Annotated in this window: 25 protein-coding genes and 1 tRNA gene (1 of these 26 running past the window's edge); 7 read left to right on the top strand and 19 right to left on the bottom strand. The window is 69.5% G+C overall.

Features of this window, described 5'->3' with window-relative positions:
* The 4 genes from IG65_RS0117160 to IG65_RS0117180 all read right to left on the bottom strand — a co-directional run.
* The coding region (locus tag IG65_RS0117160; RefSeq protein WP_030515930.1) for a type I polyketide synthase at positions 1-7,080 on the bottom strand (7,080 nt) is incomplete at its 3' end.
* Complete coding sequence (locus IG65_RS0117165) at positions 7,077-17,882, bottom strand: type I polyketide synthase (RefSeq protein ID WP_051756324.1); 10,806 nt, start codon at positions 17,880-17,882, stop codon at positions 7,077-7,079. The genes IG65_RS0117160 and IG65_RS0117165, both read right to left, overlap by 4 nt.
* Positions 17,883-17,909: 27 nt before the next feature.
* Positions 17,910-32,135, bottom strand: coding sequence for a type I polyketide synthase (locus IG65_RS38535; RefSeq protein WP_051756326.1), 14,226 nt, complete (start codon positions 32,133-32,135; stop codon positions 17,910-17,912).
* 683 nt (positions 32,136-32,818) lie between these two features.
* Positions 32,819-32,892, bottom strand: a tRNA-Met gene (locus IG65_RS0117180).
* Positions 32,893-33,527: 635 nt separating this feature from the next.
* On the opposite strand from IG65_RS0117180, the gene IG65_RS0117185 reads away from it, so the two are divergent.
* Positions 33,528-34,067, top strand: a complete 540-nt coding sequence (locus IG65_RS0117185) for a transglycosylase family protein (protein WP_030515933.1) — start codon at positions 33,528-33,530, stop codon at positions 34,065-34,067.
* 184 nt (positions 34,068-34,251) lie between these two features.
* Here the strand turns inward: IG65_RS0117185 and IG65_RS0117190 are convergent, their stop codons facing one another.
* Complete coding sequence (locus IG65_RS0117190) at positions 34,252-37,266, bottom strand: UPF0182 family protein (RefSeq protein WP_030515934.1); 3,015 nt, start codon at positions 37,264-37,266, stop codon at positions 34,252-34,254.
* 133 nt (positions 37,267-37,399) lie between these two features.
* Here IG65_RS0117190 and IG65_RS0117195 point away from each other — a divergent pair, with 133 nt between their 5' ends.
* Positions 37,400-38,047 carry a PPA1309 family protein gene (locus IG65_RS0117195; protein WP_228795381.1) on the top strand — a complete coding sequence of 216 codons (648 nt, stop codon included), beginning with the start codon at positions 37,400-37,402 and terminating at the stop codon, positions 38,045-38,047.
* Here IG65_RS0117195 and IG65_RS0117200 read toward each other — a convergent pair.
* Positions 38,044-39,069, bottom strand: a complete 1,026-nt coding sequence (locus IG65_RS0117200; protein WP_197039863.1) for a PDZ domain-containing protein — start codon at positions 39,067-39,069, stop codon at positions 38,044-38,046. The genes IG65_RS0117195 and IG65_RS0117200 overlap by 4 nt on opposite strands.
* A 50-nt stretch (positions 39,070-39,119) precedes the next feature.
* On the opposite strand from IG65_RS0117200, the gene IG65_RS0117205 reads away from it, so the two are divergent.
* Positions 39,120-40,631, top strand: coding sequence for a zinc-dependent metalloprotease (locus IG65_RS0117205; RefSeq protein WP_081879544.1), 1,512 nt, complete (start codon positions 39,120-39,122; stop codon positions 40,629-40,631).
* Positions 40,632-40,664: 33 nt separating this feature from the next.
* Here the strand turns inward: IG65_RS0117205 and IG65_RS0117210 are convergent, their stop codons facing one another.
* Positions 40,665-41,645 carry a MaoC family dehydratase N-terminal domain-containing protein gene (locus IG65_RS0117210; RefSeq protein ID WP_030515938.1) on the bottom strand — a complete coding sequence of 327 codons (981 nt, stop codon included), beginning with the start codon at positions 41,643-41,645 and terminating at the stop codon, positions 40,665-40,667.
* 236 nt (positions 41,646-41,881) lie between these two features.
* On the opposite strand from IG65_RS0117210, the gene IG65_RS0117215 reads away from it, so the two are divergent.
* Positions 41,882-42,787 (top strand): TOMM precursor leader peptide-binding protein, encoded by a 906-nt coding sequence (locus IG65_RS0117215; protein ID WP_063833645.1) that lies wholly within the window; start codon positions 41,882-41,884, stop codon positions 42,785-42,787.
* Between the two features lie 98 nt (positions 42,788-42,885).
* Here IG65_RS0117215 and IG65_RS0117220 read toward each other — a convergent pair whose 3' ends face one another.
* The 4 genes from IG65_RS0117220 to IG65_RS0117235 are packed head-to-tail and all read right to left on the bottom strand — an operon-like array spanning position 42,886 to position 46,847.
* Positions 42,886-43,533, bottom strand: a complete 648-nt coding sequence (locus IG65_RS0117220) for an NUDIX hydrolase (protein ID WP_030515940.1) — start codon at positions 43,531-43,533, stop codon at positions 42,886-42,888.
* 9 nt (positions 43,534-43,542) lie between these two features.
* Positions 43,543-44,805 (bottom strand): adenylosuccinate synthetase, encoded by a 1,263-nt coding sequence (locus tag IG65_RS0117225; RefSeq protein WP_030515941.1) that lies wholly within the window; start codon positions 44,803-44,805, stop codon positions 43,543-43,545.
* A 36-nt stretch (positions 44,806-44,841) separates the two neighbouring features.
* A complete protein-coding gene (locus IG65_RS0117230) occupies positions 44,842-45,822 on the bottom strand; it encodes a hypothetical protein (protein WP_030515942.1) in 981 nt (326 codons plus the stop codon).
* Positions 45,823-45,827: 5 nt separating this feature from the next.
* Entirely contained in the window at positions 45,828-46,847 is a 1,020-nt protein-coding gene (locus IG65_RS0117235) for a hypothetical protein (RefSeq protein ID WP_030515943.1), read from the bottom strand.
* A 242-nt stretch (positions 46,848-47,089) separates the two neighbouring features.
* Here IG65_RS0117235 and IG65_RS0117240 point away from each other — a divergent pair, with 242 nt between their 5' ends.
* Positions 47,090-48,433: an AarF/ABC1/UbiB kinase family protein gene (locus IG65_RS0117240; RefSeq protein WP_030515944.1), complete on the top strand. Its 1,344-nt coding sequence runs from the start codon at positions 47,090-47,092 to the stop codon at positions 48,431-48,433.
* 114 nt (positions 48,434-48,547) lie between these two features.
* On the opposite strand, the gene IG65_RS0117245 is transcribed toward IG65_RS0117240, so the two are convergent.
* From IG65_RS0117245 to IG65_RS34810, 5 genes are all read right to left on the bottom strand, one after another.
* Positions 48,548-48,859 carry a WhiB family transcriptional regulator gene (locus IG65_RS0117245; protein ID WP_081879546.1) on the bottom strand — a complete coding sequence of 104 codons (312 nt, stop codon included), beginning with the start codon at positions 48,857-48,859 and terminating at the stop codon, positions 48,548-48,550.
* Positions 48,860-49,477: 618 nt separating this feature from the next.
* Positions 49,478-51,628 carry an ATP-dependent DNA helicase UvrD2 gene (locus IG65_RS0117250; RefSeq protein WP_231509272.1) on the bottom strand — a complete coding sequence of 717 codons (2,151 nt, stop codon included), beginning with the start codon at positions 51,626-51,628 and terminating at the stop codon, positions 49,478-49,480.
* A 102-nt stretch (positions 51,629-51,730) separates the two neighbouring features.
* Positions 51,731-52,201 (bottom strand): MarR family winged helix-turn-helix transcriptional regulator, encoded by a 471-nt coding sequence (locus IG65_RS0117255; RefSeq protein WP_030515947.1) that lies wholly within the window; start codon positions 52,199-52,201, stop codon positions 51,731-51,733.
* Positions 52,198-52,650 carry an EVE domain-containing protein gene (locus IG65_RS0117260; protein WP_030515948.1) on the bottom strand — a complete coding sequence of 151 codons (453 nt, stop codon included), beginning with the start codon at positions 52,648-52,650 and terminating at the stop codon, positions 52,198-52,200. The genes IG65_RS0117255 and IG65_RS0117260 overlap by 4 nt, the downstream gene beginning before the upstream one ends.
* Positions 52,651-52,669: 19 nt before the next feature.
* Complete coding sequence (locus IG65_RS34810) at positions 52,670-53,014, bottom strand: hypothetical protein (RefSeq protein WP_231509259.1); 345 nt, start codon at positions 53,012-53,014, stop codon at positions 52,670-52,672.
* Between the two features lie 197 nt (positions 53,015-53,211).
* Between IG65_RS34810 and IG65_RS0117270 the strand changes: the two genes are divergently transcribed.
* Positions 53,212-53,463: a mycoredoxin gene (locus tag IG65_RS0117270; RefSeq protein ID WP_281207748.1), complete on the top strand. Its 252-nt coding sequence runs from the start codon at positions 53,212-53,214 to the stop codon at positions 53,461-53,463.
* Positions 53,464-53,484: 21 nt separating this feature from the next.
* Here IG65_RS0117270 and nudC read toward each other — a convergent pair whose 3' ends face one another.
* Together nudC and IG65_RS0117280 are read right to left on the bottom strand one after the other, a co-directional pair.
* The gene (gene nudC, locus IG65_RS0117275) at positions 53,485-54,411 is read right to left on the bottom strand and encodes an NAD(+) diphosphatase (RefSeq protein WP_030515950.1); all 927 of its coding nucleotides are present in this window, start codon (positions 54,409-54,411) and stop codon (positions 53,485-53,487) included.
* Positions 54,412-54,468: 57 nt separating this feature from the next.
* Positions 54,469-55,527 carry a TrkA family potassium uptake protein gene (locus IG65_RS0117280; protein ID WP_030515951.1) on the bottom strand — a complete coding sequence of 353 codons (1,059 nt, stop codon included), beginning with the start codon at positions 55,525-55,527 and terminating at the stop codon, positions 54,469-54,471.
* A gap of 171 nt (positions 55,528-55,698) precedes the next feature.
* On the opposite strand from IG65_RS0117280, the gene IG65_RS0117285 reads away from it, so the two are divergent.
* Positions 55,699-56,091 (top strand): membrane protein, encoded by a 393-nt coding sequence (locus IG65_RS0117285; protein ID WP_030515952.1) that lies wholly within the window; start codon positions 55,699-55,701, stop codon positions 56,089-56,091.
* Positions 56,092-56,104: 13 nt separating this feature from the next.
* Here IG65_RS0117285 and IG65_RS0117290 read toward each other — a convergent pair whose 3' ends face one another.
* Positions 56,105-57,671: the 3' end of an ATP-dependent helicase gene (locus IG65_RS0117290; protein WP_081879548.1), read on the bottom strand. 2,189 nt of this gene lie beyond the right edge of the window; the window shows 1,567 of its 3,756 coding nt (coding positions 2,190-3,756); its start codon lies off the right edge, out of view — the gene reads right to left on this strand; the stop codon is at positions 56,105-56,107.

Genomic DNA, 57,671 nt, shown 5'->3' on the forward strand with positions numbered 1-57,671 from the left:
CGCATCCGACAGCGAAACAGACTTTCCCAGAGCAGATTCCAGCACATTCACGATCGCGTCGAAATGCTCGGCGAACACCGGGTAGACACCGTGCAACTCAGCAGCCATACCGGCCCACTGCGCACCCTGCCCCGAGAACACCACACCCGTCGAACCCGGCACCACCCGACCGGACACCACACCGGGCGCCGGCTCGCCGCGGCCCAGCGCTCGGATTCCGGCCCGCAGGCCCTCACGCTCGGACGACAACACCACCGCACGGTGGTCGAACGCCATCCTCGTCGCGAGGGAGAAGCCGATATCGGCCGACTCGTATTCACGGTCGGCGAGATGGGATGCCAGCCGCCGGGCCTGGTCGGCGAGCGCCGCACCCGTGCGCGCCGATACCACCCACGGCAGCACGCCACCGGCCGGCGCCGTCGTGGTTGCCGGTCGCGAGTCGGTCTCCGGGGCCTGCTCGACGATGACGTGCGCATTGGTGCCACTGATACCGAACGAGGACACACCCGCACGACGCGGCCGACCCACCTCCGGCCACGCCACCGACTCGGTCAACAACCGGATATTGCCCTCGGACCAATCGACCTTCGTACTCGGCCGATCGACATGCAGTGTCCGCGGCAGTTCCCCATGGCGCATCGCCATGACCATCTTGATCACACCACCCACACCCGCCGCGGCCTGAGCGTGACCGATATTCGACTTCAACGACCCCAACCACAACGGACGATCCGCAGCACGATCCGGCCCATAGGTGGCGAGCAACGCTTGGGCCTCGATCGGATCGCCCAACGTCGTACCAGTGCCGTGCGCCTCGACCGCATCCACATCCGCGGGCGAGAGACCAGCATTTACCAAGGCCTGCCGGATCACCCGCCGCTGCGACGGACCGTTCGGCGCCGTCAGACCATTCGACGCACCATCCTGATTCACCGCCGAACCGGCCAGCACCGCAAGGACTTCGTGACCGTTGCGACGGGCATCCGACAGCCGCTCCAGCACCAGCACACCCACACCCTCGGACCAGCCCACTCCGTCCGCCCCCTCGGCGAACGACTTGCACCGGCCGTCGGGAGACAGGCCACGCTGACGGCTGAATTCCACGAAGACATCCGGTGTCGCCATCACCGTCACGCCACCGGCCAGCGCCAGATCGCATTCACCCGACCGCAGCGACTGCGCGGCCAGATGCATCGCCACCAGCGACGACGAACACGCGGTATCCACGGTGACCGACGGACCCTCGAAGCCGAACGCATACGAAACCCGGCCGGAGACAATGGATCCCGTATTCGCGCTGGCGGGATAGTCGTGGAACGACACCCCGGTGAAGACCCCGGTCGCACTGCCGCGCAACGCGTTCGCGTCGACGCCGGAGCGTTCCAAGGCCTCCCACGACGTCTCCAGCAGCAGCCGCTGCTGCGGATCCATCGTGATGGCCTCGTTGGGGCTGATGCCGAAGAAGTCGGCATCGAAATCAGCTGCGGTATAGAGGAATCCGCCATGCCGGGTGTAGGTACGACCCGCCTTTCCCGGTTCCGGATCGTAGAGGGCGTCGATATCCCAGCCTCGATCCGCCGGCAGCACCCCGGTGGTATCGGTGCCCGCCGCGACCACGCGCCACAGGTCTTCCGGTGAGGCAACCCCGCCGGGATATCGGCAACTCATCGCGACGATCGCGATCGGGTCGCCGTCGTTCCGAACGCGTTCGAACACAACGGTATCGGCGGCGTCCACGCCCTCCAGTTCCGAACGGACGAACTGCGCGACGGCTTCGGGAGTCGGATAGTCGTAGATGAGCGTCGCCGGTAGTTTCAGACCGCTCGCGGCGTCGAGCCGGTTCCGGAACTCGACCGCACCGAGGGAATCGAAACCCAGCTCCCGAAACGCTCGCCGCGGTTCGACCGCATCCGCGGACGGATGCCCGAGAACACCGGCAGCCACCGATCGAACCAGGTCGAGCACCGCTGCCGCACGATCGGAGTCCGACGAACCAGCCGGCAGCCGCAGGAATGCCGGTCCCGCCGCGGGTGTCGACTGCCGGCGTGGGGTGACCGCAACGATCGAGCGGACCAGCGCCGGAATCCCCGCACCGCGGGTGCGCAGCATCGCCGGATCGATCCGCAGCGCCACCAGTTGAGCCGTATCGGCGGCCAACGCCGAATCGAACAGCGCCACACCCTGCGATTCGGTCAGAGGCGGGAACCCCTGCCGGCGCATCCGTTCGAAATCGGCCTCCGACAAGTCGACGCCGAGCCCGCTCGACCGCGCCCACAGCCCGAAATCCACCGATGTCGCGGGCAATCCCGCCCGGCGGCGATGCGCCGCCAGCGCATCCAGGAACACGTTCGCCGCGGCGTAATTCGCTTGCCCGGCCGCCAGGACGAGCCCGCCCGCCGAGGAGAACAACACGAACAGCGACAGCGACCGATCGCGCGTGAGCTCGTGGAGGTGCCACGCCGCATCGACCTTCGGAGCGAAAACCGAGTCGATTCGTTCCCCGGTCATCGATTCGATCACACCGTTGTCGACCGTTCCGGCCGCGTGCACCACTCCCGTGAGGGGATGTTCGCCGGGAATGCCGTCGATCACCGCGGCCAGGGCAGCCCGATCGGATACGTCACACGCGGCGATAGTCACCTGGGCGCCGAGTTCGACCAGTTCGTCGCGCAACCGCATCGCGCCGGGGGCCGCCGTCCCGCGACGTGAGATCAGAAGCAGTTGCCGCACACCGTGATTCGCGACGAGGTGCCGGGCGATCAACGCACCGAGTCCTCCCGTCCCACCGGTGACCAGCACCGTGCCCCGCTCCACGGACCGAACGAGTGCGCCGGACTCGCGGCGACGCAACCGCGGAACCAGCACCTCCGCGCCGCGCACCGCGACTTCGGGCTCGTCCGCAACCGCGGCGGACAACGCCGCCACAGTGCTCGTGTCCCGCTCCGAATCCGCCTGGTCCAGGTCGAGCACCTGGAATCGGTCCGGGTGTTCCGCCTGTGCGGCGCGCAACAAACCCCACACCGGGGCGTGGCTCAGGCTCACCGGGTCGGACATATCGACGGCCACGGCGAATCGGGTCACCACAACCAGACGCGACCGTTCGAAGCGAGAATCGCTCAACCAGCGCTGGAGCGTGTCGAGAACACCGGTGACGACGCGCCGGGCCGCCTCCGGCGGCGCGCCCTCGAACTCGGGGCACTCCCACAGAACGATCTCCGGAACAACCGAATCCTCGGACGCGGCCAGAGTGTCGATCAGAGTCTCGAGGTCGGGATGGCCGGCGGGCGAACCTATTACCGCCACACGTTCGGGCACAACGGTCGCCACCGAGGACCGCGCGGCGGCGACCCACTCCACATCGAACAGATTCCGATCAGCCAGGCGCGCACCCAGCTCCTCGGCCGAAATCGGCCGGGGAGCCACGGCAGCCGCCGACAACACCGGCCGCCCGCGATCGTCGGCGATCCGCACTCCGAACTCGTCACCGTCGACGACGATCCGCACCCGCACCACCGCGGCCCCCACCGAATATCGGGTCACCCCGGTCCATGTGGACGGCAACGCCGGGGACGCTGCGTCCGCGCCGCGGACCATCCCGGGCTGCAGCGCCGCGTCGAACAGCGCCGGATGAATGCCGAAACCCTCGGCTGCGACCGAGTCGGGTAACGCGACCTCGGCGAACAACTCGTCTCCACGCCGCCAGGCCGCACGCACCCCCTGGAACGCCGGGCCGTATCCGTAACCGGCATCGAGCAATCCGTCGTACATACTGTCGACGTCGACAGCGGCGGCGCCCACCGGCGGCCACGACATCAGGTCGAAGCCGGCGTCCCGGCCCTCGGCGAGAACACCCTCGGCATGCAATGTCCAGGACGGATTCGCCTCGAAATCACCGTCGGGGCAGGAGAACACCCGCACCGTCCGGCCGGCCTCCCCGTCCCGGCCGCCGACCACGACCCGGAGGGCGACGCCGCCGGACTCCGGCAACACCAGCGGCGCCCGCAACCCCAGTTCGGTCAGCGTCGAACAGCCGATCCGCATCCCGGAATGCAGCGCGAGCTCGACGAAGCCGGTGGCGGGGAACACCACCAGCCCCGCGATCGTGTGGTCGGCCAGCCACGGCTGGGTTGCCACCGACAGCCGGCCCGTCAACAGCAGGCCATCGGATTCGGGGATCGAGATCACCGCGCCCAGTAGCGCATGGTCGACCGCACCGAGACCGGCCGCCTCGACGTCGGCGATGCGGGAGCCGGACGCGAGCCAGTAGCGGTGACGCTGAAAAGCATAGGTGGGCAACGGCACTCGCGATACCGATCGTCCGGCGAAGAACGCCGGCCAATCGACATCGAAGCCCACCACGTGCGCGTGGGCCAGGCAGTTCACGAGCTGCTCGACCTCCGGCCGCCCCCGACGTGCGCCCGCGACGACCGACGATTGCGATTCGATATTCTCCGGCAGGCATTCGCGGACCATCGCCGTCAGGACGGCATCCGGGCCGACTTCCAGGAACCGGCGGACACCCGCTGCCACGAGGGCGTCCACGCCCGGAGCGAACCGCACGGCCGCCCGTACCTGTTCGACCCAGTACCGGGGCTCCAGTATTTCGTCGCCGACGATCCGGCCCGACACGGTGGACACCAGTGGAATCTGTGGACGGTGATAGGTCAGATCCCTTGCAACGGCCTCGAATTCGGCCAGCATGGGTTCCATGCGGTGCGAATGGAACGCGTGCGATACCGCCAGCCGCGATGTCTTGCGCCCATGGTCGGCGAACCACCGGCCGACTGCCGAGACGGCATCATCGTCGCCCGAAACCACGACGGAGACAGGGGAATTCACCGCCGCGATGGACACCCGGCGCCTATCGCCGGCCACCGCCGCCAGCACCTCCGACACCTCGGCTTCGCTCGCCGCGACAGCGAGCATGGCGCCGCCCTGTGGCAACCGCCCCATCAGCCGCCCGCGGGCCGCCACCAATCGGCAGGCGTCGGGCAGCGACCACACGCCGGCGAGACAGGCGGCCGCCACCTCGCCGATCGAATGTCCGATCAGCACATCGGGTGTCATGCCGTAGGAGATCAGGAGCCGGCCCAGCGCGACCTCGTACGCGAACAGTGCGGGCTGGGTGAATTCGGTCCGATCGAGCACATGGCCGTCGGTCTCGTCGAGACCGCCGCCCGACCACCGTCCGGTGAACATCAGCTCGGCGAGCGAGCCGCCCAGCAGCGGATCCAACTGGGCGCAGATCTCGTCCACCGCGGCAGCGAACACCGGGAACGCCGCGTACAGTTCCCGCCCCATCCCGACCCGCTGCGCGCCCTGACCGGTGCACAGGAAGGCCGCCTTCCGGGTGACCGCCTGCCCCGTCAGCACGCCGCCCGCTGTGGTCGCCGAACCGTGTTCGGCGAGTGCTGCCAGTCCGGCGAGCATCGTCTCCCGGTCGGCGGCCACGACCGAACCCCGGTACTCCAGCTGGGCACGGGTCGTCACCAGCGACCAGCCGATGTCGTCGACTTCCAGGTCCGGCTGTTCGGTCACCCAATTCAGTAACGCGCCCGCCTGCGCCCGCAGGCCCGCCTCGGTCTTCGCCGAGATCAGCCACGGCGAGACAGCGGATCCCACGGCCCGCACGGGATCGGCGCCGTCGTCCACCACGTCGGCGGATGCCGCCTCCGGAACAGGAGCCTCCTCCAGGATCAGGTGCGCGTTGGTGCCGCTGGCGCCGAAGGAGGACACCGCCGCGCGACGCACCCGCTCGCCCGCCGGCCACGGTTCCGCCGTGGTGAGAAGCCGTACCCCGCCGCCCGACCAGTCCACATGCGGGGACGGAGCGTCGACATGCAAGGTGGCGGGCAGCAGGTCGTGCCGTAATGCCTGCACCATCTTGATGACCCCGCCGACCCCGGCCGCGGCGGAGGTGTGCCCGATGTTCGACTTCAGCGAGCCGAGCCGGAGCGGACCCGCGACGCGCTCGCGGCCGTAGGTGGCGATCAACGCCTGCGCCTCGATCGGGTCGCCGAGCGTCGTGCCGGTGCCGTGCGCTTCGACCACGTCGATGTCGGCGGGCGCCAGACCGGCGTTGGCGAGCGCATCGGTGATCACCTTCTCCTGCGACGGGCCGTTCGGCGCGGTCAGGCCGGCACTCGCGCCGTCCTGGTTGACCGCGCTGCCGCGGATGAGCGCCAGGACCTGATGACCGTTGCGGCGTGCGTCCGACAAGCGCTCCACGACGAGCATGCCGAGCCCTTCGGAGAATCCGGTCCCGTTCGCTCCCGCCGCGAATGCCCGGCACCGTCCGTCCGGGGACAGCGCGCGCTGCCGGCCGAAGGCGATCAGCAGGGTGGGGTCCGACATCACGGTGACTCCGCCGACCAGGGCGAGCGAGGTGTCGCCCTGACGCAATGCCTGGCAGGCGAGGTGCAGCGCGACCAGCGACGACGAACACGCGGTATCCACCGAGAGCGCGGGGCCCTTGAATCCGAAGGTGAAGGCGACCCGACCGGACAGGACCGCGGACGAAACACCCGGGTAGGCATGGCCTTCCGACTCCGCGGTCAGGCCCGGCGAACCGACGCGGGGCCCGTAGTCCTGATGGATCACGCCCGCGTACACCCCGGTGTCGCCGCCGCGCAGCGAGATCGGGTCGATCCCGGCGTCCTCCAGCGCCTCCCAGGCCGCTTCCAGGAACAACCGCTGCTGCGGATCCATGGCCGCGGCCTCGCGCGGGCTTATGCCGAAGAATCCGGCATCGAATTCGCCTGCGGCGTCGAGGAATCCACCTTCGCGCGTGTAGACGGTTCCCGGTGTACCGGGGTCGGGGTCGAACAGACGCTGGAGGTCCCAGCCACGATCGGCCGGGAACGGACCGACGGCGTCGGTGCCGGCGGCGACCAACTCCCACAACCGCGCCGGAGTGTCGGCACCACCCGGATATCGGCAGCTCATCCCGACGATCGCGATCGGTTCGCCGGCCCGGTCTTCCAGGTGCTGAATATGTTTCCGGGCGGCGCGCAGGTCCGCGGTGACCTTCCGCAGATACCGGCTGAGCCGTTCCTCGTTGCTGGTCTCGGGGTTGCTCATGCCGGGCCGAACTCCTTGTCGATCAAATCCAAGAGCTCACTGTCGGAGGTGAATTCGAGGTCGTCGTACTCGTGCACGGTCGCCTCGGCACCGAGGAAGGTGCGCAGGCGCTCGTCGACTCCCCGTAATCCGGCGAGGATCTCGTCGTTGCCGGCGCCGGCGGCGATGATCCGCTCGAGCAGTGCCTCGAGCCGGGCGATATCGTCCGACGCCGCGAGCGTCGCCGGGGCAGGCGCGACCGTCGCGATCTGTGCCAGCACGTAATCGGCGACCTCGCGCGCGGTCGGATAGTCGAACACCAGGGTCGAGGGCAGCGACAGTCCGGTCGTCTTCGACAGCCGGTTCCGGAACTCCACACCGCCGAGGGAATCGAAGCCGAGTTCGTCGAACCCGCGATCGGGCCCCACGTCGTCGGGCGAGTCGTAGCCCAGCACGGCGGCCACCTGTTCGCGCACCACATCCAGGACGACGCCGAGGCGCTTCGCCTCGGCGACGCCGTGCAGCCGCTCCCCCAGTCGCGGTTCGGCGGCGACCGCGGTGACCGAACGGTCGCGGGCGCGAACGAATCCGCGCAATACCGGCGGTACCAGGCCGTCGTACGCCTCCGACCGCAACTTCCCGGTATCCAGATGCATCAGCGCCGAGAACGATTCGCCCGCGGCGAGGGCTTCGTCGAACAACCGCAGGCCCTCGGTGCGGTCCAGCGGCGCCAGACCCAGGCGCTCGAATCGGCCGAGAGCGGCCCGGTCCAGCCCACCCGTCATGCCGATGTCCGGCTGCCACGGACCCCAGGCGAGTGCGACGGCCGGTAGCCCTTCGGCGCGGCGTCGCGCGGCGAGCGCGTCCAGGAAGCCGTTCGCGGCGGCGTAATTCGCCTGCCCCGCCGATCCGATGATTCCGGAGATCGAGGAGAACATCACGAACGCCTCGAGATTCATCCCCCGGGTTAGCTCGTGCAGGTACTCGGCGGCGGCCGCCTTGGGCGCGAACACCCGATCCACCTGCGCACCGGTGAGCGTGTGGACAGTGCCGTCGTCGAGGACGCCCGCCGCGTGCACGATCCCGGTGAGCGGGTGCTGGGCGGGAATGCCGGCCAGCACATCGCGCAGCGCGTCGCGGTCGGTGACATCGCAGGCGGCGATCCGCACGTCGGCACCGAGACGCGCCAGATCATCGGCGAGTTCGGTTGCGCCGGGGGCACGTTCGCCGCGGCGCGATACCAGCAGCAGTCGTCGCACGTCGTGCGCGGTGACCAGATGTCGTGCCAGCAACGCGCCCAGCCCCCCGGTGCCGCCGGTGATCAGGACTGTTCCCGTGCCGAACGAAACCGGCTCGGCCGCAGCGGATGTCACCGGCTCCAGGCGCGGCGTCAGGAGGCGGCCGGCGCGCAGCGCCATCTGTGGTTCGCCGGTCGCGATCGCGGCGGCGATCCGCTCGGCCGAGATGTGGTCCGCGCCCTCGGCGGCGTCGAGCAGGACGAACCGTTCCGGATATTCGGTCTGGGCACTGCGGATCAGTCCCCAGATCGCCGCCGATCCGGTATCCGGAGCTTCGCCGGGCAGCGCCGCCGCACGCTCGGTCAGCACCACCAGCCGCGACCGCGCGAAGCGAGCCTCCGCCAGCCAGTCGTGCACCGTGCGCAGGGCCGTTTTCACGCGGTCGTTCGCCGACAACGGCGAATCACTCTGCGCCCCCGAGAATTCGGGCCACACGACGACAGCCGGGACGGCCGGCGCCGATGCGAGGGCGGCGAGATCCGGATACCGCTCCTCGATTCCACGCACCCGCGCGGTCCCGAGCAGGGTGATACGGCCCGGAAGCGGTTCGCCGGGCTCGACGACCGTCCAGCCCAACCCGTACCGGCCCGCACGCGCACCCGGCAGCGTGGCGCGCAACTGGGAGGCATCGTAGGAACGCATCACCACCTCGTCGACGGAGAACACCGGATTTCCGTCCTGATCGACGGCCACGACGCTGGTCGTCTCGCTGCCGCGCCGGACGGCCATCACCCGCAGGGTGGTCACCCGCGCGGTGGTATGGAATCGCGTTGCGCCCCAGCGGAACAGGAGCTTGCCCTCGCTTCGGTCACCAGGGTGGTCGGACCAGATCAAACAGACGAGTCCGGCATGGAGCGCCATATCGAACAGGGCCGGATGCAACTGGAACCGATCGGGCGAGACCTCGCGGTTCAAGGTGACTTCGGAGAAGATCGTGTCACCCCGACGCCATGCGGCGTCGATGCCGATGAACGAGCTCCCGTATTCCAGGCCGGCGACCCGGGCGACCTGGGCCGGGATCCATGCGGGATCGACCGGTTCGGCGTCGGCCGGCGGCCACGCCTCGGTGCGCAGGATGTCGGTGAGTTCGGGGCCGGCCGGTTGCTCGCCGCTCAGCACACCACTGGCATTGCGCGCCCATTCCAGGTCCCGGCCGGGCAGCCGGTAGTGGAAGGTGAACGGTCGCCGGCCCGTCGGATCCGGTTCCCGCACCAGCACTTGCAGCTCGACATCGCCCTGCGCCGGCGGGAGGATCGGCGCCTCGAGCGTGAGCTCGTCCACGGCGCCGCATCCGATCCGCCGACCGGCGACCACCAGCATCTCCATCAGCGCGGCGCTCGGGACGAGCACCACTCCGTAGCTGGTGTGGTCGGCGATCCAGGGCTGGGTGCGCAGCGACAGCCGCCCGGTGAACAGCCACTCGTCGCGATCGCCCACGCGCACCACGTCGGTGAGCAGCGGATGCTCCGAAGTATTCCGGGCGTCCCCGGCGGCGGGGTCGAGCCAGTACCGGCGATGTTCGAAGGCGTAGGTGGGCAGAGCGACCCGGGTATTGCGGCGGTCGGCGAACAGCCGCGTCCAGTCGACCGGCAGTCCGGCGGTATGCGCTCGGCCGAGCAGTGTCAGGAACTGCTCGACCTCGTCGTGCTCCCGGCGGGCCGCCGCGGCGACCGCGGAGCGCGCCTCGATCTCCGCGGGAAGGGTCTGCTGCGTCATCGCCGCCAGCACCGCGTCGGGCCCGACTTCCAGGAAGCGGCGCACGCCCGCCGCCACCAGAGTCTCGACACCCGGCGCGAAACGCACCGCGGCACGCACCTGTGCCACCCAGTACCCCGAATCCGAGATCTCCTCGCCGGCAATGCGGCCCGAGACGTTCGACACCAGCGGAATGCGGGGGACGCCGAAGGACACACCGGCCGCCGCCTGCTCGAACTCGGCCAGCATCGGCTCCATCCGCGTGGAATGGAACGCGTGCGAGACCCGCAATCGGCTCGTCCGGCGACCCCGCTCGGTGAACTGCCGCTCGACCTCGCCGACGGCGTCCTCGTCACCCGAGACCACCACGGCCGCCGGCGCGTTCACCGCCGCGATGGCCACCCGATCACCGAATTCGACTGTCGCCGAAGCGACTTCGGCTTCCGATGCGGCGATCGCGAGCATCGCGCCGCCCTCGGGCAGCTCCGCCATCAACCGCCCGCGCGCCGCGACCAGTGCGCAGGCATCGTCGAGCGACCACACGCCGGCCACATACGCCGCGGCCAGCTCGCCGATCGAATGGCCGATCACCAGGTCGGGGCTCAGACCGAACGACTCCAGGAGCCGGCATATCGCCACTTCGAAGGCGAACAGGGCGGGCTGGGTCAACCGGGTCCGATCCAGCATCCCGGTCTCCGCGGCGGCCGCGTCGCTTCCGCGCCCGGTGAACATCGCCTGCCGCAACGAACATCCCACCAGGGGATCGAACCGGGCGCACACCTCGTCCAGCGCTCGGGAGAATACCGGGAACGCCGCTGCCAGCTCCGCGCCCATTCCGACGCGTTGCGCACCCTGGCCGGTGAACAGGAAGGCCGTCCTGCCCGTGCACACCGTGCCGGAAACCACTGCGGGCGAGGATGTTCCGGACGCGAGCGCGGCGAGTCGCGCCGACATCTGCTCACGATCACCACCGAGCACCACCGCCCGGCACTCGTGCTGCGTGCGTGCGGTCGCCAGGGAATACGCCACATCCGCCGGATCGGCATGCGGATGGTCGAGCAGCCAGTTCCGCAGCTTCGCCGCCTGCGCCCGCAGGGCGGTCTCGTTCTTGGCCGACACCAGCCACGGCATCGGCGGTCGGTGGTCGGCGGCGGTCGGTGCCGAGACACCCGACGGGGTGGCGGGCGCCTCCTCGAGGATCGCGTGCGCGTTGGTGCCGCTGACACCGAACGACGACACACCGGCCCGGCGCACCTTCTCCCCCGCGGGCCACGGTTCCGGCCGGGTCAGCAGCCGCACCTCGCCCGCGGACCAATCCACATGCGAGGACGGCGCATCCGCGTGCAGGGTCCGGGGCAGGGTTTCGTGCCGCAGCGCCTGCACCATCTTGATCACGCCACCGACACCGGCCGCGGCGACGGTGTGGCCGATATTCGATTTGATCGAGCCGATCCGCAGCGGCTCCCGGTCCCCGCGGTCCTGCCCGTACGCGGCGATCAACGCGTTGGCCTCGATCGGATCACCGAGCGGGGTGCCGGTCCCGTGCGCCTCCACCGCGTCCACGTCGGCGGGTGCGAGCCCGGCATTGGCGAGTGCCTGCGCGATCACCCGTTCTTGCGACGGACCGTTCGGCGCGGTCAATCCGTTGCTCGCACCGTCCTGGTTCACCGCCGTCCCGCGCACGAGGGCGAGCACGTCGTGCCCCCGGCGCCGGGCATCGGAGAGCCGCTCAAGCACCAGCACACCGACACCTTCGGCGAAGGCGACGCCGTCGGCGTCCGCGGAGAAGGCCTTGCACCGGCCGTCGGGCGAAAGACCGCGCTGCCGTGCGAAATCCACGTACAGATAGGGGCTGGCCGCGACGGTGACACCACCGGCCAGCACCAGCGAGCTGTCACCCTGGCGCAGCGCTTGGCAGGCCAGATGCAGCGACACCAGCGACGACGAGCATGCGGTGTCCACGGTCACCGCCGGCCCCTCCAGCCCGAGCACATAGGCCACCCGCCCGGATATCACGCTGCTGGTATTACCGGTGAGCCGATAGCCCTCGAGTTCGCCCTCGACGCGGTCGACATAGCCCGAGGCGCCGGCGCCGGTGAACACTCCGGTATCGCTGCCGCGCAGGGATACCGGGTCGATACCCGCCTGCTCCAGCGCCTCCCACGACACTTCCAGCAGCAATCGCTGCTGCGGATCCATCGCGACGGCTTCGCGGGGGCTGATCCCGAAAAAGCCCGGATCGAAATCCGCTGCGTCATAGAGAAATCCACCACGGGTGGTGTAGACGGTACCGGGTTTGTCCGGGTCCCGGTCGAACAGTCGCTCGAGCTGCCAGCCGCGATCCGACGGGAACTCGCCGGTCGCGTCGGTTCCGGAGGCGACGAGGTCCCACAGGTGGTCCGGCGATTCCACACCCCCCGGGAAGCGGCACGCCATCCCCACGATCGCGATCGGTTCGTCGGTCCGCACCCGGCGCACGGGCTCGACGGCGGGTCCGTCGGCCGCGACCGGCGCGATGCGGGAGTGCACGAGTTTCGCCACCGCCGACGGGGTCGGGTGGTCGAACACGAGCGTCGACACCAGCTGCACGCCGGTGGCCTCGGCCAGGCGGTTGCGGAACTCCACCGCGGCGAGGGAATCGAAACCGATCTCGTCGAAGGGCTGGTCGGGCCCGATATCGTTGCCCGAGTCGTGCCCCAGCACGGCGGCCACCTGCTCGCGCACCACCTCCAGCACGACATCACGGCGTTGTGCCTCCGGCACCCCGGCCAACCTCGCGCCCAGCGACGACGCCGCGGCCGATTCGGTGCGCGCCGGTCGCGCCGAGCGGGGCAGGAATCCACGCAGCACAGCGGGAACCGCGACGGCGTCGGATGCGCGGCGCAGGACGGTCGCGTCGAATCGCAGGGGTATCGGTCGAACGTGCGCGAGGGCCGCATCGAACAGGCGCAGACCGTCGGCGTCGGCGAGCTGCCCCAGGCCCAGGCGCGCCCAGCGGCGCAGCGCCGCATCGTCCACCTCGCCGGTCATGCCGCTGCCCTGATTCCACGGCCCCCACGCCACCGAGGTCGCGACCATCCCCGCCGCTCGCCGCGATCGGGCGAGGGCGTCCAGAAATCCGTTCGCCGCCGCGTAATTGCCCTGCCCGGGCGATCCGAGCACTGCGGCGACGGAGGAGAACAGCACGAATGCCGACACATCGCGGTCGCGGGTCAACTCGTGCAGATGCCATGCCCCGTCGACCTTCGGCGCCAGCACCCGATCCAGCTGCTCGGGGGTCGACGACTCGACGGTGCCGTCATCGAGCACCCCGGCGGCATGCACGATCGCGATCGGCCCGGCGGCGGGATCGAGGGTCTCCACCAGTTGTGCCACCGCTTCGCGATCCGCGATGTCGCAGGCGATCACCCGGACGTCGGCTCCGGCCCGCGTCAGCTCGGCGGCCAGGGCGTCGGCACCGGGGGCCGCAGGTCCGCGGCGCGAGGTCAGCACCAGTCTGCGCACACCATGTTCGGCAACCAGATGGCGGGCGAACAGGGCGCCCAAGCCACCGGTGCCACCGGTGATCACCACCGTCGCATCCCACGGCGACGCCGCGACTCCGGTCTCGTCCGCTGCCGAGGCGCGCGTCAACCGAGGAACCAGCAGCTGCCGATCGCGCACGGCGACCTGCGGTTCACCCGAGCGCACCACCGCCGCGATCAGATCACCGTCCAACGACACGGAAGGGTCGATGTCGAGTAGAACGAACCGGCCCGGATTCTCCGACTGCGCACTGCGCACCAGTCCCGACACCGCGGCGGCGGCCGGATCCGGTTGCGCCTCGGGCAATCCGGCACCGCCCGCCGTCACCACCACCAGCCGGGCGTCGGAGAGAGATCGCTGCGCCAGCCAGGACTTCAGTACCGCCAGCGTGCCCTGCACGTGCGCCCGCACCGCCGCCGCGACATCGGTGGCGTCGGCACTGGTCTGCGCTGCGGCTTGCCACACCACTACATCCGGAACCCGTTCGACCGCAACGACTTCGGCGACGGAACCGTAGCAGGCGCCGATCCCCGGCAGCGGCGCGCTGCCGAGTACCGCCATCGACGGGGCCGGCGACGCGGCCGGGCTCGCCGGCGCGGACTCCCACCGCACCTCGTAGAGGCCGACGTCGTCACGCGCCAGGGTCCGCCGGAACTCGCCGAGGTCGTACGGGCGCATCACCACCGCGTCGACCGAGACGATCGGGTCGCCGTTCGGATCGACCGCCGCGACGGAGATGGTTTCGGTCCCGCTCGCGATCGCGACGACCCGCAGCGAGGTCACCTCGGCCCGGCGTTCACCCGCCTGCCGGTGGAATCGCGCACCGCCCCACCGGAACAACAACCGGCCCGTATCGGGAGGGAAATCCGCGTCCCGCCACATCAGCCGCGAAAAGCCCGCGTGGAGCACCAGATCCAGCAGGGCCGGATGCAGATCGTGGCGAGCGGCCTCCGGTGCGGCGGCGGTATCGAGGACGACCTCGGAGAAGACCGCGTCGCCGCGCTGCCATGCGGCGCGCACCCCGATGAACGCCGGACCGTATTCGAGCCCGGCATCCCGGTAGATCCGCTCGGCCAGTCCCGCGGTATCTGCTCGTTCCGCGTCGGCCGGCGGCCACGGCTCCGCCCGCAACCGCGCCGACAACTCCGAGTCGTCGTCCCGATGCGCCGCCAGCGCGCCGGTCGCGTTGTGTACCCAGTCGCCGTCCGCCGAGGTCCGGAAATAGAACTCGAACCGGCGACGCCCGGCCCCGTCGGGCGCTTGCACCAGGACCTGCAGCTCGATCTCGTCGTCCGCGGTCGGCAGAATCGGCGCCTGCAGGGTGAGGTCGTCGACCACCCCGCAGCCGATCCGGCCGCCCGCGACGAGCAGGAACTCGATCAAGGCCGCGCTCGGCACGACCACGACACCGTAGGTCGTGTGGTCGGCGATCCACGGATGAGTGCGCAACGACAACCGGCCGGTGAACAGCCATTCGTCGCTGCCCGCCAGCCCGACCACGCCGGTCAGAATCGGATGATCCGAGGCCGGCGACACCTCGCCGGCGGGCTGCAGCCAGTACCGTCGATGCTGAAACGCATAGGTGGGCAACGGAACTCGCCGCACGTTGCGGCCCGCGAACCACGGGGCCCAATCCACCGCCGCACCCGCCACCTGAAGCTCCGCCAACGCCGTGGCAAACCGCACCACCTCGTCGACCGAGCGCCGCGCTGTCGCCACCACCGAAGCGGCCGACTCGACCTCCGGAAGCTCGGCCAGACATTCGCGAGTCATCGCCGCCAGCACCGCATTCGGGCCGACCTCGACAAAACGGCGCACTCCCGCCGCCACCAGCGCCGCGACCCCCGGCGCGAACCGCACACAGCCGCGTACCTGGCGCACCCAGTACTCCGGTTGTGTCACCGCGTCCCCGGCGACATCGCCCGATTCGTTCGACACCACCGGCAGGCTCGGCGGGCGGTACGTGACGCTCTCGGCGACGGACCGGAACTCGGCCAGCATCGGATCCATCCGTGCCGAATGGAAGGCCTGCGTGACCCGCAACCGATTGGTCTCGACACCGAGACCACCGAGTCGCCGCTCGATCTCCGCGATGGCGTCGACATCTCCGGACAGCACCGTCGAGGACGGGCCGTTCACCGCCGCGACCTCCACCGCGCCACCGAAATCGGCGGCGATCTCGACCGCCCGCGCCTCCTCGACCGCCACGGCGAGCATCGCGCCGCCCGCGGGAAGCGCACCCATCAACCGGCCGCGCGCCGCCACCAGCGCGCACGCGTCGGAGAGCGACCACACCCCGGCCACGTATGCGGCCGCCAACTCTCCGATCGAATGCCCGATCACCACATCCGGTGTCACACCGAAGGATTCGACCAGGCGGAACAACGACACCTCGAACGCGAACAGCGCGGGCTGCGTGAACTCCGTCCGATCCAGCGCCGCATCCGGACCGGCGAACATCACCTCCCGCAGCGAACGGCCGAGCAGCGGATCGAACTCCGCGCACACCTCGTCCAGCGCCGCCGCGAACACCGGAAACGCCCGGTACAAACCGGCGCCCATCCCGGCTCGCTGGGCGCCCTGCCCCGTGAACAGGAAGGCGGTCTGTCCCGCAAGCACTTTCGACTCGATCGTGTTCGGCGCACCCGTCGCCAGATCGGCCAGACCAGCAAGCAGTTCGTCGCGGCCGCGGCCGAGGACCACACCGCGGTGATCCAACAGCGCCCGCGAAGTTGTCAGCGAATGGGCGACGTTCCACGGATCGGCATCGGGATCGCCGAGCAGCCACTGCCGCAAGCGATCCGCCTGTGCCCGCAGCGCGTCGCGGGACTTGGCCGAGATCACCAGCGGGACCACATCGGATGCGATGGGATCGAGACCCGGCACATCCGCACTCGCCGGGTCCGCGACCGGCTCGGCGGGCGCTTCCTCCACGATCAGATGGGCATTGGTACCACTGGCCCCGAACGAGGAGACCCCCGCCCGGCGCACCCGCTCCCCCGCCGGCCACGGTTCGCTGCTGCGCAGCAGTCGTACTGTTCCCGCCGACCAATCCACATGCGGCGACGGCGCATCCACATGCAATGTCTGCGGCAACATCTCGTGCCGCATCGCCTGCACCATCTTGATCACGCCGGCCACCCCCGCGGCGGCCTGCGTGTGCCCGATATTCGACTTCAGCGAGCCCAAACGCAGCGGTCCGTGTGCGCGCCCCTTCCCGTAGACGCCGATCAGTGCCGTCGCCTCGATCGGATCGCCCAGCTTGGTCCCGGTGCCGTGCGCCTCCACCACGTCGACATCCGAGGCGCCCAGACCCGCGTTCGCCAACGCCTGCGCGACGACTCGTTCCTGGGACAGTCCGTTCGGAGCGGTCAGGCCGTTGCTCGCGCCGTCCTGATTCACCGCGCTCCCACGCACCACCGCCAGCACGGTGTGGCCGAGCCGGCGGGCCTCGGACAGCCGCTCCAGCACCAGCATGCCGATGCCTTCGGAAAAGCCGGTGCCGTCGGCGGCCGCCGCGAACGCCTTGCAGCGGGCATCCGGCGAAAGCCCCCGCTGACGCGCGAACGAGATCAGCAGGGACGGATCGGACATCACCGTGACGCCACCGGCCAGCGCGAGGGTGGCGTCCCCGTTGCGCAGCGCCTGACATGCGAGGTGAATGGCCACGAGGGACGACGAGCACGCGGTGTCGACCGAAATCGCCGGGCCCTTGAAGCCCAGGGTGTAGGCGATCCGGCCGGACAGCACGCTGTTCGCGACGCCGAAGTAGGCGTGGCCTTCGGTTTCACCGCTGGTCGCCGGCGTGCCGATGCGCGGACCGTAGTTCTGGTGGATGACTCCGGCGAAGACGCCGGTTCCGCTGCCGCGCAACGACATCGGATCGATGCCGGCGTGCTCCAGGGCTTCCCATGACACTTCGAGCATCAGGCGCTGCTGCGGATCCATCGCCGCGGCCTCACGGGGGCTGATTCCGAAGAAGGCCGCGTCGAAGTCTCCGACGGCATCGAGATATCCGCCTTCGCGGGTGTACACCGTGCCCGGCACATCCGGATCCGGGTCGTAGAGCCGCTGCAGATCCCAGCCGCGGTCGGTGGGGAAGCCGCCGACCGCGTCCACACCGTCGGCGGTCAGGCGCCACAGGTCCTCGGGCGAGCGCACACCGCCGGGATACCGGCAGGACATGCCGACGATGGCAATGGGTTCGGTCGAGCGGTCGGTGAGCTCGCGGAGTTGTTGTTTGGTCTCGTACAGCTCTTTCGCGGTCTTCTTGAGGTATTGCCGTAGCTCGTCGTTGTCGGCCATCGGTGGGGAGCTCCTAAGAACGTCGGCTCAGCCGAGGTTGTCGATGAAGTCGAAAAGCTCGCGGTCGTCCGCGGTGTCGAGGCGGTCGACGGCGCGATCGGGGCCGCTGTCGTCGGCGCCGTCCTCGAGTTGCCGCAGGAGTGCGGTCAGCCTGCGCGCCACGTCCGACCGGTCCTCCGGCGACAGCTCGGCGGCGGCGCAGCTGCGCGTCAGCGCATCGATCTCGGCCGCGATCCGTTCCGCGGGATCCTGCGCCGGAGCGATCTGCCGGTACACGAAGCCGGCCAGCTCCTCCGCGGTCGGATAGTCGAAGACCAGCGTCGCGGGCAACTGCAGACCGGTCGCCCGGACCAACTGGTTGCGGAACTCCATGACGCTGAGCGAATCGAAACCGATGTCCTTGAACGGCATATCCGGTGCGATCGCCCCCACATCGTCGTGGCCCAGTACCGCCGCGGCCTGCGTCCGGATCACGTCGAGCACCACACGTTCCTGCTCGGCCGGCGTGCGACCCGCCACCAGCGCCGCCAACGTCGACGATTCGCTCGCCGCCGCGGCGGTCACGCGACGACGAGTCGGCTGCACCAACCCACGCATGATCGAGCGACCGTCCGCGGCGAGCGCCGAACGGTCGATCCGGACCGCGGCCACGTCCGCACGGCCACTCGCGAGGGCCGCGTCGAACAGCGCCATACCGTCGTCGATGTCCAGCGGCGGGAATCCGTCCCGGCGCAACCGGGCGATATCGGCGGCGCCGAGGGCACCGGTCATCCCGGTGCTCTCCGCCCACAGTCCCCACGCCAGCGACGTCGCTGGCAGCCCGTGGACGTGCCGGTACTGCGCCAGCGCGTCGAGGAAGACATTGGCGGCGGCGTAGTTCGACTGGCCCGGGTTGCCGATCACGCCCGCGATCGACGAATACAGGACGAACATCGACAGATCCAGGTCCTTCGTCGCCTCGTGCAGATTCCATGCCGCGTCGACCTTCGGACGCAGGACCTCCGCGATCCGCTCCGGTGTCATCATGACCAGGAGGCCGTCCGACAACACACCTGCCGCGTGGACCACACCTGTCAACGGGTGGTCCGCCGGTACGGCCGCCAGCACGCGGTCCAGGGCGGCGCGATCGGCGGCGTCACACGCCACCACCTCGACCTGCGCACCCAGCGCGGCGAGTTCGTCCCGCAACTCGGCCGCGCCGGGCGCCGCCGGGCCGCGCCGGCCGGCGAGCACCAGTCGGCGCACCCCGTATTCGGTGATCAGCTGCCGTGCGACCACGGCGCCCAAGCCGCCCGTACCACCGGTGATCAGCACGGTGCCCTCGGGCCGCAGCGGGGCCGGCACGGTGAGCACGTTCTTGCCGATATGCCGAGCCTGACTCATCTGGCGGAACGCTTCCGGCGCCTGGCGTAGATCCCACGCGGTGATCTGCGAGGGAGTCAGGGCACCGACGTCGAAGAGTTCGACGACGGTGGTGAGGATCTGCCCCAACCGATCCGGCGGCACGTCCAGGAGCATGAAGTGGTGGTAGTCCACGCCGGGGTGATCGGCGGCCACCTGCCCGGGGTCACGCTCGTCGAGGTGACCCATCTCGATGAATTTGCCGCCGCGCGGCATCAACCGCAACGACGCGTCCACGAATTCGAGCGTCAGCGAATTCAAGACGATGTCCACGCCGCGGCCGGCGGTGGCGTCGAAGAACTTCTGCTCGAACTCCACGGTGCGCGAATCACCGATCTCGGAATCGTCGAATCCGAGCCGGCGCAACACCTCCCATTTCGGACGGCTCGTCGTCGGCAACACCCGCAACCCCAGATGCCGAGCCAACTGGATCGCCGCCAGGCCGACGCCACCGGTGGCCGCGTGCAGCAGCAGCGTCCGGCCCGGTTGCGCCCCGGCCAGGTCGACGAGGCCGTAATAGGCGGTGGCGTACACCACCGGAACCGCGGCGGCATGGGCGAAGGACCAGCCGCGCGGCATCCGGGCGAGTAGTCGCCGATCGGTGACCGTCACCGCGCCCGCCCCCGACGTGAACCCGAAAACCCGGTCGCCCGGGGCGAATTCGGTGACGTCCGGCGCCACCTCCAGCACGACGCCGGCGCCCTCGACACAGATGGTCGCGCTGATCGACTGGGATCCGGCAGTCGCATCCGACACCATGCCCAGGGTGATGAGCACATCGCGGAAGTTCACGCCCGCCGCGCGCAGCGCGATCCGCACCTGACCGGGCGCCAGTTCCCGCATCTCCTCCGGCGTCTCCACCAGGGCGAGGTTGTCACCGGTCAACGTGCCCTTACCGGAATGGGCCAACCGCCATGCCCGCGAGCGGATCAGCTCGCTCGCGCCGACGAGATCGCCCGGACCTCGGCCGAGCCGGGGGGCGTACACCGCCCCACGCCGGAGGGCCAGCTGGGGCTCGTCACCGATCGCCACGGCCACGGCCACCGCACGCCGGTAATCGTCGCGGTCGTCGACATCGACGACCAGGATTCGATCCGCGTTCTCACTCTGTGCCGTGCGCAGCAGACCCCACGCCGCAGCCGCGGACAGATCCACCGATTCGCCCGGATGCGTGGCCACCGCGTGGTGGGTCACCACCACGATCGGTTCGTCGCGCGCCAGCAGCCGCTGCATTCGCACCGTCAGCTCGGTAACCGAATCCCGCACGGCCGCAGGGAGATCGCCGGCGGCGCCACCGCTCGCCGGGTGAGCGGGGTCGAACCGCACGACCGCCACCCGCCGGCCCGCCACCGTCACGACTTCCTCGTCCTGCCCGGGACTCCAGGATTCGACGTCACCAGGTTCGTCCGGTGACACCGCTACCCATTCCACCCGGTAACCGACGCCGTCACTGCGACGGCGGGCAGCGCCCAGGAGTGTGTCGGTCGAGAGTTGCCGCAGCGTCAGCGCCGCCACCTCGGCCACCACCGCACCCGCGGCATCGGTCACGCTCACCGCGATCCGATCGGTGCCGGCGCGTGCCGCTCGTACCCGCAACGACGCCGCCCCGGTCGCGTACAGCTCGACGTTCTCCCAGGAGAAGGGAACGACCACCGTGTCGGCGCCGGCGTCGGAGAGCAAGTCGCCCAACAGGATCGAGTGCAGCGCGGCATCCAGCAGGGCGGGATGTATCCCGAACTCGCCGCCGTGCGGCCGCGCCGATTCCGGCAGCGCGACTTCGGCGAACACCTCGTCGTCGCGCCGCCACAACGCGGTGAGTCCCTGGAAGACCGGCCCGTACTCGTATCCCCGCTCGGCCAGAACCGCATACGCGTCCTCGACCGGCAACGCCGTCGCACCCGTGGGCGGCCAGGCGTCCGCCGCCGAGCCGACCGGCGGTGCCTCCGTCTGCGTGGTGATCGATCCTGCCGCGTGCCGGGTCCATTCCTCGGATTCGTCGGCGTCGTGCGCACGGGAGTACACCGACACCGGCCGTGCCCCGGTCTCGTCCGGACCACCCGCCATGACCCGCAATTCGACCGCCCCGGTGGTAGGCACCGGCAGCGGCGCCTCGAGCACCAGCTCCGCCACCCGCGGAGTTCCCAGCAGTGTTCCGACGTGCAACGCCAGCTCCACGAGCGCGGCCCCCGGAAGCAGGGCGACGCCCGCGACGGCGTGATCGGCCAGCCACGGCTGATCGGCCGTCGAAAGCCTGGCGGTGAAGACCACATCCGGTGAATCCGGCAGTCGCAGCATCGCGCCCAGCAGTGGATGTCCGGCTTCGGCCAGACCCGACTGCCGAACGTCGGGCGCGGCGCCGGGCCGCAGCCAGTACCGCCGGTGCTCGAACGCGTAGGTCGGCAACGAAACCCGATCGGCCGGGGCCGCCAGCGCTCCGGGCGCCACCGCCACGCCTGCACAATGCGCCTGCGCCAAAGCCACGGCGACCTGCTCCGGACCGCCCCGATCACGCTGCAACGTCCCGAATACCGCCACCCGATCGGCCATCCCGAGCGATTCCACGGTCGAAGCCATCCCGACCGTCAAGACCGGATGCGGACTGACCTCGATGAATGCGTTCACTCCGCTACGCGCCAATGCCGCCACCGATTCCGCGAATCGCACCGGTGCGCGCAGCCCCCGATACCAGTAGCCGGCATCCAGCAGTTCGGTATCCACATAGTCCGCGGTCACCGTCGAGAAGAACGGCAGCGAACCCGGTCCCGGCTCGACGGCGGCCAGCTCCGCTGTCACTCGATCGCGGATCGCTTCCACCGCCGCGGAATGCGATGCGTAGTCGACCGGAATCCGCCGCACCCACACGCCGTCGGCCGCACAGGCGGCGACGAACTCGTCCAATGCGGATGCCTCACCGGACACCACGGTTTCGCCCGGACCGTTCTCCGCCGCGACCGAAATCCGGTCGCCGAACCCGGCCGCACGCTGCCTCACCACCTCGGTGGTCGCGCGCACCGAGGCCATACCGCCGTGGCCCGCGAGTTCCTCGGCGACGATCCGGGAACGCAGGGCGACCACCCTGGCGCCGTCGGCCGTCGACAACCCGCCGGCGACGACGGCGGCGGCAATCTCGCCCTGCGAATGACCCAGCACCGCAACGGGTTCCACCCCATTCGCCCGCCACAGCCGCGCCAGCGACACCATCACCGCGAACAGCACCGGTTGGACCACATCCACCCGTTCCAGTGCGGCCGCGTCCGGTTCCCCGCGCAGCACCGCGGTCAACGACCAATCGACGAACGGTGCCAGCGCGGCCTCACATTCGGCGATCGCGTCCGCGAATACCCCACCCGCGGCAAGCAATTCGGCGGCCATACCCACCCACTGGCTGCCCTGCCCCGGAAATACGAAGGCCACCCGACGCGAGACGGCACGCCCGGACACGACGTCGTCGGCGGCAGCCGATTCGGCCAGCCGCGCCACACCGGCCGCCAGGTCCGCCGGTTCCCGTCCCACCACCGCAGCGCGCCACTCCAGCTGGGAGCGGTGCCGCAACAGTGAATGCGCGATATCGCCCGGTCTCGCATCCGGATACGAGACCAACCACTGCGCGAGGCGAACAGCCTGCTCCCGCAGCGCTTCCCGGCTCTGCGCGGACACCACCCAGGTGAAGGTGCGGCCGGCGTCGACCGGTCGCGTGTCATCCGGTCCGGTCGGGGACTCCGATGCGCCGGTCGGCGCGGGCGCTTCCTCGAGAATCACATGCGCGTTGGTGCCGCTGATCCCGAACGACGACACCCCGGCACGCCGGACGCGCCCGCTGTCCTGCCAAGGCCGAGCCTCGGTCAGCAACTCGACCGCACCGGCCGACCAATCCACGTGCGGGCTGGGCTCGTCCACATGCAAAGTGCGGGGCAACATCCGATGCCGCAGCGCCTGCACCATCTTGATCACGCCGCCCACCCCGGCGGCGGCCTGCGCATGGCCGATATTCGACTTCAACGACCCGAGCAGCAGCGGCTCCGACCGGCGCTGTCCGTAGGTGGCGAGCAGTGCGTTCGCCTCGATCGGATCGCCCAGTGGCGTCCCGGTCCCGTGCGCTTCCACCGCGTCCACATCCGGCGGTGTCAGGCCGGCATCGGCCAGCGCCGCCATGATCACTCGCTCCTGTGACGGACCGTTCGGCGCGGTCAGACCGTTGCTCGCGCCGTCCTGATTCACCGCCGACCCGCGCACGACGGCAAGGACGTCGTGACCGAGCCGCCGCGCATCGGACAGCCGCTCGACCACCAGCATGGCCGCCCCCTCCGACCAGGTGATTCCGTCCGCGGCCGCCGAGAACGACTTGCACCGGGCATCCCGGGCCAACCCGCGCTGACGCGAGAACTCCACGAACACCATCGGTGTCGCCATCACCGTCGCGCCACCCACCAGCGCCAGTGAGCTCTCTCCTTGGCGCAGTGCGCGGCACGCGGTGTGCAACGCCACCAACGACGACGAGCACGCGGTGTCGACGGTCAGCGCCGGTCCCTCCAAACCCAGCGCGTACGACACCCGCCCCGAGGCCACGCTCCCCATGACACCGGTGACGGCATAGCCCTCCACCTCGGCCCCGGCCCTGCGCGTCACCTCCGCGTAGTCCTGGTACATCACGCCCGTGTAGACACCGGTATCGCTGCCCCGCAAGGACGCCGGGTCGATTCCCGCGTCCTCCAGCGCTTCCCACGCCACCTCGAGCAGCAGCCGCTGCTGGGGATCCATGGCCGACGCCTCCCGGGGCCCGATCCCGAAGAATCCGGCATCGAAATCGCCTGCGCCGGTGAGGAATCCACCCTCACGGATATAGGACGTTCCGGAATGCTCCGGATCGGGATCGAACAGCCGCTCCAGATCCCACCCGCGATCCGCGGGAAACTCACTGATCGCGTCGGTTTCCGACACCAGCAGATCCCACAGCTGGTCCGGCGATCCGACGCCACCCGGATACCGGCACGCCATCCCGACGATGGCGATCGGTTCGTCCGCGCGGATCGGTGTCGCGCCGCGCTCCACGGAGGCGTCGGCGGATCCGTCTTTCTGTTCCACGAGCGACCGCACGAATGTCGCCACCGCCGCGGGGGTGGGGTGGTCGAATACCAGGGTCGAGGGCAGCCGCACGCCCGTCGCCTTGCCGAGCCGGTTACGGAACTCCACACCGCCCAGCGAGTCCAAACCCATGGCGCTGAACGGCTTTTCGACATCGACCTCGCCGGGCGAGGTGTAGCCCAGCACCGCGGACGCGTGCTCTCGCACGAGGTCGAGTACCACCTCACCGCGCCGGGCATCGGGCGCCGCGGCCAAGCGGGCTCCGAGCGCGCCGGCCGTCCGGGCCACCGGCGCGGATGCGCGCCGCGCGAAGCCGCGCAGGACCGCGGGAACCGCGGCGACATCGGTCTGGCGGCGCACTGCCGTCGCATCGAACCGGATCGGCGCCGGCTGCGCCTCGGGGTGGGTGAGGGCCTGGTCGAACAGCCGCACGCCCTCGGCCTCGCCGAGCTGACCGAAACCCATTCGCTCCCAGCGCGCGACGGCCGCGCGGTCGAGGTCACCGGTCATGCCGCTGTCCTGTTGCCACGGCCCCCAGGCCAGCGCTGTCGCCGGCAGGCCCGCTTCCCGCCGCTGCTGCGCGAGCGCGTCCAGGTAGCCGTTCGCCGCCGCGTAGTTGCTCTGCCCAGCCGAGCCGAGAGACGCGGCGATCGACGAGAACAGCACGAACGCCGAGACATCGCGGTCCCGGGTCAGCTCGTGCAGATGCCACGCGCCGTCCACCTTCGGCGCCAGCACTCGATCCACCTGCTCGTCGGTCAGCGACTCCACGGTGCCGTCGTCCAAGACCCCGGCCGTGTGGATGACGGCCAACCGGTCGTCGGATGCGATGGTGCCCAGCAGGTCTCGTACCGCGTCGCGGTCGGCGACATCACAGGCGACCACCCGGGCCTCGGCGCCGGCCTGCGTCAACTCGCGCACCAATTCGGCCGCACCGGGCGCTTCGTGACCGCGCCGCGAGGTCAGCACCAGCCGTCGCACACCGTGTGCGGCGACGAGGTGGCGGGCGAACACGGCGCCGAGACCACCGGTGCCGCCGGTGATCAGCACCGTCGCGTCCGCCGGCGGCGTCGGCGGGGTAGCCGCCGGCGTGGGCACTCGTGTGAGCCGGGGCACCAGGATCTGCCCGTCGCGCACCGCGACCTGGGGCTCGCCCGAACGCAGAGCCGCGCCGATGCGGGCGGCCGACAGCGGCTCGGCGGGATCCTCGTCGATCAGCACGAACCGATCCGGATGCTCCGACTGCGCGCTGCGCACCGATCCCCACACCGCCGCGGCGGCCGGGTGCGCGCCCGCGCCGACCGGCCCGGCGCCGCCCGTGGTGACGACCACCAACCGCACATCGGACAGACGTTCCGCCGCGAGCCACGTCCGCAGCATCGCCAGGGTGGCGTGCACTCCGGTCCGGACCGGGCCCGGATCTCCCGCCGCGGGATCGCCGACGGCACGGACGGGCGCCCGCCAGACGACTGCGGCCGGAAGACACTCGGCCACAACGAGTTCGGCGAGCGAGGCATATGTCTCGCCGATACCGGCGATATTCGCGCCCGGCAGCGCAGCGAGGGCCGGTGCGGACGCATCCGCCGAATCCGACCGCGCCGCTTCCCAATCGATTCGATACAGGCCGGACCGATCCGCCGCCGCGTCGCCGAGTGCTCCCACGGGAATCGGCCGCATGGTCACCGCACCGATCCCGACAACAGGCGCGCCGTGGGAATCCGTGAGCGACACCGTGATTCGCCGATCACCGCCCTCGACGGCGGCCGCCGCCAACCGGGCCCGCAGCGAGGTGGCCCCCACGGCACGGATGTCGATGTTCTCCCAGGAATACGGCACCAGAATCGTATCCGGCGCCGGCGCGTCCACCAGGCCGCCGGCGAGCAGCGCGTGCAGCACCGCATCCAGCAACGCCGGGTGCACACCGAATCGGCCCGCCGAGGCGTACCCCGTCGTCCGGCCGTCCGGGGACTGCGCCCGCTCCGGCAACGTCAATTCGGCGAAGACCTCGCCGTCGTGCCGCCACAGTGCGGTCAGCCCACGGAAAGCGGGACCGTAGTCGTAGCCGCGCCCGGCCAGCTCCGCATAGGCGTCCTCGATCGACACGGGCTGCGCCGTGGCCGGCGGCCACCTGTCCGGCTGCTGCGCGGGAGCCGAGGGAGCTTCTGGCACAAGCGTTCCCGTGGCATGGCGCACCCACGGCGCCCGCTCCGCTTCGCCGTCGTGCTGGGGCCGCGAATGCACCGACAGCTGCCGGGAACCGCCGGCATCGGGACCGCCGACCATCACCCGCAATTCGACGGCGCCCGTCGCGGGCACGATCAGCGGGGCGGTCACGATCAGCTCGGCCGGCCGGGGACTGCCGACCACCGCCCCGGCGTGCAGCGCCAGCTCCACGAATGCCGTCCCCGGTACCACTACCGAACCGCCGATCACGTGATCGGCCAACCACGGATGACTCGACAGCGACAGCCGGCCCGCCAGCACCACCCCGTCCGCATCCGGCAGCCACACCGCCGCACCCACGAGCGGATGGTCGGTGCGGTCCAGTCCCGTCAGCCGCACATCGGCGCTGTCCGCGACATCGGGCAGCCAATAGCGTCGGCGTTGAAATGCATACGTGGGCAGAGGAATTCGCTGCTGTGGACGACGCCGGAACAGCGCCGTCCAATCGACCCGGACACCGGACGTGTGGGCCTGCGCCACCATCGTCGACAACTGCACGGTCTCGTCGCGATCCCTGCGCGCGGCCGCCATCACCACCGAATCCGCGCTTTCCCCGAGGGTCTGCCGGGTCAGCGCGGTGAGCACGGCGTCGGGGCCGACCTCCAGGAATCGACGCACTCCCGAAGCGAGCAACGTCTCGATCCCCGGCGCGAAGCGCACCGCGTCACGCACGTGCCGCACCCAGTAGGACGGCTCCAGCAGCTCGTCTCCCGCGAGCAGGCCGGACAGATTCGACACCACCGGCAGGCGCGGCCGGTGATAGGTCAATTCCGCTGTCACAGCCGCGAATTCGTCCAGCATCGGCTCCATGAGCTCCGAGTGGAACGCATGCCCGACCCGCAGCCGCGACGTCTTGCACCCGCGCCGGACGAACAGCTCCTCGATCTCGGCGACCGCCGCCTCCGCCCCCGACACCACAAGGGCCTCGGGCGCGTTCACCGCGGCGACGGACACGCGCCCGGAATACCGCGCGACGACCTCGTTCACGTCCGGTTCGGCTGCCGCGACGGCCAGCATCGCGCCACCCGGCGGTAGCGCACCCATCAGGCGACCACGGGCCGCCACCAGCCGGCAGGCGTCCGCCGTCGACCACAGGCCCGCGAGATAGGCGGCCGCGACCTCTCCGATCGAATGGCCGATCAGCACATCCGCAGTGACGCCGAACGATTCCAGCAGCCTATACAGCGCCACCTCGAAGGCGAACAGCGCGGGCTGTGTGAACTCGGTCCGACCCAGCACACCCTCGGTATCGGTGAACATCAGCTCGCGCAGGGAACGGCCGAGCAACGGATCGAAGTGCGCACACACCTCGTCCAACGCCGCCGCGAACACCGGAAACGCCTGGTACAGACCCGAACCCATCCCGGCCCGCTGGGCGCCCTGCCCGGTGAACAGGAAGGCCGTGCGGCCCGAGCCGACGACGCCGGCGATCACCCCGGTGCCGGTTCCGGGTTCGGCGAAAGTCGCCAACCTCTCGAGCACCTCGTCCCGGTCGCGCCCCAGGATCACACTCCGTGAATCCAGTTGCGCCCGCGATGTCGCGAGCGCGTAGGCCGCATCGGCGATATCCAGCTCCGGCCGCTCCGAGAGCCAGGCCCACAACCGAGCAGCCTGTGCCCGCAGTCCGGCCTCCCCCTTGCCCGACACCAGCAGCGGGACGACCGGCAGCGGGGCCGCGTGGTCGTCCTCGGCTGCCACGGGTGCGGCATCCGGTGCTTCCTCGAGAATCAGATGCGCATTGGTGCCGCTGATCCCGAACGACGAGACGCCGGCTCGGCGCACCCGGTCGCCGGCGATCCACGGTTCGGCCTCGGTCAGCAGCCGCACCGCACCCGCGGTCCAATCCACATGGGGCGAGGGCGTTTCGGCGTGCAACGTGCGGGGCAGCCGCTCGTGGCGCAGGGCCTGCACCATCTTGATCACACCGGCGACCCCGGCGGCCGCCACGGTGTGGCCGATATTCGACTTCACCGAACCGATGCGCACCGGCTCCCGGGCATCACGCCCCTGGCCGTACACGGCGATCAGCGCCTGCGCTTCGATCGGGTCGCCCAGTGCGGTCCCGGTCCCGTGTGCCTCCACCGCGTCCACCGCGGCGGCCGGAATCCCGGCATCGGCAAGGGCCTGCGCGATCACCCGCTCCTGCGACGGCCCGTTCGGGGCGGTCAATCCGTTGCTCGCGCCGTCCTGGTTCACCGCACTGCCTCGGACAACGGCCAGCACGTGGTGGCCGAGCCGCCGCGCGTCGGACAGCCGCTCGAGGACGAGCACGCCCGAACCCTCGGACCACACCACACCGTCCGCATCCGCGGAGAACGCCTTGCACCGGCCGTCGGGAGACAGGCCACGCTGGCGGGCGAAGTCCACGTACAGATACGGACTCGCCGCGACGGTCACACCGCCGGCCAGCACCAGCGACGTCTCGCCCTGACGCAGCGCCCGGCAGGCCAGATGCACGGCCACCAGTGAAGACGAGCAGGCCGTATCGACCGTCACGGCCGGACCTTCCAGCCCGAGCACGTACGCGACCCGCCCCGAGACGACGCTGTGCGACGTACCGGTCAGCCGGTATCCCTCCAGCTCACCGGTCACCCGTCGCGAGTAGCCCGAGGAGCAGGCACCGACGAAGACCGCGGTGTCGCTGCCGCGCAACGACGTCGGGTCGATCCCCGCGTCCTCCAGCGCCTCCCACGACGTTTCGAGAAACAGTCGCTGCTGCGGGTCCATCGCCGACGCTTCGCGGGGACTGATGCCGAAGAAGTCCGGGTCGAAATCGCCCGCATCACCGAGGAATCCGCCGCGGCGGGTGTACACCGTTCCGGGTTTCGCCGGATCGGGATCGAACAACCGCTCCAGGTCCCAGCCTCGGTCGGTCGGGAAATCGCCGATCACATCGCGGCCCTCGGCGGTCAGGTCCCAGAGGTCCTCGGCCGACCGCACCCCACCGGGGAATCGTGCGCCGATACCGACGATGGCGATCGGTTCGTCCGTGGTCGTCCGGCGTGTCACCCGGTGCGCCCCTCGGTCGGTGCCGGTGACCCGGGAGTGCAGCAGAGCGGCCACCGCATCCGCGGTCGGATGGTCGAAGACGAGCGAGGCCGGCAGCGCTACACCGGTGACCCGCTTCAGCCGGTTCTGCAGTGCGAGCCCGCTGACGGAGTCGAAACCGAGATCGGTGAACGGCAGGTCGGGCCGGATCGTGCGGGCGGAGTCGTGGCCCAATACCGCGGCGGCGTGTTCGCGAACGATATCGAGAGCGATTGTGCGGCGCTGATATTCGGGCGCAGCCAGCAGAAGGCGAGCCAGCGGGCTGTCGCCCGCCGCGCCGCCGCCCGCGGAGATCGGAGCCGCCGTATCGGTACCTGCCGCGGCGGCCGATGCACCGGTCCGGACGCTGCGCCGCTGGAACGCGTACGGCGGCAGTTCGACCCGCGCTCCGCCGGGGACCAACGCGGCCGGATCCACCGGCACACCGTCGCAGTAGGCCTGGACCAGCGAGGTCAGGAATCGGGCTCGGTCGCCCGTGTCGCGCTGCAGCGATCCGACGACAGCCGGGCCGTCTGCGCCGACCGCCTCGGCGGTCCGGGCGATACCCATGGTGAGCACCGGATGCGGACTGACCTCGATGAATCCGGTGATGCCCGCGTCGAGCAGCGCCGCGACGGTATCGGCGAATCGGATCGGTTCCCGTTCCGACCGATACCAGTACTCGGCGTCCAGTTCCGCCGTATCCAGCCGGTCGGCGACGACGGGAGAGAAATACGGCACCGAGCCGGACCGCGGGCGGATCGGCGCGAGTTCGGTGAGCAGCCGTTCCCGGATCCGCTCGACCGCCTGCGAATGCGACGCATAGTCGATCGCCACCCGGCGAGCCCGCACCTTCTCGCGAGCACAGTCGGCCAGGAACTCCTCGAGCGCCGACGCGTCACCGGAAACCACGCTCTGCGCCGGTCCGTTCACCGCGGCCAGCACCAGCCGGTCCTCGTACTTCGTCAGACGTTCTCGCACCCCCTCGGCGGCCAGCGCGATCGAGGCCATTCCGCCCTGTGCGACCAGCTCGTCGGCGATCGCCCGGGACCGCAGCGCCACCACCCGCGCCGCTTCGGCCAGCGACAGTCCACCGGCGATGTGGGCGGCGGCCACCTCGCCGTGGGAATGGCCGACCACGACGTCCGGCTCGACACCGGCCGCTCGCCACATCCGGGCCAGCGAGACCATCACCGCGAAGAGAACGGGCTGCACCACATCCGCGCTCGCCGGCGCGGGCGCGTCCGCGTCGCCGCGCAGCACCGCCGTCAGCGACCAGTCGACGTACGGGGCGAGGGCCGCTTCACATTCGGCGATCGACTCCGCGAAGGCGCGGTCCGAATCGAGCAGACCCCGTGCCATTCCCTCCCACTGGCTGCCGTTGCCCGGGAAGACGAAGGCGATGCGCCGACGCTGCGCCCGGCCGGTGATCGGATCGATCGCCGGGGCGGGTGCGGCCGGGTCGGCCAACGCCGCCAGACCGGTCAGCAGCTCCGCGCGGTCCTGCCCGACAACGCTTCCGCGCCAGGGCATCTGGGCTCGCGTGGTGAGCAGCGAGTAGGCCACGTCGACCGCGTCCAGCTCCGGGTGACGCAGCAGCCATTCCCGCAACCGGGCCGCCTGGGCCCGCACGCCGCTCTCGCTTCGGGCCGAGACCACCCACGGCACCGCGGCCGGCGGCGCCACGATCGGACGGAGATCCGGGCGGCCCGGGTCGAACCACGACACGCCCGCGACCCGGAATTCCGCGACGGGCCATTCCTTGCCGTCGGCGTCGTCGCGGAACATGTTGTCCGCGAATCGGTTTCGACGGTTCGACGCCGTGGAGTCCGGATCGACCCCCGACTCCGCGCCGCTCAGACGTAGTGCGGCCTCGATGAGGCTTGCGATCCCCGGCGCGCTCGACGCTCGACTTTCATCACCCGCAGCACCTTCCCGGAGCACGGCATGGATCCGATCGCCGTCGGCGATTGCCCGGGTGAGCGGTTTCAATACCACCATCCCGCCGCCCTCGCCGCGCTCCCACGGCCCGCCGGCCAGCGCGAGCTCGCTGTCGCCGCTGCGCACGCTCGCATATGCCAGCCGGACCGCCATCAGCGACGACGCGTGCGCGTCGCCGACCGTGACGCTCGGGCCCGCGAAGCCGAAGTGGGCAGATAGACGCTCAGCGATGCCGTGATCCTCGGTGCCGGATACGAAGACACCGCAGGGCAGTCCCTCGAGCGCGTTGGCGACCACGCCCGCGTTCTCGAGCGCCTCCCAGCCGAGTTCCAGCGCCGACAGATGCCGCGAGTCGATCGCCCGCGCCTCGTCGGGCGCGATCCCGAAGAAGTCCGCGTCGAATTCCGCTGCGGTGCCGAGGAAATCGGCGCGCTCGGTGATGTTCTCCGGCCCGGTGGGGGCCCCGATCACGGCGGCGCGCCCGTCTCCGAGCATTTGCCGGTAACTGTCGAGATCGGCCGCCCCCGGCATTCTGCAGGACATACCGACGATGGCGACGGCATTTGCCGATCCGGTCACCTCTGAAATTCCTTCCTCGATGAACGCGCGAACTCGCCAACACCCTCGCCATTACTCGGGAGAGGGTACGAATTCTGCTTCTATACAACGTATTTCGACGCGTTCACGGCCCAGCGAAGAGTCCCGAACGATATATGAGCGTCATCCACGCGCGGCCGGAGTCGACCCGGAGCAGAGGTTGCCGGCCGCTCCGATATGACGAGTTCGGCGCGGCAACCGACCCGCGAGCGACCGAAAGCCGGTGCGCCGCAGGGTTTGCCGGAGTATCGGGGCGCGCGGAGAAGAGGTAGTGCCCGAGCGGGGTGCGTACGACGCATCTACGCTACGGCGCCGTGATCTATCACAAGGATCCCTTTCGGGGTTCGTACAACAGCACAGGACTCATAGTTACTGAACAGTATTTGGCCGCTCTCGGGCTTGCCAGCAGTGGGAATAGTGTGATGAGCGCCGCTGTCCGGCCACCGGTCGCACCACCGAGAACCGCCCACTACCTGCGGGTTCGCCGCATCGACACCGCTTCGGCACCGGGATCGGGCAGTGTCGGCAGCTCCGCGACCGCCGAGTAACCGCCTCCGCCGCCCACGCGCTGCCATCGGCGCGAATCGAGGCGTGACGAGGCCCCCGGCGGCATGACAGAAACGAAAAAGGTCCCGGAACCTTCTGGTTCCGGGACCTTTCACTAGTAGCGGGGACAGGATTTGAACCTGCGACCTCTGGGTTATGAGCCCAGCGAGCTACCGAGCTGCTCCACCCCGCGTCGGTGAACACAACATTACACACGAGTCGACAGACGTAGCAAATCCTGTGGTCAGAGCGGTTTTCGAGAAGCACAGACGCGATTTCGGCACCGACCGCCGCGACCACCACACGACGACTCCACACCGCGGAAAACGGTCGGCGACCCCGCCCCATCGAAACATCGACCCGCCGAACACCGCGGGATCGCCACACGGATACGCCGAACCATTCGAACCGGCGACTCGATGCGGAAGCCTCGCTTCACCGCGAATAAGAAGAACCTCGTGGGAAACGCGCGCGTTTCCAAAAAGCAGCCCGAAAAAACGTGACCCAGCCCACTATTTGCGCGTGATTCATCGCACATAACGACCACATAACGAACGACCGGAATGTCCGACGACCGCATAGCCAACCTGCATCAACGCTGGAATCCGGTTATTCGCTTCATGCAATTGTGTCTGTTATCAAGACGTGATCTGTCGAGATCTCTTCGTTATGGTCGAACGCGGCCCGGAGCGAACCCGTGATGGGCATCCAGACCCGAACCGTTGCACACCGGCAACCCTGCCCCGCGGTTCGGGGATCCCCGACCTCCTGGGGGCAGGGACGCGGCGGACCATCGCCGGGCCGGCGGGCGCAGGGAGGGACACCACCATGAACAAGAACCGGAAGATCAGCAGTCGCGCCCTCGGCTTCGCCGCCGTCGCCGGCGCCCTTGTTGCCGTCCCGTTCGCAGCCTCCACCACTGCTTCGGCTGCGCCCGCCCACGACTGGGACGGTGTCGCGCAGTGCGAGAGCGGCGGCAACTGGAATATCAACACCGGCAACGGCTACTACGGCGGCCTGCAGTTCACGCAGTCCACTTGGAGCGCCAACGGTGGCAGCGGCTCGCCGCAGAACGCGAGCAAGGCAGAGCAGATCCGCGTCGCGGAGAACGTGCTGCAGACCCAGGGTCCGGGCGCCTGGCCGGTGTGCGGCCAGTACCTGCGCTACGCGCCCGCCGAGGAGACCCGGCCGGCGCCGGCCCCGCAGCCCGAGCCGACCGCCCCGGTCCAGCTGCCTAACGATCGCCAGGACCTGATCAACAAAGCCGCCGACGCCGGCAAGCAGGCCGCGCAGCAGTTCGGTGTGGGCGAGCAGTTCCAGCAGATCCTCGACCAGAACAGCGGTCTGATCGACTCGCTGGGCCGCTGAGCCCGAGCGCGATAGTTCCGCGCACGCTTCTCATGCATTCGGCGCCGCCATCCGTGCGATGGCGGCGCCGAATGCCGTTTGCGGGGCGGGCCGGCGTCGAGGCCGCCCGGCCAGGCTCGGCGCAGAACGCGAACGGCGCCCCGGGTGATCCCGGGGCGCCGCTGTGGTCGATCACCGGCCGCCGTTAACCGCCGGCCTTGTTGTAATCGTCGATGGCCTTCTGGAGCCCTTCCAGCGCCTTGCCCAACTGGCCGAGGTCACCCGACTTCTGGGCGTCCTCGACCCCCTTCAGGGCGTCGTTGAGCTCCTTGACCGCCGCGTCCTTCCCGGCCGACCCGGTGGTCGGCGGCGGCGCTGTCGCGGACGGCGGTGGCGTGTTCTGATTCGACGGCGGTGGTGAGGTACTGCCCTGCTGGCCGGGCGGGTTGATCGCCGCCTGCCCCGGCTGCTGGGTGGTCGCGGCGCCCAGCCCGTCCTGGACGTCGTTGAGCGCATCACCCAGCGTGGACTGGTAGCCGACCTTGTCCCCATAGGAGGCGAGCACCTTCACCAGCTGTGGGAAGGACGCCGTGGTCGGTCCACTGTTGCGTTCCAGATACCACGGTTCTACGTAGAGGATGCCGCCCTCGCCGATCGGCAGCGTGAGCAGGTTGCCGTATTTGATCTTGTTGGTGTTACCACCGGTCAGCAACGTCCGATCGTTCGAGACGCGGGCATCGGTGGTCATCGACGTCTGGACCTGTTGCGGGCCCGGCGTCTGGGAATCCGTCGGCAACTTGAGCACCGTGAACTTGCCGTAGTTCTCCGGATCGGAGGCGACCTGGATGTACGCCGCGAGGAACTGGCGTTTGAAGCCGACCATCGCACTGGTCAGATTGAACTGCGGCCGACCGGTTTTCGGATCACCGATGAGCACGTAGTACGGCGGCTGATGGGCGTTGGTCGGGGTGTCGGAGGTCGGATCGTTGGGCACCGACCAGAACGCGTTGTTGGTGAAGAACTCGCGCGGATCGTTGACGTGGTAGCGCGCCAGCATCTCGCGCTGCACCTTGAACAGATCCTCCGGATACCGGAAGTGGGCACGCAGCTCCGGCGAGATCTCGCTCTGCGGCTTCACCGAGTTCGGGAACACCCCGCGCCACGCGTTGAGCACCGGATCGTTGGGATCCACGTCGTAGAGGTTGACCGTGCCGTCGTAGGCGTCGACCGTGGCCTTGACGGAGTTGCGGATGTAGCTGACTTCCTTGCGCGGCAGCGTGCGACCGGTGTTCTGATCGATGCTGTCCTCGGTGACTCCCTCCAGCGAGGTCCGCTGGGCGTACGGGAAGTTGTCGAGTGTGGTGTAGGCGTCGACGATCCAGAGGATGCGTCCGTTCACCACGGCTGGGTACATATCGCCGTCGGTGGTCAGCCACGGCGCCACCTGCTGTACGCGGCTGCGCGGATCACGGTTGTAGATGATCTTCGAATCCGAGCCGATGGCGCCGGAGAACAGGATGTTGCGTTCGGCGTACTTGGCGGCGAAGGCGAGCCGGTTGAACCAGTTGCCGATCGGGACTCCGCCCTGGCCGGTGTAGGTGTACTGCTCGGTGCCGGTGTCGTATTCGCGCGGCGGCTGGTTGTTCCCGCCCACGATCGCGTAGTCGGCATCCGATTTCGAGATCATCTCGCCGTAGTAGATGCGCGGCTGATCGACCGGGATGGCCTGCCTGTCCTTCGGCGTGAACAGATCACTGACCGTCGACTTGTCGCCGACGTTGAAGACCGGATATCCGTACCCGCCGCTGGAGCTGCTGGTGCCGGCGCCGGTGGCGGCCTGCTGCGTCTCCTTGGGCGGGGCCACGTTCACCCGGTTGGCCGGAGAGGCGACGAAGCCGTCACCGTGGGTGTAGACGGTGTGCTTGTTGATCCAGTCGGTCTGGTTACCCGACAGGTTCTGCGGCACCAGTTCGCGAGCCGCGACGATGTAGTCCTGCTTCTCGCCGTTGATGGTGTAGCGGTCGATGTCCAGCGGGTCCGGGAAGCCGTAGAAGTTCTGCAGCTGCTGGCGCTGGATGAAGGTCTGGGTCAGCAGATTCGGATCCAGCAGCCGGATGTTGCCGATGGTCTGCTGATCGGCCGGAATCGAACTCGGGTCCTTGGTCTGCGAACCCTTGTAGTCGACGTAGGAGACCTTGTCGTCGGTGAGCCCGTAGGCCTGCCGCGTCGCCGTGATGTTGCGTTCGATGTACGTCGCTTCCTTGGTCGCGGCGTTCGGGCGTACCTCGAACTGCTCGACCACCAGCGGCCACACCGCGCCGACCAGGATCGACGACAGCAACAGCAGGGCGGCCGCCATCGCGGGCACGCGCAGATCGCGCAGCACCACGCCGGCGAAGAACGCGACGGCGCAGATGATCGCGATCGACATCAGGATCAGCTTGGCCGGCAGGACGGCGTTGATATCGGTGTAGGAACCGCCGGTGAAGGTGGGTTCCTTCCGGGTGCTCGACAGCAGCGAATACCGGTCGAACCAGTAGGCGACCGCCTTCAGCAACACGAACGTGCCCGCGATCAGCGCCAGCTGGATGCGCGCCGGCCGGGTGAGCGTGCCCTCACGCCCGGACAGCCGCAGCCCGCCGAAGATGTAGTGGGTGACGAGGTTGGCGAAGAACGCGATCACCACCGCCACGAACAGCCAGTTCAGCAGCAGCTTGTAGAACGGCAGATCGAAGGCGTAGAAACCGACGTCGATGTTGAACTGCGGATCCTTGATCCCGAACGAGCCGCCGTGCAGGAACAGCTGCACCGTGACCCAGCTCGACTGTGCGACCAGCCCCGACAACAGGCCGACCAGGACCGGGATGCCGATACCGAACAGCCGCAACCGGCCCATCACGGTGGTGCGGTAGCGGGCGATCGGATCGCTGGGACCGGACACCGGGACGAAGACCGGGCGCGTTCGATAGGCGGCCAGCAGCGCCAGCCAGACCAGGGCCCCGACCACGATCGCGACGATGAGGAACAACAGGAGCCGGGTGACGAGCACCGTGGTGAACACCTGGCGGAAGCCGACCTCGCCGAACCACAACCAGTTGGTGTACGCGTCGGTCAACCGCGGGCCGACCAGCAGTAACGCCGCAATCACGAGCGCGGTGATCAGCAATATCCGGCTGCGGCGAGACAGCGAAGGTAAGCCTGTCGGGGGGCGCATGCCCACGATGCCACTCTCCCAGGTCCGGCGGCGTACCGAAGCGATTGTCGCCGATACACCGCAGTCCGATGATGCGTATGGTCCCTGCGGACCGTCTCTCGCGCCCCACTCTACGTAAAACGGGTCGGCTTGGATCGGGATGGCTCCGGTATGCCGTGGCGGGGACGCGGGCGCTCGCGCTGGACGTACAGTGTCGGCCGTGACTGTGGACAATCCCTCCTCCGCCCTGTACCGCTGCATCCGGGACGTGGCCGAGTTCGCCGACACCGAGGGCTGGGATCAGCCGCCGCAGTTGTTCGCGCTGGTGCCGACCGCCGACCTGGTGGCCGCCGAGCCGACGCTCGAGGATCAGCTCGACGACGGGGCCGCGTTGACTCCCATCGCCCAGGAACCGCTTCCGGACGATCTGAGCGGCGATTCGATGGCGCTCGACGAATTCCTCGCCACCACCAGCTGGCCGCCCGCCGTCGAGGGGGTGGTGCTGGTGCAGCAGATCGTGGTGCTGCCGCCGACCGCCGAACGCACGCTCGACGAGGCCATCGCACCGCTGCTGGCCGACCGCGACGCCGCCGACGCCGCCGGCCGCGACGCCGCGCAGACGCATCCCGAACGCCGCGACGCCCGGCTCTACGCGGGCGTGCTGCGCGACGGCGTCTCGTTGTGCCTGCTGCAATTACGCCCCGAGGAAGACGAGGCCTTCCCCGAGCTGGATCTGCGCACCGCACCGAACCTGGCCCCCAACCTGGTCGACGCGCTGCGCCACACGCTCGAGAACGAGCCGGATTAACCGCAGCTGGGCGCGGGGCGCCCGGCGTTGACGTCGTCCAGCGACTGCACCGCGGCGGCCAACGTGTCGACCTTCACGAGCTTCAGGCCCTCCGGGGTGCGCTGGCGGGCCTCGTTGCAGTTGTCGGCGGGGACCAGGAAGGTCTCCGCGCCGGCGTCGCGGGCCGCGATCATCTTGTACTGGATACCGCCGATCGGGCCGACCTTGCCCTGCGGATCGATGGTCCCGGTGCCGGCGACGAAGCGTCCGCCGTTGAGTTCACCGGGGCTGAGCTTGTCGACCAGGGCCAGGCTGAACATCAGGCCGGCCGAGGGGCCGCCGATATCGGCGAGGTTGAAATCGACCTGCAGCGGACCGGCCGGCACCTGCTGCGGAGTGACGCCGAGGTAGGCCTTGTTCGAATCGTCCGGGCGCGCACCGAGTTTCACCTCGACCGTCTGTTCGGCGCCGCCGCGGCGGATCACCATCGGAATCGTCGTACCGGGGGCAGCGCCCTGCACCGCGTCGATCACATCCTTGGAGGTCGCGATCGGTTTCCCGTTCACGCTCACCAGTTCGTCGCCCTTCTGCAGCACCGCCTTGGCCGGGCCGTCGTCGGCCACCACGCGCACCTGAACCTTGGTCGGATACTTCAGGAAGTTCAGCGCCGCCAGTTCGGCGTTGTCCTCGGACTCCTTGAAATCGGCCTGGTTGGACTTGTCCACCTGATCGCGCGGAACGCCCGGCGGATAGACCTCCGCGCGCGGCACCAGCCCGTAGCGGCCGTCCACCCACAAGCCCATCGCCTCGAATATATTCAGCCCGTCGCGAACGGACACCGTCGTCATGTTCAGGTGTCCCGAGGTCGGATCCACCGCGGCGCCCTGCACCGAGACGACCTGCTTGCCCTCCACCTCGCCGAGGGTATTGAAGGTGGGACCAGGGCCGAGAGCGACGAACGGCACCGTCACCGCACTGCCCACCACACCGAGGACGAGCACGGGCACCAGAGCCGCTATCAAGGTGATGATCCGACGATTCACCCGGCCCACAGTAGCGGCTCCACGATCACCATCCGCGTAGCCTTGGGGGCATGAGCGACGTGCCCTTCGGATTCTCGAACCGCGACGACGATCCCGACCGCGACAAGCGTGACGATCAGGCCGGTTCCGGAGCGAACAACCCCTTCGCCTTCGGCATGGGGTCTTCGGGCGCGGCCGGATTCGATCCCGCGGCCTTCGGGCAGATGCTGACCTCGCTCGGGCAGATGTTCTCCACCATGAGCCAGCCGGGCGGCCAGGCGAGTCCGGTCAACTACGACGTCGCCAAGCGGCTGGCTCGCCAGCAACTCGGTTCGACGGTCGCGCCGGTCACCGACGGGGCGCAGCGCGCCGTCAGCGATGCCGCGCATCTGGCCGAACTGTGGCTGGACACGGCGACCACACTGCCCGCCGGCGCCACCAAGACGGTCGCGTGGACACCCAACGACTGGATCGAGCAGACCCTTCCGACCTGGAAGCGGCTCTGCGATCCGGTCGCCGAGCAGGTCTCGGGTATGTGGAGTTCGACACTGCCGGAGGAGGCCAAGCAGTTCGCCGGGCCGATGCTCGGCATGCTCGGGCAGATGGGCGGTCTGGCCTTCGGCTCACAGCTGGGTCAGGCGCTGGGGCAGCTCGCCCAGGAGGTGCTGACCTCCACCGATATCGGGCTGCCGCTGGGTCCGGCCGGAACCGCGGCGCTGTTGCCCAGCGCGATCAGCGAATTCAGTAAGGGCCTGGAACGTCCCGAAAGCGAGATCCTGGTCTATCTGGCCGCCCGCGAGGCTGCTCACCAGCGGCTGTTCGCCCATGTGCCGTGGCTGCGGCAGCAGGTGCTGGGCGCGGTCGAGGATTACGCGCGGGGCATCCGCATGGACTTCTCCGCGATCGAGGAGGCCGCGCAAAACATCGATCCGATGTCGCTGACCGATCCGTCGAAACTCGAGGAACTGCTGTCGCAGGGCACCTTCGAACCGCAGACCACTCCGGAGCAGAAGGCCGCGCTGGAGCGGCTGGAAACGCTGCTGGCACTGATCGAGGGCTGGGTTCAGGTCGTGGTGGCCGAGGCGCTCGGCGACCGGCTGCCCGGTGCGGGTGCGCTGGCCGAGACGCTGCGCCGCCGCCGCGCCACCGGCGGTCCGGCCGAGCAGACCTTCGCCACGCTGGTCGGCTTGGAGTTGCGTCCGCGCAAGCTGCGGGAGGCGGCCACGCTGTGGCAGCGGCTGACCACCGACGCGGGGATGTCGGCGCGCGACGCGGTGTGGGCGCATCCGGATCTGCTGCCCAGCTCCGAGGATCTCGACAAGCCGAGCGGCTTCATCGACGGTGTGATCGGCGGCGGCGCCAACGTTTTCGACGATCCGCTGGCGCAGCTGGCCGAGACCGAGGCCCGCGAACGCCGCGAAGGCGCTGCGGCGCAACAGGAGCGGCCGAACGAGAACGCGGCCGGCGAGCAGAACGCAGCAGGCGACAAGAACACGGAAGGCACCACCGCTCAGGACGATTCCGGTTCGGGCACGAATCCGCCGGACGCCGGTGACGAGCGTGGCGAGAACGAGGATCGCTGATCGGCGGCGTCACCGAGGCCGGTCCGCCCGGCCTCAGCCCAGGCGCGCTTCGGCGGTCGCGTAGCCGAACAGCTTGCGCCCCTTGGACAATGCGTCGACCACGACGGTCACCATCCGGCGGCGCGAACTGAGCCAGCCGACCTGTCCGCCGAACAGGATCGACGCCGGAGCATCGGAGTCGACGGGCAGATAGTGCATCTTGGGCGCGTACTGCACCCGCAGTTTCGTCAGCGCGGTCGGATCGCCGAGCCAGCGGCCGAGATATCCCGCGACCAGGCCGAACGTCAGCATTCCGGGCACCGTTCCGGTCGTGGTGCCGCAACGGTGCGGATCGACGACACCGGCGTGCCGCACCACATCGTCGGCCGCGACCGTGACGGTGTCGGCGGGCAGATCCGCGCCGACCGCCAGCGGGCCGAGATCGACGAGAGGGCGCGGCAGCGACGGTTGGATCCGGTCGCGCTGCGGCGTGCGCAGGCGCCGTTGCGCCGGAACCGGTTCGAGATCGTGCGGCCGGCCGGGCGTCCCGGTTCGCGCACAGGTTCCGGGCTGGATGTGCACCAGCAGCGTGGAGGAGCCGCTGGTCACGACCTGGCCGTCGTCGTCGCGCAGCAGGGTGGTCACCGAGACCACGTCGTAGTCGCGGTAGTGGCGGAAGGATTCGAATCCGATTTCACAGCTGATGCGGTCGCCGGCCAGCAGGGGGCGCACGATTTCCAGCGTGCGGTCGGCGTGCACGACGCGCCCGTGGTGGAAGCCCGGCACGAGTGCCTCGAGCGTGCTTTCCTCAGCGCGCATCCATACCGTGGTGGCGAAGGTCGGCGGGGCCACCAGGGCATCGAATCCCCGGGCGGCGGCGGCACGTTCGTCGCAGTGGATGGGGTCGGTGGCGCCTATCGCCCGGGCGTACTCGCGAATCGCGTCCGCCGCGATCGGACGATCGCCGCGGGTCCGAAACCGATGTTCGCCGTGCAGCGATGCCACCGGTGGCACGTCGAGGGATGCGCTGACCATGTTGCTCCTTTAACCGACCCGAATCGACCCGATTGTCGGCCGCCGGTGGCCGGGCGTTAGCACTCTCGGCGCCGGTCTGGAAAATTCACGGCGAGTCGTCGGCGAGTTTTGTGAAACGGTGCGTTCGGAGCGGGACTGCGACTCGAGTCGAAGCACCCTGTGGACAACGTCGAACCTGTGGATAACCAGCGGTTTTCCTCCCGCTGTGAGCAGGGCCCGCGACAATACTGAGGCCCATGACGTTGTCACACGCACGTGGACCGATGTTGCATCCGCGGGTGGCGGTTCTGCGCCGGCCCTCGGGCGCGGTGCAATTGGGATGGGATCCCGAACGCGCGGTACTCCTGCACCCGCCCGCAGTCGAGACCGATGCGGTCGTCGCCTTCGTCCGGCTGCTCGACGGTCTGCACAGCCATCCTCAGCTTCTGTGGGAGGCCGGGCAACTCGGTCTAGGTGCCGTGGCCCTGGAACTGTTACGCGATATCGACGCGGCCGGACTGCTGGTGTGGCCGCGGGCGCGCCGCACTCGCGTGCGGACCGTGCACGTACACGGCCGCGGGCCCCTGGCGGATTCGCTACACGGCGGTATTCGGCGACTGGGCATCACTCCGACGCGTTCGAGCGAATACCGCGGCGGTACTTCGGATTCGCTGCCGTCCACCGATCTGGTGATACTCACCGATGCGCTGGTGCCGGTGCCGGAACTGGTCAGCATGCTGCTGGTGCGCCGGATCCCGCATCTGCAGGTTCGCATCCGCGACGGGCACGGTGTGATCGGGCCGCTGGTGCTGCCCGGCGGTACCAGCTGTCTGCGCTGCGCCGACCTGACCCGCACCGAATTCGACGCCGAATGGCCGCATCTGGCGGCGCAACTGCTCGGCCGGACCGGCTACGCCTCCCCCGCGACCATTGCCGCCACCGCCGCCCTGACACTGCGCGAGATCGAATCGATCATCGAGGACGCCGCCGACGATCCGCCTCGAACCCTGGACACCACACTGGAATTCGATCCACACACCCGGCGCGTCGCCCGGCGCCGCTGGACCCCGCACGCGGACTGCGCCTGCCGGCGAATCGCAGCCACGGTAACCGAACCGGCGGCCGACGATCGCGCGGCATCCGTCGCCGGAGGATCGGTATGAGCGCGACGAAGGTGGCCCGCGCCGCAGCTCGGGCGGTGACAGAGTCTCGCCTCAGGGCCGCCGTGGTCTCGATCGCGAGGTGGGCGGGTTCGGTCGGATCAGTGCTCGCTGGTGGCCGAGTCGGTGAAGGACCAGACGGCCGCGGGCCGTCCGGTGGCCTTGGTTCGCATTCGTTCCCCGGTGCGGGTGAGGCCGGGGATCGCGGCCAGGGTGCGGTTGAGGTTGCCGGGGTCGGGACGAGTGCCGGACAGCGCCGTCGCAAGGGCGACCGCGCGCGTGGCCGGGAACTGTTCGCCGATCAGGGGACGGGTGAAAGTGAGGTCCTTCCAGAGCATCTCGGCGAGCCGTTCCCGGGCGACCTCGACGATCATGTTGTGGTCGAAGGCCAGCGTCGGGACCGCATCGAACGAAACCCATTGAGCACCGGTGGGTGTTGCAGGTCCCCCGAGGACCGCCCACATCGCGATCGAGAGCGTCGGCCCGCGCGGATCGCGGTGCGGCTCGTCGAACGTGACCAGCTGACCGACGGCGAGAATCGCATCCTCGGGCACGCCCAGTTTGCTGTGTACCGCACGACGGGCCGCCGTCACGAGTCGCTCACCGCGGCCGAGCAGCACACCGGGCAGGGCGAGCTCGCCGGCGAACGGCTCCCACTGCCTCGGCGCCACCCCGAAGGTGACGGCCGGGTCGTCGGCGCCGAATCGCAGGGCGACGACATCGAGCGATACGGCGGATTGCTGCTCCACGGCCAACCATCATGCCGCAGCCGCGACCCGGGCCACGCGATCGGCGCGATCGGGGCCGTACCCGGTCAGCACCACCGGCGCGCCGAGCCGGCGTTCCAGGAATTCCGGAACGTCCGCCGGCAGCGGAACGAGATCCGGGGTGCTCTGCGCGAGGAGACCTGTCAGCCACCGCTGATGGTCCAGATCCCGCCAGGCGCCGCAATCGAGCCGGTCCCGATATCCGTCGGGGGCGAAATACCCTGCGGCAGCGTGAAAGTCGTCACGACCGGCCACGAGATCCAGGTGGTTGACGGCGAGCGCGTCGACTCCCCCGCACGCCTCCACGGCATAGCGCAGCAGAACCGGATCCAGATGGCCGACGCGAAAGACGCCCTGATATGGACCGGTGGCATTGTGCGGCTCCGGGACCGCCAATGCCGTGTCCTCGGTCGGAAAGGGGCCCGCGCCGTGGCGAGTCTGGTACGCACGTGTCACTCCCAGCACCGTGCCCGGTGCGCCGATGCGTGCCAGCATGGCGCGGGCATGGCGGGGTTCCACCGTCGACCAGGTGGTGTAGGGGTGCAGGCCCCGCCATTCGTCGAGCAGCACGCCCTGGGCGCCCTCGAAGACCAGCCGGCCCGCGGCGGCGAAAACCGCGAGCTGCTCGCCCGGCACCAGTGCGACCGTCCGCGCGAATTCCGTATACACCTCGACGAGGGCGTCGATCGGCTCCCAGCCGTGCCGCCCGCGCGCCAGCAGCGGCGCGTAGTGCCGCTCCAGCGCGATCAGCTTGCGGCGCAGGACATCCGGGCTCCGGCAGTCCCGGACCCGAGGCGCATCGTGCTCGAGTGCGTAGCGCACGGTCTCCCCGATGCCCATACCGCAGGAACCGTGCCGTGTGGCACCGCGCGCATCCTCGCGGCAGCGGTTGGCGGCTCCGTGGATCGGGGTGGTCAGCAGTGCGCGCTCGTCGACGAAGATCGATCCCAGCGGATCGGCAACCCCCAACGCGGCCAACGCTTCGGCCTCGGCCGCCAGGGCGATCGGATCCACCAGCACATGCCGCGACAGCACCGTCGGCACGCCCGACAGCGTGCCCGATCCGAACTGCCGGAAGGTGTGGCGCCGTCCGTCGGCGATCACGGTGTGCGCGGCCTGCGCTCCGCCGTTGAAGCGCACGACGGCCGCCACCTCCAAGCCGGCCTGTGGCGAGCACAGCCAATCCACGGTGGCGCCTTTCCCGGCGTCGCCGAATCCCAGATCGACCACGATCACATGCCGGTCGCCGAACATGATGTGTTCCCTTCGCTTGTCGGATCGGGCTCGCGATCAGAACCGGACGTCGTCGTCGCCCGCGGTCGCCGCCGGCAGTGCGCCCGCACCGCTGGAGCGGACGGGAGTACCGATCGGGGCCAGCGCCTTGCCGACGACCTCGGCGGCATCGGACCCGATATCCCGCAGATCGGCCAGGCCGGCACCCAGATCGACGCGGTCCTCGCCGATCCCGGTGGTCAGCGCGATGAGTTCGCACACCGCCGCCGGATCGTCCAACCGCAGCACCCGCTCTCCGAGCACTCCCCGCCAGTGCTCGAGAATCTCCGGGTCGGTGTAGTAATGGGACTGATTCGGCAGGATGTAGTACACATGCCACCGATCGGCCAGCTCGCGGTAGATCGAGGGAACCGAAATGTCCTGTGGCACATCGTCGCCGATCACCCGGCGTACCTGCTCCGCCGCGAGTCGCGACTTGTTCAGCTCGTCACCCACGATGAACAGATAACCCTTGCGTCCGCGCTTGTCCCACGCGTCCGTCGCCGTGTGCCGGGCCATGAAATACGCTGCGAGTTCGTAACTTTCGGATTTCTGTCCGCCACCGCCCCCTTCGAGCAGAATCAGGCGCAGCTGTTCGTCCATCCGATTGTCGGACTCGAACTGCCCGATCTGCAGCGGCACCCGATCACAGTCCGCATCGCCGATTCCGCCGAACAGAATCTGCGGATCCTCCGCATATCCCTTGCGCTGCAACAGGCCGTGCAGGGTAGCCAGCTTCTCCTGCATGATGCGCGGGACCCGCCCCATCGACCCGGTGACGTCGAACAGCACCGCGATCGGCAGCGAGGCCCCGTGCTCGTCGGAATCGCGGGATTCGCGCACCCCGACGCCGAAGGGGTCGAGCAGCGGATGCGCGACCCATTCCGGATAGGGCTTGGTCCGCATGTCGGCGGTATAGCCGAAGTCGTCGAGTCCGCGGGCGGCGCGGAAGGTGCGCGCGGCGTCGTAGGCACTATCGTCCCACTGTCCGTATCCCATGGTGATCACTGTCCTTTCGGTAGTTCGAACGGCCGGAAGCGGCGGGCGCCGTACAGCCGGTCGAGCAGGTCGTCGAATTCGTCGAGCAGGGTGCGGGCGTCGGGCCGCAGCCGCGGCGCGGATTGCAGGCAGCCCTCGGCGAAGGCGCGCATCGGCGCGGGCGCGCGGTCGCCGAGCACGGTGAGCAGCAGCCGGTGGGCCAGATACACATCGGTGCGCGGGCAGACCCCGCTGCCCGTTTCGGGCGGATAGTCGATCGAGGCCGGCGTGGCCGCCGGCACCCGCCCGGGCCGGGTCGCGAACGACCAGCCGACCAGCACCACCCCGTGCAGACGGGGATGGATGAGCACGTTCTCCGCGGATACCGCGGTGTGCACCCAGTGCGCGGTCGCGGCACCGGCGAGGCAGCGCAGCAGCCGGCGGTGCATCCAGGCGTAGTCGCGTGGGTCGAGTCCGCGCGGATACGCGGCGCGGACTCGAGCCAGCGTCACGAACCCGTCGGTCAGCGCGTCGAGCACGTTGATCGCGCGCACCTCGCCGGATTCGGTATCGGTGTGGTCGACGGTGTCGATCAGGCGCGGGTAGTACGGCGTCAGCCACTCGTGCTCGCCGGTGAGCGCGGCGATATCCGTCAGCGCGTTCCGCTCGTTCGCCAGCAGCGAATTCGCGGCCTGCCGCCGTGCGATCTTCACCACGGCGGCCGCCGAGTCGGTGCGGTACAGGTCCGCGACGGAACCGGCGGCGTGCAATGCGCCGAGGCGATACCGCCCCCGCATGCCACACACCTCGAAGGTCTGCTCGGCCGCCAGCCAGCTCCGATACAACTCGCCGAGGCGGACGAATGCCGCGGCGGCCCGCTCGGCGTCGGCCGCGGCTACCCGGTCCGGATGCAGCGCGGCGGCCAGCCGCAGATACGTCCGATGCGCGATGCGGCGAGCGGTGGAATCCGTTGTCGCCACGCCGAACAGGTCTTCCGGACGCCGCACCTTCCGGAGGGTCGCCGCGGCTGCTCGCAGTGTCGTCATAGTTTTAGTCTAACCGACTAAAACACTGGGACCTAGAGATTCGTGCCAACTTTTTGTCGTGATGACCAAAACAGGCGACGAACACCCGCCGACCACCACCGATAAGCCGTTTCCCAAGGATTCGCACACGCAGACCACGGCCCCGACCGGCCCCACTGTGACCGATGACACGTCTCGGTCCAGGGGTGGAGTTCACGCAATTCACATGGCACGCGACATGGTGGGTCAGCCATGATGGGGGTGTGTCTGAGATTGTGCGCCGTAGCTCATCCCGCAACGCCAAGTTGGCGAAGATTCCACTCGGTATCGCGGGACGGGCCGCTGTGGGGTTCGGCCGCAAACTCGCCGGCGGCGACAAGGGCGAGATCAATGCGGAGTTGAATCAGAAGGCCGCCGAGCAGATCTTCTCCGTTCTCGGTGAGCTCAAGGGCGGCGCAATGAAATTCGGCCAGGCGCTGTCGGTGATGGAGGCCGCCGTACCCGAGGAGTTCGGCGAGCACTATCGCGAGGCGCTGACCAAGCTGCAGGCCGCCGCGCCGCCGCTGCCGGCCGCCGCGGTGCACCGGGTGCTGGACCAGCAACTGGGCACGGCCTGGCGCAAGCGCTTCCGTTCCTTCGACGACGCCCCTACCGCCTCGGCCAGTATCGGACAGGTACACAAGGCCGAGTGGTCCGACGGCCGCACGGTGGCGGTGAAGGTCCAGTACCCCGGCGCCGACGAGGCGCTGCGCGCTGACCTCAAGACACTCAATCGGATGGCCGGCATGATCGGCGCCGTCGTCCCCGGCGCCGACGTCAAACCCATCCTCGCCGAGATCACCGAGCGCACCGAGGAAGAACTCGACTACCGCACCGAGGCCGCCAACCAGCGCCGCTTCGCCAAGGCCTTCGATGGGCACCCGAGGTTCCTGGTACCCAAGGTGGTGGCCGGGGCACCGAAGGTGATCGTCACCGAGTGGCTCGACGGCACCCCGGTCTCCCAAATCATCAAGCGCGGCCACCAGGATCCGGCGGGCACGGTCGAGCTGCGCAACCGCGTCGCAACCCTGATGGGTGAATTCCACTTCTCCTCCCCCGCCCTGGCCGGACTGCTGCACGCCGACCCGCACCCCGGCAATTTCATGATGCTCGACGACGGCCGGTTGGCGGTGCTCGATTTCGGCGCCTGCGCCCCGCTGCCCGACGGCTTCCCGCCCGTGCTGGGCCAGATGGTGGCGATGGCGGTCGAGGATCGGTTCGAGGAACTGACCGAGCTGATGTACAGCAACGGCTGGGTGATTCCCGGCCGCACCGTCACGCATGCCGAGATCGCCGACTATCTGCGCCCGTTCACCGATCCCATCCGCGAGGATTCGTTCCACTTCACCCGCAAGTGGATGCAGCGCGTGGCGGGCAAGGCGACCGACGTGAGCCGCCCGGAGATGAAAACGGGTATGTCGCTGCAACTTCCGGCCGAACACATCATGGTGTTCCGGGTGCTGATGGGTTCGATCGGCATCTGCGCGCAGCTCGACGCCGAGGTTCCGTTCATGAAGCTGATGCACGACTGGGTGCCCGGCTACGCCGAATACCGAAGCGCCAGCTGATCGTTCACCCATCCCGAATATGGGACGAGCCCCGCATCCGACAAAGATGCGGGGCTCGTTCGTGCTCCCAGAGGTGGCCGAGGCGGATCCGCGCTCGGCCCGAACCGGCGACGATCACGCCAGTGCGACCTTACGCGGGCGGCCGCGCGGCCGCTTGCGGGCGATCACGACGCCCTGTTCGAAGATCTCGCCGCCCCAGACACCCCAGGGCTCGGCGCGATCCAGGGCAGCCGCGAGGCACCCCTTGCGGATCGGGCAGGAAGCGCACAGTGCCTTGGCCTCTTCCAGCTGGGTCGGGCTTTCGGCGAACCACAGGTCCGGGTCACCGACTCGGCAGGGCAGGGTGAGCGCGACACCGCGGGTGCGGGCCGGCCTCGAGGCCTGGGTCGATCGGCATGTCGCGCGAGTAACGGTCGCGGTGGACACGTCTTGCTCCTTCAGCTCGTGCAGCGGTGGTTTCGTTGTCTTCCGCGAAACCGGTGCCGGTGGCTGGAGGCCGAAAAGAACTATGGCCACGGTTTCGCTTCGGGCGATCCGTGGCCAGGAGGCTGTGGTAGTGGGTTCTACCTGAACCGACTTCGGTGTCGGTTACTGATCACGGTCGCTGGGTGTGCGTTGCGGAGGCGGGCTGCCTGCAGATTCGCCGTCATACGATCGGCTTCGACTGCGAAGGCGTGGGCTGCGTCGGTGTGGAAACCGACGTGTGCCGGGTGCCAACCCCACTCGGACTTGTCTGCGGCAATTGCATATGCGGGCGCTTGCGGTCGAGCACCGATAATGCTTGCGACAGACAGACCGGTCCCCTGCAAGGCGAGGACCCCCCGGGAGGCGGACACGACAGAAACCACCGGTGCCACAACGCTTCTCGAAGCGAGAGTCACGATGTTGTTCATTTTGTCTACCTCCCTCCTACTCGTTATCCGACTGATCACTGTGCGCGCCGGAATGCCCTCCCAGCGCGTGATCACCACCCTACGGGTGCGATACACAACCGCACAACCTATTTTTCACCTGCGGTTTTGTCACTCGCGCAGCCTCACCGAATCACCGGTTGCGCACCCGGGATCGCACGATCGCCAGCAGCTCCGGGCCGAACTGCTGCGACTTCTGCTGTCCGATACCCGGAATCGCGGCGAGCGCGTCCTCGTCCATAGGCACCTGTTCGGCGATCGCGGTCAGCGTTTTGACGCTCACCACCGCGAACGGTTTGATCTGCAACTCCTCGGCCCGCTGCCGTCGCCACTCCTGCAGCGCGCCGAGCAGTTCGGTATCCACCTCGGCCGGGCAGCCCGAACACCGGCCGAGCAGCGTGTCGGTCGAATTGAGCAGGGAACGCCCGCAGACCCGGCAGACCGGCAGCCGGCGGCCGCGACCACCCCGCGCACCGGCCTGCTGGGCGACCATCGACGCCGGAGAATCCTCCGGCACCAGCCCGGTGAGGAATCGGCTGCGCCGCCGGTTGCGGCGCCGGCCGTCGGCACGCGCCAGCGCCCACGACAACCGCAGATGTTCGCGCGCCCGGGTCACGCCCACGTAGAGCAACCGCCGTTCCTCCTCCAGCGCGGCCTCGTCGGTCACCGCGCCGCCCTCGCCCAGAACGTGAGCGATGGGCAGGGTGCCGTCGGTGAGCCCGACCAGGAAGACCGCATCCCATTCCAGCCCCTTCGCCGCGTGCAGCGAGGCCAGGGTCACACCCTGCACGGTCGGTGGGTGGCGGGCCTCGGCGCGGGCGGCCAGTTCCCGCAGCAGTCCGGCGAATTCGAGGCCGGGATCGTGGGCGGCGAGTTCCTCGGTGAGCTGTACCAGTGCCACCAGCGACGACCAGCGCTCGCGGGCCTGCGCACCGGCCGGCTCCTCGGCCGTGAGCCCGAGCCGGGCCAGGACCGCGCGCACGAGCGTCACCACCTCGGGCCCGCGGGCCGCGGGCAGGTCGTCGCGGGCTCCGGCCTGCCGCAGCGCCTGCACCGCCTGCCGGACCTCGGCCCGCTGGAAAAACCCCTCACCGCCGCGGACCTGGTAGGGGATGCCCGCCTCGGTCAGCGCCTGCTCGTACACCTCGGACTGGGCGTTGATGCGATACAGCACGGCGATCTCGGCGGCCGGGACACCCCGCCCGAGCAGACCGGCGATGCCCTTGGCGACGGCGGCGGCCTCGGCGACCTCGTCGTCGTATTCGGCGAACGAGGGTTCCGGCCCGTCGGCGCGCTGGCCGACCAATTGCAGCCGGGTCCCCGCGATGCGTCCGCGCGCGGCGCCGATCACGCGATTGGCCAGCGACACCACCTGCGGCGTGGATCGGTAGTCCCGTTCCAGCCGGACCACGGTGGCGTCGGGGAACCGGCGAGAGAAATCGAGCAGATAGGCGGGACTGGCGCCGGTGAACGAGTAGATCGTCTGATTGGCGTCGCCGACCACGGTCAGATCGTCGCGATCGCCGAGCCACGCGTCGAGTACCCGCTGCTGTAGCGGGGTCACGTCCTGATATTCGTCGACGACGAAGCACCGGTAGCGGCCACGGAATTCCTCGGCCACGGCCGGGTAGTCCTCGAGCGCGGCGGCGGTGTGCAGCAGCAGATCGTCGAAATCGAGCAGCAGACCGTCCGCAGTGTTCTTCAACGTCTCGTAGCCGGTGTAGACCGCCGCGATCTTGTCCGCCTGATACGGGATGTCGCGGTGGTGGCGCTGGGCGGCGCCGGGGTAGTCCTCCGGCGCGATGAGCGAGGCCTTCGCCCATTCGATCTCACCCGCCAGATCACGCACGTTCTCCGTCGCGGTCGGCAGGCCGACGCGCTGGGCGGCCTGGGCGACGACCGCGAATTTGGAGTCGATGAGTTTCCACGGCACGTCGCCGACGATCTGCGGCCAGAAATACTTCAGCTGCCGCAGCGCCGCGGCGTGGAAGGTACGCGCCTGGACGGTCTGCGCATCGCCACCCAGGCCGAGCGCACGCAACCGGGACCGCAGCTCACCGGCCGCCCGGGCCGTGAAGGTCACCGCCAGGACCTGGTCGGCACGTACTTGCCCGGCCGAGACCAGATGGGCGATGCGGTGGGTGATGGTCCGGGTCTTGCCGGTGCCGGCGCCCGCGATCACACACACCGGCCCACGCGGCGCCCGCACCGCGGCTGCCTGCTCCGGATCGAGCCCGTCGAGCCGCAGGCTGGTCGATGAGGTCGGGACAGGCACGCGCTCCATCATGACAGGCACCACCGACATCCGTGCCGCCGCGACGACGCCCCCGGTTGCCCGGCGCTACGGGGGTCCCGCCGCGGCTCCCCCGGCCGGCGCGCCCGTCGCTCAACTCCGCGCGTCCCGCAACGTCCGCAACGATGCGGCGAAGTCGGCGGAACGGGCGTGCAACGGCCCGAAGAACTCCCGGTCGCAGTCCTCCACCGCGACGATCGCGCGATTGACCAGTGCCACGCCGGCTTTCGTCGGAACCAAGGATTTCGCGCGCCGATCGTGCGGATGATCCCGCCGCTCGATCAGGCCCTTCTGTTCCAGGGCGCGCAACACCTGGGAGGTCATCATCGGGTCGGTGGCGGCATGGGCGGCGAGATCGCGCTGCGTGATCGGGGTGCCGGCGTCCGACCCGCCGAACCAGGTCAGCGCGGCCAGCAGAACGAACTGCACGTGAGTGAGATCGAACGGGGCCAGCGCCGCGCGCACCGCTGCCTGCCACCGGTTGGTCACCTGCCACAACAACAGGCCGGGGCTTTCGTCGGCGCTGACGAATTCGGTTCGCAGGGCACGATTTTCGTCGCTCACCGGGCGGCCGCCCACATCTCGCCCGCGTCCTCGCCCAGCATGGCCCGGGAGATGACCTCGAAGTCGTGCGCGCTCAGTTCCACCACGCCGCGCCGGAGGACGATGCCCCAATGGGGGACGCTGGTGAGATCGAGGTCACCGCGCACGGTATCGATCGCGACATCGCGCGCGTCCGGGCGGTAGGTCACGGCGCGCCGCCACGGCCGGAAGCAGCCGCCCTGATCGTCCGCCTGCCACACGGGCCGATCGTCGATCGTGCCGATCGCGGTGAACGACTTCACCGCGTCCCCCTCGCGCATACCGGTTCTGGGCGAGTAGTAGACGAGCCCGTCACCCGGCCGCATCCGTTCGACCGCGTTTCGCTTGCCGTGATTGGCCTGCGCGATGCCGAGCGCCACCCCGCGACGCACGTGATCGCGGGAGACGACGGCCAGCCAGTACTTGCTCATGAGGTCCTCCTCGAACGATTCAGCGGGTGCCCGGAACGGCCCGGCGCGCCTCGGCCGTCTCGACCAGCGCCGCGAGGTCACGGTGGACGGAATCGGCCAGTCCGCCGCCCATCAACGCGGACCACAGCCGGCGCATCGGGCCGGTCATCGAGATGGTCACCGACACCTCGGTGCCCGCGGCCGTCTCCACCGCGTGGTGCGCGAAGATCAGCCGTGCGCCGAACAGCCGGGAGACGTCGACGAACTCCTCGCCGGTCAGCTTCTCGATCACGAACGCGACCTTCGGGCCTCCCTTCGGCTTCAAGGTCCCCGTCGCCCCCTCGGCGAAGGGGCCGTCGAGCCGGACCCAACTCGGTGTCGGCATTCCATTCCGGCCAGGTGGCCATATCGGCCCAGACCGCGAAGAAGTCGGCGGGTGCGGCGGTGGATACGGCGTGAGCTGCGGCAATCTGCGTCATGGATTTAGTATGCGCGCTTACTATCCGTTTTGGCAAGTCCCTTCCGGCGGACATCACAGCCAGCCGTGGGAACACGGAAAACCGATTCGATGTTCAATCAGGCGTGACTGCTACTGACCTGACCATGTACTCGACGACCTGGTGCGGCTACTGCCGCCGCCTGAAGAAGCAACTCGACGAGGCGGGCATCACCTACACCGTCGTCGACATCGAACAGGATCCCGACGCGGCCGAGTTCGTCGGCAGCGTGAACGGCGGCAACCACGTGGTGCCGACCGTCAAGTACTCCGACGGGTCCACCGCGACCAACCCGAGCCTCGCCCAGGTGAAGAGCGCCCTCGCCGCGATCGGCTGACCGACGGCGAGCGCGGGCGAATCAGCCTGCCGCAGCCCAGGATTCGACGATGGTGCGGGCGATCGAGATGGAGCCCGGCAGCAGGAGCCGTTGCTGCTCGGCGTTTCCGGTGTCGCCGGTGACCGAACCCCACGCGCCCGCGGCCAGTGCCGTGCGCACCTCGTCGCGGGTGAACCAGTGGGCCTCGGCGATCTCGCCGTCGGAGAAGACCAGCGGCGCATCGGGATCGGCGACCGCGGCGAACCCCAGCATGAGCGAACGCGGCAGCGGCCACGGCTGACTGCCGAGGTAGCGGATGTCGTGCACCGCGACGCCGACCTCCTCGCGAATCTCGCGTTCGACGCAGCGTTCCAGCGACTCCCCCGCCTCCACGAAGCCGGCCAGCAGCGAGAACATCTTCTCCGGCCAGTTCTGCTGCCGGCCGAGCAGGACCCGGTCGCCGCCGTCGTGCACCAGGCAGATGATGGCCGGATCGATACGCGGGAATTCCTCGTGCCCGGAGGCGTTGACGCGCGACCAGCCGGCATTCGACGCGGTGGTCGGGCTGCCGTCGACAGCGCTGTAGCGGGCGCGGTCGTGCCAGTTCAGCAGCGCCAGTGCGGTGGACAGAATGCCGAGAAAAACGTCGTCGAGGTGCAGCGAGGTGCCCACCACCCGCAGGTCCATCAGCTGACCCTCGAGCTCGTTGTCCCGAACCCCCCAGATGTGCGCGCCGTCGACCACACCCAGCAGGACCGCCTCGGGCACCGGCTCGGACGCATAGTCCAGCGCCGCTTCCAGCACGAGCTGGTCACCGTCGATCCGAACCTGCCCCCGCCGGTTCATCCGCACAAGTTTGGCCTCGGCCCACCCTTGCTTCAATCCCTGCTCGTCCGAGCGCAACGTCTCCGCACGATCGAGGGCGGAACGAGACAGCAGTGGAAGACCATTCAGTTCGAATACCGACACGCTTCGAGGGTATCGCGGTGGTTGCGACCTGCGCGGAGCAGGCTTCCCCGGTCCGGGCTATTTGTGCACGCGGCGGATGTAGAGGAGTTTGTCGCCGGTTTCCAGGGCGTCCACCTCGGGCTCGTCGACCCGGATCAGCGTTCCCTCCCGGACCACGCCGAGCACGATATCCCGCAGATGCCGCGGGGAACCGCCGACCTCGTCGGATTCCACGTCGCGTTCGGCGATCGCGAACCCGGCCTCCGGGGTGAGCAGGTCCTCGATCATGTCGACGACGCTGGGGGTTGTCGTCGCGATACCGAGCAGCCGGCCCGCGGTCTCCGAGGAGACCACGACCGAATCCGCACCCGATTGCCGCAACAGATGGGTGTTCTCGGCCTCCCGGATCGATGCGACGATCTTGGCCTTGGCATTGAGTTCCCGCGCGGTGAGCGTGACCAGCACCGCGGTGTCGTCCCGGTTCGCGGCGATGACCAGCGAGGACGCGTGCTGAGCTCCGGCCAGCCGCAGCACATCCGATTGCGTCGCCGAGCCGTGCACCGTCACCAGCCCGGCATTGGCCGCGGCCTCCAGGACGGTCGCATCGGTGTCGACCACCACGATCTCGGCCGGTTGCACCCCGTCGCCGAGCATCGCGTCGACCGCGGTCCGGCCCTTCGTCCCGTATCCGACGACCACGGTGTGATTACGCACCTTCTGCCTCCATCGCTGAATTTTGAACGCCTGCCGGGACCGCTCGGTGAGGACCTGCAGGGTGGTGCCGACCAAGACGATCAGGAACAACACGCGCAGCGGGGTGATGACGATCGTGTTGATCAGCCGCGCCTGCTCCGTGATCGGGGCGATGTCGCCGTAGCCGGTCGTCGACAGTGAGACCGTCGAGTAGTAGGCGGCGTCGAGCAGAGTCAGTTCCTCGCCGCGGTTGTCGTGATAACCCGCGCGGCCGAAATAGACGACCAGCGTCGCCGCCACCAGCAGCAGCACCGCGAACGCGACCCGGCGGGTCAGCGAGACCCACGGGCTGGTCCGGATTTCGGGAATGCGGAGTATGCCGACCAGCGCGTAATCGGGACGATCCGTCAAACGGCCCAGACCTCGTGAGCTGTCACCGAACACGGTATCCCCCGGATCTGTCGTTGCTCACCTGTGCCACAGATCGGCAGCGTACCGGCCGGAAGCCGGGTCGAGGGACTGGGCACGCGAGTAGGCAGGAGCGTAGCGTCACCACGGAGCGACCCCACTCGCGGCGGAGAGAGCGCGGAGCCGGGGCGGAGAAAGGAATACAGCATGAGTGACGCCGGTCGAGGCTCGCAGCGGCGAGCGGTGCTGATGAGTACCGCGCTGTTCGGCATGGGCACGCTGCATTTCGTGATGCCCAAGCCCTTCGATTCGATCGTGCCGCCGGCTCTGCCAGGTCGGGCGCGCACCTACACCTACGCGTCGGGTGTGGCCGAAATCGGGGTGGCGGCCGCCTTGGCTGCCCCGCGGACCCGGCGGCTCGGGGGCCGGCTCGCGGTGCTGTTGTTCCTCGCGGTGTTCCCGGCCAACATTCAGTTCGCCGCCGATTCGGTGCGAAATCCGAAGGCGGCCAAGGCTATCAAGTGGGTGTCGGTGCTGCGGCTGCCGTTCCAGGTGCCGATGATCACTCAGGCCCTGCGCATCAGCCGCGAATCCGCCTGAGCCGCAACGGGTTTCACTCGGGCGGATAGTCGGGGGCGAAATCGGCTTCGGACACCAGGTCCGGGTCGGGCGGGGGTTCGGCATCCGGGTCGGCATAGAACTCTTCGTCGGGCGGAAGGTCGGCGGCGGGTTCCGGGCCGTCCTGCGCCTGCGAGCCGGCGGGCGGCGCCCAGGCGGGCGCGACCTCGGCGATGAGTTCGGCCAGCTCGACCGGCCCCGGCAGTTCGGCGGGCGCGACCGTCCGGCCGCTGCGGACGTAATGGAATGCGGCGCCGACCTTCTCCAGCACGAGCTCTTCGGCCTCCCCCGTCTGCGCGGCCATCATGCGAGCCCACGCGACCCGGTAGACGGCCAGCTGCATCGCGACCGAGCGTTCCTCCGCGCGTGTCGGTTCCGCGCCGGTCTTCCAGTCGACGACCAGCCAGCGGCCGCCGGGTTCGCTGAACACCGCGTCCATCCGGCCGCGAATGAGCGTGCCGCCGATGCTGGTCTCGAATCCCACCTCGACATCGACGGGGTTGCGGTCGGCCCACGGCGACGCCAGGAACGCCTCCTGCAGCCGGATCAGATCGGCGTCACCCGCACCACTGTCGGCGGCGCCGGGCAGTTCGTCGAAATCGAGCAGCCCGACCGCGCCGAACCAGCGCTGCAACCACGCGTGAAATGCGGTGCCGCGCCGGGCGAGTGGGCTCGGCGGATACGGCAGCGGCCGCCGCAGCCGGGCCGCCAGCTTGGCCGGATCGGCCCGCATATCCACCAGCGCGGTGGCGGGCAGCTGCGCGGGCAACTCCACTTCGTGAATGCCCTCGGCCGTCGTGAAGTGCTCGGTGAGCAGGGCGTCCACATCGGCCGCCCAGCCTTCGGGATCCGGGTCGGGCTCGGCGGGCGCCGCGTCTTCCTCCTCGCCCGCTCCGTTGCCGCCGTTCGTGCCGGAGGTCGCCGGGTCGTTGGTGAGGTCGGCGAAAAGGTCCAACTGGCGCGGAGTTTCGAGTGCGCCCGGGTCGTCCTGGGCCCGGCGGGAGGGAACCGAGGGGGCATCGCTCCGGACGGGAGCGGTGTGGCCGTTCGGCGTCTGCTTGCGATGATCACGAGGGTCGAGCTCGGGCGGAAGGTGCGCGAGCGCGGTACGAACCAGGGTCGCCCCCGCTTCGACCGCCTGCCGCCGCACGCCGAGCGGGTCGCGGGGCCAGTCGGCCACGGCGGGATTGTCGGTGAAGGGGTTGGGTGCGTCCGGGGGTGGCGGGTCGGCCCAGATATCGACGCGCACGGTGCCGTGTCCGGGTGACTCCGGATGGTCGGTCCACCGCTTCAGTTCGAGCAGGAAATCCGAGGGGCCCTTCGGCGTCGAGCCGGTCTCGGCCCAGTGGTGGGCCGAAACGAACAGCGCGCGTTCGGTTCTGGTGAGGGCCACGTAGAACAGGCGGCGTTCCTCGTCGAGGCGGCGGCGGGCCAGCGCCTCCTTGTGCTGTTTGATCGCCCGTTCCAGATCCGTGCGGTCGTACAGTTCGGTGAGATCGAGGACCGGAACACCGTCGCGCACCGGCGCGGAATCCGTTGCGTCGCCGTCGCTGTCGCGTTGC

Source organism: Nocardia sp. NRRL WC-3656 (assembly GCF_000720265.1).
Lineage (GTDB): Bacteria > Actinomycetota > Actinomycetes > Mycobacteriales > Mycobacteriaceae > Nocardia > Nocardia nova.

Bases quoted from the DNA above. Each gene is read 5' to 3' on its own strand.
- IG65_RS0117165 (WP_051756324.1), bottom strand. From the start codon at position 17,882: ATGGCCGACAACGACGAGCTACGGCAATACCTCAAGAAGACCGCGAAA.
- IG65_RS0117185 (WP_030515933.1), top strand. From the start codon at position 33,528: ATGAACAAGAACCGGAAGATCAGCAGTCGCGCCCTCGGCTTCGCCGCC.
- IG65_RS0117195 (WP_228795381.1), top strand. From the start codon at position 37,400: ATGGCTCCGGTATGCCGTGGCGGGGACGCGGGCGCTCGCGCTGGACGT.
- IG65_RS0117205 (WP_081879544.1), top strand. From the start codon at position 39,120: ATGAGCGACGTGCCCTTCGGATTCTCGAACCGCGACGACGATCCCGAC.
- IG65_RS0117210 (WP_030515938.1), bottom strand. From the start codon at position 41,645: ATGGTCAGCGCATCCCTCGACGTGCCACCGGTGGCATCGCTGCACGGC.
- IG65_RS0117215 (WP_063833645.1), top strand. From the start codon at position 41,882: ATGACGTTGTCACACGCACGTGGACCGATGTTGCATCCGCGGGTGGCG.
- IG65_RS0117225 (WP_030515941.1), bottom strand. From the start codon at position 44,805: ATGTTCGGCGACCGGCATGTGATCGTGGTCGATCTGGGATTCGGCGAC.
- IG65_RS0117230 (WP_030515942.1), bottom strand. From the start codon at position 45,822: ATGGGATACGGACAGTGGGACGATAGTGCCTACGACGCCGCGCGCACC.
- IG65_RS0117235 (WP_030515943.1), bottom strand. From the start codon at position 46,847: ATGACGACACTGCGAGCAGCCGCGGCGACCCTCCGGAAGGTGCGGCGT.
- IG65_RS0117250 (WP_231509272.1), bottom strand. From the start codon at position 51,628: ATGGAGCGCGTGCCTGTCCCGACCTCATCGACCAGCCTGCGGCTCGAC.
- IG65_RS0117260 (WP_030515948.1), bottom strand. From the start codon at position 52,650: ATGAGCAAGTACTGGCTGGCCGTCGTCTCCCGCGATCACGTGCGTCGC.
- IG65_RS34810 (WP_231509259.1), bottom strand. From the start codon at position 53,014: ATGCCGACACCGAGTTGGGTCCGGCTCGACGGCCCCTTCGCCGAGGGG.
- IG65_RS0117285 (WP_030515952.1), top strand. From the start codon at position 55,699: ATGAGTGACGCCGGTCGAGGCTCGCAGCGGCGAGCGGTGCTGATGAGT.